The organism is Lactococcus formosensis (assembly GCF_018403745.1).
Taxonomy (GTDB): Bacteria; Bacillota; Bacilli; order Lactobacillales; family Streptococcaceae; genus Lactococcus; species Lactococcus formosensis.
On record NZ_BOVP01000003.1, the window covers coordinates 346,029 to 397,581 of the forward strand.

Genomic DNA, 51,553 nt, shown 5'->3' on the forward strand with positions numbered 1-51,553 from the left:
GCAGCAAAAGTTGTGGTAGAAGAATATCTTGATGGCGAAGAGTTTTCACTTTTTAGCTTAGTACATGATGGAAAGATATACCCGTTACCTATTGCGCAAGATCATAAACGTGCCTTTGATGGCGATCGAGGGCCAAATACAGGGGGGATGGGTGCTTATGCACCTGTACCTCATATTCCAGAAGCTGTAGTACAAGAAGCCATAGAAAAAATTGTTCAGCCAACTGTGGCTGGGTTAGAAGCGGAGAATAAGCCTTTTACGGGTATTCTTTATGCCGGATTAATATTGACATCCGAAGGTGTAAAAACGATTGAATTTAATGCTCGCTTTGGTGACCCAGAAACGCAAGTGGTTTTAGAAACTATTACAAGTGATTTTTTTGAAAATATACTGGATATCTTACAAGGACGAGAGCCAAACTTGACCTGTAATACTGAAGAAGTTACCTTAGGTGTAGTTGTAGCAAATCAGGGATATCCTGATGCCTCAACAGAGAGTGTTGTTCTACCAGAACTACATGATTTAAACTGTTATTATGCTGGTGTCATAAGAAAAGAGGGTCAGCTTCTTTCAAAGGGGGGACGTATATACATGGTCACTGAAACCGGAAAAGAGATAAAAAGTATTCAAAAATCACTTTACGAGAAATTAGATAAATTAGACAATACAGGGATGTTTTATCGTAAAGACATTGGAAATAAAGGAGTATAAAAATGGCAGATGTTGCAGTAATTATGGGATCACTTTCCGACTGGGAGACAATGAAACAAGCAGCTCATATTTTGGAGGAGTTCGGTATCGATTTTGATAAAAAGGTCGTCTCCGCTCACCGAACACCAGAAATCATGATGAATTTTGCGAAAAATGCGGAGCAACAAAGATATAAGCTCATAATTGCTGGCGCAGGAGGTGCGGCACATTTGCCTGGAATGGTTGCTGCAATGACACTGCTTCCTGTTATTGGTGTGCCTATTCAGTCACGTGCCCTATCTGGCTTAGACAGCCTTTACTCCATCGTCCAGATGCCAGGTGGAGTTCCTGTTGCTAGTATGGCTATAGGCACTTCAGGAGCCAAAAATGCAGCTCTCTATGCTATTCAGATTTTGGCACTTGCTGATAAAAACTTAGCGGAGAAATTGAAAAAATATAGAAAAGAAGCAGCCGATATATCCGTCTCTTCAACTAAAGAATTGTTGTAAACTTTTAATTTAAAAACGAGCGTAATATTTGTAAAAATATTTTGATTTTAGTAAACAAAAATCCGGATAATATACGGATTTATTTTTTAAACTATCCGAAAAAATAGGGGGAAATAAAGAAAAATGGCCTATAATAAAAATATGCAACATAAGAAAAAAACAATTGGAATTATTGGTGGGGGACAGTTAGGACAAATGATGGCTATCTCTGCACAATATATGGGCCATAAAGTGATTACACTTGACCCCAATCCGAACTGTTCTGCAGCAAAGTGTTCGGATGAGCTGATCATTGCGGAATATGCTGATGTGGATGCGCTTCTTAAGCTAGCTTATGCTTGTGACCTGATAACCTACGAGTTTGAAAATGTATCGGCCAGTGCTTTGCATCAGCTTGATGCCTGTGTCGCTATTCCGCAAGGTATTCGATTATTAGAAATCACGCAAAATCGTCGGTTAGAAAAAGAGTTCTTAGAACAATGTGGCGTGAAAATAGCCCCGTGGAAACTTGTAGAAAATGTTCAAGACCTTCCAGAGCAGGTAACAAAAAAACAAGTATTGAAAACAACAATGGGCGGCTATGATGGACATGGTCAAGTTGTTTTGAAATCTGAGGAGGATTTGAAAGAGGCGATGAAGTTAGCAGATGGTGCGGAGTGTGTACTAGAGGACTTTGTTGATTTTGATTGCGAGATTTCTTTAATTGTCAGTGGAAATGGTAAGGATTTTGTAACCTTCCCGCTTTGCCAAAATGAACATATTAATAATATTCTACACCGTACCATTGCTCCTGCTCCCGTACCTCTTGAGGTCAGCGAAAAGGCTAAAGGTTTGGCGCTGGCGATAGCTAAAGAGCTCCAGCTTTCAGGGACACTTTGTGTAGAAATGTTTCTGACAGCAGCGGGCGAGATTTATGTAAATGAACTTGCCCCACGTCCCCATAACTCGGGACACTATACAATAGAGGCTTGTGATTTTTCACAGTTTGACTTACATATCAAGGGAATTCTCGGCGAGGAATTGCCGCAACCTCGCCTATTGAAAAAAGCCATTATGCTCAATATTCTGGGACAAGATGTTCCCCAAATGGAGCAATTGGCTCAGGAAAGGCCAGAGTGGCATATTCATGATTATGGGAAGTTGGAAGCGAAGAACGATAGAAAAATGGGGCATGTAACCATATTGACAGATGACTTTTCAAAAAGTCTGAAAGAAATATCCCGTTTAAAAATATGGGAATGATTTACAGGAAGGAAGAAGAGGATGCACACGATCAGGTTGTCGATGGAAAGTCGAAAAACAATTTTTCGAATCGAAACGCTGAGTGAAGAAATAAATCCCGAATGGACAGTTGTGTTTCAAAATACCTTCAAAGATAAACTGGTGAACTACTTGGAAGAGTATGAAAAGACTAAGCATTGTCTTTTGTTTCAAGGTAATACAACTTTCTGGTTGCAACACTCGGCAATGCAAGCCAGTTTATTCCTGCCACTGGCGTCAAATGATGAAAAAATTAGGGATATCATTGTTCGTTTATTAAGGCTACATTTTGAGTTCATCAATACAAATTCTTCTTCTTTAAATTCACAGAACAATTCTTTAAGCTATTTCGAACTTTATCATTTGGCATATACTTTGCAATTGGCTTATATCTTTTATTTGCGAACCGAGGAAATTTGTCAGTTTAGCTTATTATTCAGTTCAGCTTCAGCTCGCGTTTTAAATGTATGGGAGGAAGGTGCGATACGCTCAAACTTAACTGGTGTGATGGGGAAGGATTTGTGCATTGAGTCAGCTACACACTTAGAAGAAATCTTTAGCAATATTACGAGACACGCTGACTTAGGAAACCAAGCTTCTAAGGTTATTGCACTTTTGAAAAAAACGAATAGTATCCCAATATCAAAAGAGCAAGAATTTTTTCAAAGAGGTATGAAGACAATATCTTCTTATAAAAAAGAAGAAATACTTAACGGCCTGCTAAAAAAGATAAAACAAGAACAAGTAACAGGAAGCCTAACGGAACTGTACTTTTGTCAGCTCCTCTTAAATTATTTTAAAATCTAGAAGGTGTATCCCAAGGGATACATTTTTTAATGCAAGTTGCTTGAAAATTATAGAAGAGATGATATAATGAAAGTAATATTTACAAGTGTAAACGGAAAAATGAGAGAAATAAGAATGACAAAACTAAATTCGGAATTTACATTGGGTGGGATACACCATGTTACTGCGATTACTTCAAGTGCCCAAAAGACCTATGATTTTTTTACGAATCTTTTAGGGCTTCGGCTGGCAAAACTTACTGTTAATCAGGATGATTATGAAACTTATCATCTTTATTTTACGGATGAAGAGGGGAACCCTGGAACAGATATAACTTTCTTTGATTTTCCAGGAATTGGTGCTGGGAGCCATGGGATTAATAGTATTGATCGTATTTCATTCCGTGTTGCTCAGGATGTATCTTTGGAATACTGGCGCCAAAGATTTGCTGTAGCAGGTGTGCCACATGGCTTGGTGGCTGAGCGCTTTGGTAAAAAATATATAGAGTTTGAGGATTTTGATGGTCAGAAGTACCAGCTAGTTTCAGATGAGAAAGATCAAGGTATTGTTGCTCCAGGAAAACCTTGGCAGCTTTCAAATGTGGAGGTTGAACATGCTATTGTAGGCTTAGGACCTGTTTTCATTAAATTGTCAGAAGTAAATATTTTCCAGCAATTGCTCGAAGAAGTTTTTGGTTTTCGTAGGAGCGCAAGTGAAGAGGTTTTCACACTTTTTGAAGTAGCAGAGGGAGGTAATGGCGCCTCGATCATTATCGAACAAGATAAAGAATCACAGCGAGCATATCAAGGCTATGGCACAGTTCACCATGTTGCATTTCGCACTGCTAATCCTGATACGCTTAGATATTGGATTGAACGTGTCAAATCATATGTAATGCCTCACTCAGGATTGGTGGAACGTTTTTATTTTTCCAGTGAATATGTGAACGTTGCACCCGGTGTACTTTTTGAAATCGCTACAGATACTCCGGGGATTGCTGCCTTAGATATGGTACGTTCAGGGCAAGCTAAGGTTGATAGTTACGAAGAAGCGCTCGTGACCTCAGGCTTTTGGATAGATGAGACTACGGACGAGGCAGGTCTCTCACTAAGTTTGCCTCCTCATCTCTTTCCAGGAGCAGAAGCGGAAAAAGCACGAACTGCAACTGCGTTACGTCGCTTGGATACGTCAGATGCATTTCGAGATAGAAAATTAGAACCACTGTGGACCATGAAAAAAATTCAAGAACGTCGTATAGGGAGAAAGAATGAAAGCATTTAAACCAGAAGATATGAGCAGTATTGATGCTTACAAATTAATTTCAGGGCTGGTTATTCCAAGACCAATCGCGTGGTTGACAACCCAAAATTCTACGGGGCTTGTCAACGCAGCGCCCTTTAGCTTTTTTAATGTCGTATCAAAAGATCCTGTCATTGTATCCATTGCCATGACAGAGATGAAAGATTCTGTTAGAAACCTTTTGGAAACAAAAGAAGGTGTTATCCATCTGGTCAATATGGATAATGTTGAAGCGATGAATCAAACATCAGCACCTCTCACTGCTACAGAAAGTGAAATTGAAAAATTCGGTATTAAAATTACAGCGTCAGAAGAAGTGAAAGTACCTGCTATAGAAAATGCTAAAGCCCGATTAGAAGTCGTGCTTCATCAGCATATTCCTGTAGGAAAAACAAGCCAATTAATGCTCTTAGAAGTAAAAAATATTCTTATGAATGATTCTGTCATTGACGAGGAAAAACTCTATATTAAAGCGAAAGAACTGGATCCCGTTGCCCGTTTGTCAGGTAGAGCTTATACAAGATTAGGGAACACATTTGAAATTACACGCCCGACAGAGTAAGTTCCGATAATTGAAGTAGAAACTAAATTTTTCTTTAATTTTCCAACCATATTATTATCTTTTTCTCTCTTTTTAATTTAAAATATAATTATAGAGGAATTAAATTGATAATTTTAGAAAAGGGAGGCTTTTTATGAGAGAAAAATACAAAAACATTCTAGTAGCTGTTGATGGGTCAGAACAATCTGATAAAGCAGTACGTGAAGCCGTGAAAATTGCAGCACGTAATGAAACGTCACTATTTGTTTTGAATGTCAAAGATGATGTGCGACTTTATGGTTCAGCTTATGGTGTCCCTCTCATTCTTGAGAATTTAGAAGAGCAGTCACGTGCAATCATTGAAAGAGCTTCTGAGATTATCAAGAAACAGGTAGAATTTAAGGCATATCGCGTGGAGGGCTCGCCCAAAAAAGAAATCGTTGATTTTGCTCAAGCAAATGATATTGACTTAATCGTTATTGGTGTTACTGGTAAAGGCGCCTTTGACCGCTTGTTAGTCGGGTCTACAACAGCATACGTTATTGATCATGCGCGTTGTAATGTTATGGTTGTCAAATAATATAAAGAAGAAAAAGCTTTCTCAAAGAAAGCTTTTTTCTCGTGAAAAAAATTTTTTAATTCTGAGTCGTTTTCCTTAAAAAAAAGGGCGAAGCATTATATAATAGTTTTTACAGGAAAAATAAGTAAAAGGATTTTATAATGAAGAGAGTTGTATTTGGCCTGGTTGCAATTATAGTTTTAATAGTTGGAAATTCTGTATGGCATAATTTAGAGCATGGTGGCAAGAATTTATTCGTTAAAATACATGAAGACGAGAAAATCGAAATGAAAAAATCGGATAATGGCCATATCACAAAATATAAATATTCCGTCATCGGATTTGACGAAAAAGGAAAATCGCAAGAAATAAAGCTTACGGCACAATATAGTTTAAAACACTATGATTATTTGAAAGTCGTAACAAATAAGAAAAAAGGAGTTTTGAGCTGGAAAGAAGTTAAGAAGCAAGAAATTCCTAAAAATCCCCTGTTTGAGCTTGAAAAAGCTTAAGTTCGCTTGTGTTTTTTTCCTTGAATAAATAAAATTATTTAACACTTGCGATAACGCTTTCTTGGTGTTATAATAACAGTGTAAAAAAATAATAAACTCTATCCCTCAGCAATAACGTTGGGGGATTATTTTGTACTAATTTTTTTCAAAATCAGTGCTTTTTAACAATTTAGACAAAAGAAAAACCGCTCTGTTAAGCGATTTTTGATTTCTATTTTAGCTATTTTATCTAGGGATTATTCCCACTCTACTGCTCGTACAATGAACAAGGATTAATATAGCTTAGAATATCGCTTTTTTATTTATTATGCTGATATGAAATTGTTAGAATTGATTTATGTTGTTTGCAAATTGTTTGCAGATTTGGAAAAGAATGTGTAGAAAAAATACAACATTTTTTGTATAATAGTATCAGTAATTATAATAGGTGGTGACATAGTGAGATTAGCAGTTAGACTTGCAATAGAAACAAGAGATAGTATTGATGCTCTTAAAGAAGAAATAAAAGCAACTGGAGAATTTGATAATCTTCATCTTACTAATGGTTTTGTCGTGAATCAAGCCTACTTAGATTCTAAAAAAATTACTGCTGAACAAAACTGGGATAAAGTCTTAAAATTTGGTTCTCAAGTTGAAGAACGAAGTGCACCAAAAACTCGAACTGATTTACAAGTGAATCAAACTACTATTGATGGGATTGCTGAATTGAAAAAGATTTTACCTCAATATACAGAAACAAGTTATGTAACTACTTCATTTGTTATTAGAATGATAGTTAGGGGTTCTCTATTAGTACGTCATGAAAAAATCTAGGCTTTAAGCCTATTTTTTTTATTCTAAATTTATGTGTTGACAAAACACGACACTTTGTTTTATAATAGTGTCGTGGAGTAATTGCGACACTTAAAAAATATAAAACGGAGGATTAACAATGATTAGACCAATTTTAAATGCAGAAGAAACAGTGGGAGGAGCAAAAATACTTATCAACCAAAAACCATATTTTCTTTATTCTGAAGAAAATGGTAAGCGTGTAAAAACAGAAATAATTGCTGGCTACTCGTACGAGTGCGTAGCTATTGAAAAACAATTTGAACGTTTTAATGTAAAGATTGAACAGTCTAAGCCTCTATTCCAAGATTCAAAATCAATTCCTCAGAATTGTTTAGTTGAATTTTTAGGCTTGACAGGTAGTGCCTACGTTGCTGGGGATAGTTACAAATATGTGGCTTGCTCTTTCAAAGCAGAAGGGATTGAGGTGGTAGATGATGAATAATAGAACTTATAAAATGGTAACAGCATTTACTAAGCCCCCTATTCTTTTAAGGAAAAGAATTTTACAAATTATGATGTTTGGACTGATTTTCGTTTTAATTGGGCAGTTTCTTATGAAATCGGATTATCTAATTATGTCCTTGTTCCTTGCTACAATAGTTCTTCTATGCGTGGGATATATTTTTTACAAATACAAAGCTAGTCTGGACTATAAAATCAAGGAATTTATTGTTCATAATAATCTATATAGTAGCGATATATCAGCAGAAGTTGGCTATTTGGTTACTGATGAGCAAATCCTTATTCACTTCAAAAAGAATGCTGATTTATTTACGGATAAAGCAAGTCAATTTACAAATCATTTTCAAGCCATGTTAAATTTACCGTTGCAGGATATTGAAAATAACAACACTTACTGTAATTATGTATTTGACCGTTATCCTGATACAAGATTGCACTTTTCTTCCAGAGAGGTTTCAAATAACATTATTAAGCTGACAGAAAAGATTTCATGGGAATTTTCAAAGCCTTGTCACACACTAATATGTGGAACAACAAATTCTGGGAAAACTTACCTTTCTACAATGCTAATTCTTGACTATCTAAAAATCAAAGGTAAAGGTGGAGGTTGTGATATTTATGTTTGTGACCCAAAATCGGCAGATTTATCTATCATTTGTCGAAGAATAGATTTGAAAAAATATGGAAAGGTTCAAAACCTTGCTGTCTCAGATAATGAAATAGCAAGATTGCTAAGAGAAGTTAATGCTGAAATGGAGCATAGGTATTCTGAATGGTTTACTGATGACGAACACTCTTTTGGCAAGACTTGGAAAGATATTGATAATGCAAAACCTTTAGTGGTTATCATTGATGAATTTTCGGCTGTTCTGTCTGTTGCCAGTCCTAAAGTAGCAAAAGAAATTACAGGATACTTTAATAACTTACTTCTAAAAGGTCGTATGGTGGGGATAGAGATTGTATTGATAATGCAAAGACCTGATATATCTTCAAATTCAAGTAGTGGCTTAACTGGGCAACAAAGAGATCAATTTGGTGTGCGTATTGGTATGGGAAATATGACAAGTGACGGTTGTAGAATGCTTTTCGGATACACTGATACTGAATTTCAGACTGTGAAAGAAATAGGGGCTGGCTATATCACGATTGACGGTAAACTCACAAAACCAGTTTATTTTGAAGCACCTTTACTTCCGCAAAATAGTGGGGATTATCTCGATTGTCTGGATAGAGCTATTCTTGTGAATGTGTCCTAATGTCACTCTAAAAAGTTGTTGATGAGCAAATGCCTTTAGCATTTGAGCGGAGCGACCATCAATAACTTTTTAGAGTCTTCAAAATCGGTACGATTTTGATAATTGGCTTGTTTTTAATTAAACAATAAGAGATTTTGAAAAATCGAAAATGAGGTATTCTTATGGACGACAGTAAGGAGTTTTCAATTCAACCTGATGATTTTGTTACTGTTACCTTTATGAATGATATATTCGAGGTACAGTACTTACAAAAATCAAATAGACAAAATAATATATTGAAGATTGATTCTGATCGCTATGTTGTGAAATCAACAGGGGAAATCAAATACTATGAACACACAGAGACAAGAAACCAAATATCCAATTCAATAAAGCAAACTATGAAGAAATTAAGGTATCTTATCAATGCAAACTTTTCGGGTCGAAAAAATGAACTTTGGGCAACCTTGACTTTTAGAGATACCCAAATAGCTAAAGAACCTAAATATATTTATAAAGAATTCAATAAGTTTATTAAGCGACTAAATTATAAATATCAGAATAAACTAGATTATATCGCCATTTTAGAACCACACGGTATAAGTGATAAAAATATTTCTGAATGGCACGGTTTTCATCTTCACTTATTGTTAAAAAGTAATTCTTCCAGTCTCTATATCCCTTATCAAGAGTTTGAACAGATATGGGGACTTGGGATGTGTCGAATTGAAAGATTGAAAAATATTGACAATATAGGTGCTTATCTATCAGCATATTTGACTAATGCTGAACTTTCAGATACTGATTCTAAGGAGAAGAAATATATAAAAGGCAGTCGTCTGTGGCTTTACCCAAAGGGTATTAGAATCTATCGAAAAAGTAAGGGGATACAGTACCCTAAGAGAATTAAAATGCCCTATCAGTCAGCAAGGAAAATGATAGGGATTGATCTACATTATACTAAAACTTATAAAATTGAAAATGATAACTTTGAGAATATCGTTATTTTTGAGCAATACAACAGGAAAAGGAGGTAAGCCAGTATGCAAACCATAACAAAACACGAACTTCAACGAATGGGATTCGGTCCATCACAGTCGGCTGATATTGTACGTAGAGCAAAAATTTACCTTGTTAGTCAAGGATTTGGTTATTATTCATCGAAACGATTAGGAAGAGTGCCTTTATCTTCTGTCGAACATATACTTGGATTCCCTATTGATACCAAAGAATTAGAGGAAAAGAATCATGCCTAAAATTCCCCATGTATATCAAGATAAAAAATCAGGATTGTGGTACTTCGTCGCTAGCCTCGGATATGATGAATACGGAAAAAGAATTCAACATTGGGGACGAGGATATAAAACTCAACTAGAAGCTAAAAAAGGTTATGAAGCCTATATGAATGATTTTTCTGATTCAGCAGTCAAGAAAAATTCTACTATGTCTTATAGAGAATTTTATGAAACTTATTTCAAGCCAGACTATAAACAATCAGTCAAACCACAAACTTATGAAAGCCGCCTATCATCAATGGAAATTCATTTGAAATATTTTTTTAATAGAAAGTTAAAAGATATAAATGCCCCAATGGTTAAGAAGTGGCAAAATAATCTTTCATCTAAATATTCTTCTGGTTATGTTAGAGCGATACATGGACTCTTTCAAAAGAGTTTAGACCTTGCAGTTAAATTAGGATTAATTCAAAAAAACATTGCAAAACAAGTAGGTAATGTTAAGAAAGTAAGGAAAAAAGTTGATTTTTGGACGAAAGAAGAGGCTGAAAAAGTGTTTTCAACCTTTGATTTAAGCGATTATTATGCTAGATTTTTTTTTACTCTTATTTATACTCTTTTTATGACTGGTTTGAGAATAGGTGAAGCACAGGCTCTGAAATGGACGGATATTGACTTCATAGAAAAAACTTTAGAAGTTAATAAAAATATGTACTATAAGACAGCAAAGGAGTTTTATATTACGGAACCTAAAACTTTAGCAAGTAATAGAGTGATTGCCCTTGATGATACAACATTAAAGTGCTTGAGTGAGTGGAATGAACTTCAAAGAAAAAATATTATTACAGATTTTATTTTTTCATATAATGGCTTTCCAACTAATAAAAGTGCAACGAGTCATATGATTAAACGTCATTCAAAATTAGCAGGGGTACACAGGATTAAGACACATGCCTTAAGACACTCTCATGCAAGTCTTTTGATTTCTCTAGGAGAGAATGCTTTAGTAGTTCGTGATAGATTGGGTCATGAAGATATAAAGACAACGTTGGGAACTTACGGACATTTATATCCAAATATGAATAGAGAAGTCGCAAAAAAGTTGAATAGTATTTGTTTGCTAGACGATAAAAAATGATACAATAGTTCTAGTATACATAAATAGAGGAGCAAAATGAATATATGCATAACGAATATAAAAAACAATTTAGTTCGATTTATAGTAGGTATTATAATTATTTTAAAATTAATTTCAGTGTAGATTTAACCTTAGATATATTGAAAGATATTGAATTTACGGTTGAAAATCCAAATAAGGATGATCTAAAATTGAGTATTTTGGATTTTATTCTAGAAATGTCTACAGAAATTTATAAAATAAATAATAAACAAGATAGAAAACAAAAAGGACAATATCCTACAGTTGATAAAAGAATAATCAGGAATATAAATAATGCTGTTTTATCAAATTCAGATAAAGAGATCCATGATTTAAAGATACTAGATCCTTGTTGCGGAACGGGCAACTTTATTTTAACCTTTATATATGATCAGTTCCAATTAGAAGAAAATATTGAATCGATTTTGAGTATATTAGATAATTATGTTGGTATAGAAATTGACTCTTTATTGATAAAATTTCATAAAATCCATCTAAATCTTATGCTAAAAGCTTTGATAGTTAATAAACATTCTTATTCTGATTTTAATATTATACAAGCAGATTTTACCAAGAAATCAGATGTGTGTGAAAAATTAGAAAATGTCAATATTCTTAAGTCAGAAAAGTTTGATGTTATAATTGGTAACCCCCCATATGTTGCTTTATATGGTCGGCGAGGGATAAAAAAAACTGAATTATTACGAGAATACTATCTATCAAATTATGAATTTATACCATCTACAGTAAAGAATGGAAAACTGAACTTAACTATGTTTTTTATTGAACAATCAATTAAAATTTGCCAAAATAATGGAATAATTTCATTTGTAATTGATATTAGTTTTTTTGAAACTGCTTTTGAATTTATAAGAAAGTTCATTTTGGAGAATACAACAATTGTAAGCGTAATTACTGAAATTAATTCGTTTAAAGATGTAGCTAGTGGACAAATAATTTTAACATTAAAAAATACTTCTCCAAATCCTATTACTTCACTATTTTTAATAAGTGATATTGAAAATAGTGAAGTAAAATACTTTTCTCAATCAGAATGGATGAATTCACCAAATTATAGATTGGTAATGATTGATGAAAAAGATAATAATTTAATTTCTAAAATAGAAAAGAAATCTAAACAACTTGTTGATTTATACCCTAAAAAATCTCTTCGAACAAACACAATGTTATTAACCTATGAAGATATATTTGTAAAAAAAGAAGTAGAAGATGATGTTCCGATATTTCCATATTTTAAAGGTAGTAAGAGTTTAACGAAAAAATTTGATAAAATGTCTTATGATAAATTCCTTCATTACGATAAAGAACTTCAAGATAGAATAAATCTAGAACTTAAAGTCGAACTTGAAAAGCAAGGTATAAAAAATAAAAAAAGAATTATGTTAGGAGATATTGATAGACATTTTTCTCCTAAAATTTATATTAGGCAATCGGCAAAAGAAATAATTGCTTCAATTTATGAAGCACCTTCTACATCGAATAATAGTTTGTATTCATTGTGTGTTAATGATGGAGAAATTTTCCTAGGCGATACAAATTCAACATTACATTCAGTTTGTGCACAATTAAACTCTAATATAACGACTTATTATTCCCTAAAATTAAAAATAATTCGAATTGCTAATGGAAAACAACCACAAATAAAATTATCGGATTTAAGAAAAATTAGACTAATCGACAATCAAGAAGTAAATTATAGTTTGGATAAAATTTATCAAAGAATAATGAGTGATTCAATAAGTCTTGAAGTGGGTATTACTGAAATTGATAATATTATTGCGGATTATTATCAATTAAGCACTGACGAGCTAGAATATATAAAAAACGAGATTAGCCTCTTTTGAGGCTAATCTCGTTTTTCAGAATTAGAATTAATTTGTAGTAACTCCGGTAACGTTGATATTAATTTCTCTTTCTTTTTTACAAGACTGATTTCTTGTCTAGTATATGATTCACTCATTTTTTGAATTAATAACTTAATGAAATCTTCCCTAGTTCTATACTCGGGTTCTGCCGAAATATTTACTTGCAATTGTGGCTTAGGGTTCAATCTGAATGTATGATTTACATCCTTGAGCAAATATGTCTTAACAAATTTATTATTATGGTCCATAAACTTTAATCCGGAATCAGTTTCGACGTAATAAACAATCACATATACTAAATAAAAATTTCCTTCTTTAATAAATTTAATAACTTTAGACGGAGTTCCTATATCGGGATTACTATCAATTGAAGAAATTTTTATTGCTTTAAAGTCAATCCAAATTTCTTCTTCACGATTCAAATAGTTAAATTTACATCTTGCGTCCCAAGGGTTTTTTGTTTTTCCTGGAGGAGCCTGTTCAGCATCATAAATATGATCGTTGATGTTCTTTTTGTTTACTTTAATAGTAAATTCTTTTTCTAAAAAATCACTGATTTCTGCACCTGCTCTTGAACGTGCTGATATTCCTAACTCTCTATTTTCATCAATAATTTTTAATATTATGTCACTTAATTGATTACATAAAAATGTTTCATATTCTTTAAAGTCCATATTAAATACCTTTCGTTTGCAAATTGTTTGCAATTATTTAATTAAAGGCTCTGAAATATTAATTCCAAAGCCTTTTTGATTGATTATCTCTTATTCCCACTCAACAGTTGCAGGTGGTTTAGAGGTAATATCGTAGACGACGCGGTTGATATGATCCACTTCATTAACGATACGTACTGAAATCTTTTGTAAAACATCCCATGGAAGTTTAGCAAACTCAGCTGTCATACCATCGATAGAGGTGATGGCACGGATAGCGAGTGTATAGTCGTAAGTACGGATATCTCCCATAACACCAACTGAACGAACACCTGTGTTAACAGTAAAATATTGCCATACATCTCGGTCTAAGCCAGCAGCGGCAATTTCTTCACGAAGAATCGCATCTGAATCACGGACAACTGCAATCTTTTCAGGTGTCAAGTCACCCATAACACGAATGGCAAGACCAGGTCCTGGGAATGGTTGACGCCATACAATCTCATCAGGCATACCAAGCTCTGTACCAAGGGCACGTACTTCGTCTTTGAAGAGTGTATTTAAAGGTTCAATCAATTCGAACTGCATGTCTTCTGGCAAGCCACCAACATTGTGGTGTGATTTGATTGTTTGAGCAGTGTCTGTTCCTGACTCGATGACATCTGTATAAAGTGTACCTTGAGCGAGGAATTTAACATCTTTAAGTTTAGAAGCTTCATCATCAAAGACGTAAACAAATTCGTTACCGATAATTTTACGTTTTTTCTCTGGGTCAGAAACACCAGCTAACTTATTCATGAAACGTTCTTCAGCATTAACACGGATAATATTTAAGCCGAATTTGTCTCCCAACATGTTCATGACTTGATCACCCTCGCCTTTGCGAAGGAAACCGTGGTCCACAAAGATTGAAGTCAATTGGTCACCGATAGCACGTTGTAAGAGCACACCAACTACAGATGAGTCTACACCACCAGAGAGACCAAGCAAGACTTTTTTGTCTCCTACTTGTTCGCGGATTTTTTCAATTTGCATATCAATGAAGCTCTCCATTGACCAATCGCCTTTAGCACCACAAATGTTTAATGCAAAGTTACGGAGCATATCTGTTCCGTATACAGAGTGACGAACTTCAGGGTGGAATTGAATACCGTAAATGTTACGTTCCGTATTTTCAACCGCTGCAAATGGGCTATTTGGAGAAGTAGCAACGACATGGAAGCCTTCTGGAATTTCAACAACACGGTCACCATGGCTCATGAGAACATCTTGTGTCTCAGGAGTATGAGCGAAAAGTTCAGATTTTGCTTTAAGCTCGATAGGTGCAACACCATATTCGCTTTCAGAAGCACTTTCAACCTTACCACCTAATTTGTGACTAATCAGTTGCATACCATAGCAGATACCTAGAATAGGTAATCCAAGTTCGAAAATTTCAGGATCAATATCAAATGAACCTTCGTCGTAAACAGAGTTAGGACCCCCAGAAAGTACAATCCCCAAAGGGTTTATTTCACGGATTTCTTGAGCTGTGACTTTGTGACTCATCAGCTCTGAGAAAACACCGATTTCACGAATGCGACGCGCAATCAATTGATTATATTGACTACCATAGTCAAGAACGATAATTTTTTCAAGTTGTTTATCAGACAAGTGGGCCTCCTAAAAATTAATATTAAAATATTTTATCATAAAAGAACGGATTATAAAAACGTTTGATACAAAAAGATAGCATTTTTAATCAAAGAGTAAATTAATGTTATGTTTTATCAAAATTTTTTCAAATAAATTTTATCAATGTAATGATTATCCGTTTTGTGCAGGATAACTTCCGCACGATTTCGTGTAGGTTCGATGTAGTCACGCAAATTAGGTAGATTGGTATTGGCCCAAGTTTGGCGTGCTAGCTTCATCACTTCATCGTAAGGCATCTTTGTAAATTGGTGATAATAGTTATGTGGATTATCTTCGGCAAGTTTGAGTAGACTGTCAAAACGCTCCAAATACCATCTTTCAATCACAGCTTCATCTGCATCGACATAAATAGAAAAATCATAAAAATCACTGACATACAGATGCTCGCTCTGTGGATTTTGCAGAACGTTTATCCCTTCAACTATTAAGATATCAGGTTGGTCAATTGTCTGTGTTTGATCTTTGAGGATGTCATAATTTTCGTGGGAATAAATCGGAATTTCACATGTTTCACCATTCTTAACACGGTAAAGAAAGTTTAACAGATGCTCCATGTCATAACTTTCGGGAAAACCTTTACGGTCTAGCATATTTCGCTCTTCTAAGACTGCTGTTGGATAAAGAAACCCATCAGTTGTCACAAGCTCTACGCTTAATTTTTTAAATTCACGGGATAGAAGTAGCTGAACAAGGCGTGCTGCAGTAGATTTTCCGACAGCTACAGAACCAGATATTCCAATAATTAATGGTGGAGTTTTAACAATTTTTTGTAAAAACAAACCTTTAGAAAAGCTTAAATCCTCAATATTTTTCTTGTAGAGTCGGACTAGATAGATTAAAGGCAAGTATACATCGATAACGTCTTGGAGTGAAATTTCATCATTGAGTGAACGAATGGCATCGAGCTCCTTGTTTGTCAAAGGCACAATTGAAGAAAGATAGAGATTTTGCCAAGTTTCTCGTGAAATTTCATCATAATTGATGAATTTATTCATAAGGATATTTTAGCATATTTTGCTTGCTGGCTGTGTTTAGAGACTCATTTTAACTGTAAGTTTAATTTTATAAAATTATAGAAATAGGCGCTAAACATAAGCAGTGTCTAAAGCGTGAGGGCCTGACTTTTTTGAAAAAAACAAAATTAAAATGTAAGGGTTTTCTAATACTTCCTCTCTATCTGTAAAGGTTTTCTCAGAACAAATAAAATATTTTGTGATAAAATAAACTGTAATGGTAAAAACAAATATGTATTATGAAGACAACCGAGATTTAGCACATGACGTGCAGGAATTGACGGTTGAACTTTTGGGCCTTCCCCTACACTTTCTGACTGATGCAGGTGTATTTTCTAAAAACGCTATTGATTATGGTTCACGTGTGTTGCTGGATAATTTTCAACCCGAAGGAGCTAAGACTCTGCTTGATGTAGGTTGTGGTTATGGCACATTGGCTTTAACTTTAGCAAAGAAATACGACTTGAAAGTTACACTTGTAGATGTAAATAGCCGCGCTCTTGATTTAGCAAAGAAAAATGCAGATAAAAACAATATAAAAGTTGATAATATCTTTTTATCTAATATATATGATAATGTGGAACAAAGCTTTGATGCTATTATTTCGAATCCCCCTATTCGTGCGGGAAAAGAAGTGGTACATGCTATTTTGTCTGACGCTTATACGCATTTAAATAATAATGGCCATTTGACTATCGTAATTCAGAAAAAACAGGGCGCGCCGAGTGCACAAAAGAAAATGAATGCTGTCTTTGGCAATTGCGAGGTTGTCGCGAAAGATAAAGGATATTACATTTTAAGAAGTTATAAGGAGAAACTATGACCTACAGAATGGTTGACCTGATTCAAAAAAAACGTGACGGTGGTCACTTTGAGAAAGCTGAAATTGATTGGCTTATCTCTGGTTATGCGAATGGTGAAGTGCCGGATTACCAAATGGCAGCACTTGCTATGGCGATTTATTTTGAAGGTATGACGACAGAAGAAACAGCAAACTTAACCATGGCTATGGTTGCTTCAGGTAAGGAATTTGACTTATCAGCTATTCCTGGGGTGAAGGTAGACAAACATTCGACGGGTGGTGTAGGTGATAAAGTAACAATTATTTTAGCACCTTTAGTGGCGAGTTTTGATGTTCCTGTCGCTAAAATGTCTGGCCGTGGTTTAGGACATACTGGTGGAACATTAGATAAGTTAGAATCCATTCCTGGCTTTGAAATTGAAAAAACAGAAGAAGACTTTATCAGCCAAGTAAAAGATTCAGGAATTGCGGTGATTGGTCAATCTGACGAGCTGGTTAAAGCAGACAAACTCCTCTATGCACTTCGTGATGTAACAGCCACAGTCGATATTATTCCATTGATTGCAAGCTCGATCATGTCTAAGAAAATTGCTTCGGGCTCAAATGCCATTTTGCTTGATGTGACTGTTGGCGACGGTGCTTTCATGAAGAATATCGAAGATGCTCGACTTTTAGCGCGTACAATGGTTGACTTAGGAAAGGCTGTTGGTCGTGAAACAGTGGCTGTTCTAACAAATATGAACCAACCTTTAGGATATGCTATAGGTAATCGTAATGAAATTACGGAAGCCGTGAATACGCTAAATGGTAAAGGAACATCAGAGTTTCGTCACTTTATCGCTGAACTTGCGCAAATCATGCTTAGTTTAGCAGGGATAGAAAAAACAGTTCCAGAAATTATCGAAAACCTTGATAATGGTAAAGCTTACGCTAAATTTCTTGCCATGTGTAAAGCACAGCACGGAGATGCAACAGCCTTCAATCATTTGACTGCAGAATTAAATGTGACACATACTGCGGAAATCTATGCTGAACGTGCAGGTTATATCTCACAAGAAAAAGCGATGGGTGTCGGTATTGTTGCGATGAAGCTAGGTGCAGGACGAGCAACTAAGGCAGATATAATCGATTTTGAAGCCGGTATTACTCTCGCTAAAAAAGTTGGTGATTCAGTCCAAGAAGGTGACCTTATTGCTACGCTTTACAGTAATCGTGAAATTTCATCTGATCTAATTGCTGAATTTAAGGACAATATCGAAATTTCTGATCAGCAGATCCATGCCCCTGAAATTTTGGAAATTATTCGCTGATGAAAAATGAACTTCCGCCTATTCCTAATGGCATAAAAGCTCTCCAAAGTATAGCAGCAGCTGTACTTGGCGCAGTAGGGATGAATCTTTTGGCGCAGAATACGCTGTCGAAAGTAGTACTTTTTATCCTTATCTTTATCTCGGTTTATACGCTTATTGGTATGCTTTATCTTAAAAGCCGTAAGCCCAAATAATTTTTAATGTTTACAAATAATGCGTACCTTAAGGTTCGCATAATAAAAAATAACTAGGAGAAGACCTAAAAATGAAAATCAATCAATACATTGACCACACAATCCTCAAAGCAGACGCTACTCAAGAAAAGGTTCAAGCTATCGTTGACGAAGCAAAAAAATACGAATTCGCAAGTGTATGTATTAATCCAACGTGGGTAGCTTTTGCTGCTGCGCAACTCAAAGATGAAGTTTCAAAAGTATGTACAGTTATCGGTTTCCCTCTCGGAGCAAACACTTCAGAAGTCAAAGCCTTTGAAGCTGCGGATGCAATCAAAAAAGGTGCAGATGAAGTGGATATGGTGATTAATATTGGTGCAGCTAAAGACGGTAAATGGGACTTAGTAGAAAGTGATATCGCAGCAGTTAATGCTGTTAAGGATGGCCGTATCCTTAAAGTTATTATCGAAACAAGTCTTTTGACAGATGAAGAAAAAGTCAAAGCTTGTCAAGCAGCACAACGTGCTGGCGCAGATTTTGTTAAGACATCAACAGGCTTTTCAACAGCTGGTGCTAAAGTTGAAGATGTAAAATTGATGCGTGAAACTGTTGGACCTGACATGGGTGTCAAAGCTTCAGGCGGTATCCGCAATCTTGAAGATGCTAAGGCTATGATTGCAGCTGGAGCAAACCGTTTGGGATGCTCATCAGGTGTCGCAATCATGGAAGGTGAAACTGCCAATGCCAGCTACTAAAGAACTGATTAAAGCAGCGCGTGAAGCGAGCAGTCATGCTTATGTTCCTTATTCAAATTTTCCTGTAGGTGCAGCGCTTGTCACTACAGATGGCAAGGTTTATCAAGGATGTAATATTGAGAATGCGAGCTTCGGATTGAGTAACTGTGCGGAGAGGACTGCTATTTTTAAGGCTGTATCTGAGGATCATTTGGAATTTTCAAGCCTGTATATTTATGGAGAAACTGCCGCTCCCATCAGTCCTTGTGGAGCATGCCGTCAGGTCGTCTCTGAATTTTGTAATGCTGATATGCCAGTCTATCTTCTTTCAAAAACGGGAGAAGTTAAAGAGACCTCAGTGGGGCAATTGTTGCCTTATTCCTTTAAAGAACTCGAATAAAAAATTAAAATTAACAGAAAACTTGCTATTTCCGAACAAAGATGTGGATAAAACCCACATCTTTCTTTTTGGCTTGAATTAATATGCAAAATAACTTAAAATAAACTTATACATAAAAACTCTTACTTGCGAGAGTTTTAAAAATTTTTAAATTTGGAGGAAAACGTTTCCATGAATAAACGTATTTTCGCAGTTGGTGCTCTTGCACTCGCATCAGTAGCAGTTCTGGCAGGTTGCCGTGGACGTGACGCAGCTTCCGGTGGTGAAGCTAAAACAGATCTCAATGTAGCGATGATTACCGATACAGGTGGTGTTGATGACCGTTCATTCAACCAGTCAGCTTGGGAAGGTATGCAAGCTTGGGGTAAAGAAAATAACCTTTCAAGAGGTAAAGGTATCAACTATTTCCAATCTAACTCAGCTTCTGACTACACAGCTAATTTCAACTCAGCTGTATCTGGTGGTTATGACTTAGTATTTGGGATTGGGTTTGGCCTCCAAGAAGCAACGTCACAAGCTGCTAAAAATAATCCAGATACTAAATTTGCAATTATAGACTCTGTGATTGAAAATCAAGAAAACGTTGTTTCAGCAACATTTGCTGACCAAGAATCAGCTTATCTTGCCGGTGTTGCAGCAGCTAAAACTACAAAAACTGACCACGTTGGATTTATCGGAGGAATTGCTTCAGATATTATCACAGCGTTTGAAGTTGGGTTCGAACAAGGTGTTAAATCTGTTAATCCAAACATCAAAATAGATGTTCAATATGCTGGTTCATTTAGCGATGCAGGTAAAGGTAAAACCATCGCTTCAGCAATGTACTCTGGTGGCGCAGATATTATCTATCAAGCTGCCGGTGGTGTAGGTACAGGTGTATTCACTGAAGCACGCGTTCTTAACGAAACGAAGAACGAAGCAGATAAAGTTTGGGTTATTGGCGTTGACCGTGACCAAGAAGACGAAGGTAAATTTAAATCTAAAGATGGTAAAGAATCTAACTTCGTATTAGCTTCTACACTTAAAGAAGTAGGAAATGTTGTCAAAGACGTTTCAAATAAAACTAAAGACGACAAATTCCCTGGTGGTGAAATTCTTAAGTACGACTTGAAAAACTCAGGTGTAGCTCTTGCTCGTAACAATACTTCAGACGAAGCATGGAAAGCTGTTGAAACTGCTAAAGAAAAAATCATCAATGGTGAAATCACAGTTCCTGCAAAATAATTATACCAATTATATAAATCAGCTATTATAGCTGGTTTTTTATTTGGAATTGGTATATAATAATAAAAAACAAGGCAGAGGGAGACACCATGCAAAGAAGCAATGTTCCAAATTATATAAGAATTCATGATGCAATAAAAGAAGAAGTTGAAAAAGCAGTTTGGAAGATTGGTGAGCGTTTACCAAGTGAACGAGATTTAGCAGAGCGCTTTGGAGTAAGTCGGATGACTGCGCGACAAGCAGTAACATCACTTGTTGAGGAAGGAATCCTGGAACGCCGTGTGGGGAGTGGGACTTATGTCGCCAGTCGTCGGGTGCGTGAAAAGATGCGAGGCACAACTTCCTTTACAGAAATCATTACTGCGCAGGGGAAAACACCGTCTACTGAAGTTTTAAGTTATCTTAAAACTTTACCTAATGAAGTCGAGTGTGAGAAGCTGGAAATTTCGAAAGAACAAACGATTATCCGAATGGAACGTGTACGTTATGCAGATCAAGTACCTATCTGCTATGAAGTTGCAAGTATTCCCTATGATTTAGTAAAACCTTTTGAAAAGAAAAATATTACCTCAAACTTTTTTAATACGCTGACACAAGCAGGCTATGAAATTGATCGTAGTCAACAGATTATTTCTGCCAAAAAAGTTAGCACCGAAGTTGCTGAATACCTTAAGATTAAGTCTGGAGATGCTATTTTAGGACTAACCCAAATTTCTTATTTGGCGGATGGTCGTGCTTTTGAGTACGTTCTCTCTCAGTATGTTGGGGATCGCTTTGAGTTTTATTTGGAACGTTAAAAGAAAAAAAGACTCTCTTTCGAGAAGTCTTTTTTATTTCTATAAAGTAACAGAAAATGTCGTCCCTTTACCAGGCACACTGATTACCTCAATATGTCCTTGAAGTTCTCTAACATTTTTGTCTACGATGGATAAACCAAGCCCCGTTCCTGTGACTTGTGTACGACTTTCATCCACACGGTAGAAGCGTTCAAAAATACGCGATTTCTCAATTTCCGTTAAACCAGGACCATTGTCTGTGACTGTGAAAACAACTTTTTTCTTGTTTTGATGGAGTCCGACGTAAATTTTTCCATGCTCATCTGTGTATTTAATTGCATTTTCAATCAGATTTTCAAAAATGCTGTGCACCATCTGACGGTTAGTAACTTGAGAAATCGGAACAATGTCAGTCTGAAGTGATAGGTTCTTTTCATCCAGTAAGGGTTGTGACGTGTTTAAGATTTCTTCGACAAGGGCGGAGAGATTAATTTTCTTCTTGTCGATATGTATGTTTTGTTTGGTTAAGAGTAAAGTGTCTTGAACCAGTGCAATCAAGCGAGAACTTTCTTTGCTGATAATGTGAGAAAACTCGTGACGATCTGCTTCAGAAAGTGTGTCGTCTTTTAGTAATTCAGCGAATCCCTTAATTGAAGTTAAAGGTGTTTTAAGTTCGTGACTGACATTGGCAATAAGTTCGTTATGGGCATTTAGTGTTCGCTTAAACGCAGTTATATCAAGTAAAGTGACTAAGAAACGGTTGTCCAAGTCTGGCAGGGGAGAGATACGTACCTGGTAATAAGCATTGATATTTTCAAAGTAAAAGTTCTTTTCTTGTGTGGTCGGATTGAGCATCTTATCCACTAAGAAACTTAAAAAGTCAGCATAAGGACTAAAAATATCAAGGTTGTGCGTGTCCGCAAATTCGTTTTTAAAAGCAGCATTTGTTTTACGAATTTTTCCTTTAGCATTGTAAATGAAAATAGGAAATTGGAAAAGTTCAATGAATTCGTAAATGTTCTCTTTCTTTTCGCTGTGCGATAAAATCTGATTTTGGATGTATTCGCCCAAAGAATTCAGTGCAAGGGTTACCTTATCATCATTTTCACTCATCAGATAGCTCTGCGTGAGGGGGCTACGTTCGATATTTTTGATCTTAGCAATAATATCTTGAGTGAAAAGATAGTTACGTCTGGCGTGCACAAAAACGTAAGATGTACAAGCAAGATAAACAATCAAAGCAAATCCTCCCACCATCAAGTTGGTGAACCAGGGAGAAGTTCGACTATCCTCGGCATGAAGATAACCAGTTATTACACCGTCAACACGTATGGGACTTGTAATTTCAATAGTATGACGGCTGACAGATTGTGCATAATCTGCTCCATCTTCAATCTTTGCTGTCTCCTGGTTGTGTGTGCCTGCCGGAAGATACTGAAACTTGTTAGGGAGCGCAGAATTTGGATTTTCTGCGAGAAGTGTTTTTGTAGTGTCAATAGTGTGCAAGACACGATTGGTATCTGTTTTTAGAATCTGTATGTTGAGAAAAACAAGCAGAATCACAGTTGCAACAAGATAAATGATTGTCGAGATGACAATATTTTTAAGCTTAATTTTTTTCATCAGAGAAGTAGTACCCGAACCCTCGTTTTGTTTTTATAAATTTATTGTCTAACTTTTTACGAATTTTACTGATTAAAACATCAATGGTTCGCGTTTCGGCAGCAGAAGATATTCCCCAAAAGTGCTGCAACAATTCTTCACGTGAAATTACATCACCTGAGCGTTCAATTAAAAGTTCTAAAATTTCAAATTCACGTTTAGTTAGATCCAAAGGTTGTCCATCAAAGATACAAATTTTTTTAGTGAAATCAAGCTCCAAACGGTCAAATTTAATACCAGATTTTTCTGCGGATTTTTCGTTCTCAATCGTTTTATTATAGTGCTGGTGACGTCGAATGAGTGCATTGACCCGAACAATAATTTCCTTCATAGGAGTAGCTTTATCCAAATATTCATCGGAACCTGAGTTAAGACCAGTCAGTTTCATCTCTTCGTCATCACGCGCTGTGAGTATCAAAATTGGCGTGAAGTTCTGCTTTTTTCGCAAAATTTCCGTCACTTCAATACCAGAAAGCTCGGGCATCATTAAGTCCAGCAAAATTAAATCGTAATGATTTTTCTTAGCTTTATCCAGAGCTTGTTTACCATCACTCACTGTAGTAACTTCAAAATCACTCTGCCTAAAATTATAAGAAAGTAAGGTTAAAATCGAACGATCATCATCCGCAATTAAAATCTTTTTCATTCTTCTATTATAACAAGCTTTTATCTGAAAGAAAAGTTTAAAATCTGGAAAGATGTCCTTATGATTACAACGATAATTATGATAAAATTATAAAAGATAACAGATAATTAAGTTATGAATGAGGATGAAAACGAAGATTTAAAATCAGCTGTTTTCTTAGAATATTAGGAAATTATGGAAATCGAAAAAACAAACCGTATGAACACCCTGTTTGAGTTCTATGCGACTCTTTTGACGGACAAACAGATGAATTATATTGAACTTTATTATGCGGATAATTATAGCTTAGCTGAGATTGCTGAGGAATTCAATGTCAGCCGCCAAGCCGTATATGACAATATTAAGCGCACGGAAAAAGTTTTGGAAGGCTATGAGGAGAAGTTGCATCTTTTTTCTAATTATGTGGTACGTAACCAGTTGATTGATGAGCTTTTAGCAGAGTACGCATCTGATCAACACCTAACAGCAGTATTGCGTGAAATTCAAAAAATCGATGAAGATGAATTTTAAAAGACAAAGAATGGAGTGTACGAAATGGATATACGTATTGTTGTCCCGTTGATTTTACTAGTTTGTCTCTACTTATGTGCTTGCTTTTACAGTATTTTTAAAAGTGCAGACGTCAAGCATCTGCCAAGATGGGCTTGGGCACTTATTTGCGTTATTTCGGTTCCTTTGGGCGGGATTCTTTATTTTATTTTAGGAAGGGACAAATATGAATAAAATCATTGAGATAGAGGACTTAACTGTTTCTTTTGGCAATTTTGATGCTTTAAAAAATGTGACCTGTTCGATTAGTGCAGATCCAGGAATTATTGGGTTGATTGGTCCTAATGGTGCGGGGAAGACTACCTTAATTCATGCGATTTTAGGGCAGCATAAAGCCAGCCAGGGAGAAATTCAGTTGGCCAACCAAGCTTTGGCCTATTGTCCGGACACACCAGAATTTCCTGCCTATCTTACCGCAACAGAGGTTTTGCAACAAAGTTGTGCTCTGAACGAGAAACCAGAAAATCTCCAACAAATTGAGCTGACACTTGAAAAAGTTGGTTTATCTGCCTATCTAAATAAGAAAGTCGGTGGTTATTCAAGAGGCATGAAGCAACGTCTGGGAATTGCTGTGGCTCTCTTACTTGATCCAGTTTTGATATTTCTAGATGAACCGACAAGTGCTCTAGATCCTATTGGTCGAATTGAAATTTTGCAACTGATTACGCAAGTATCACAGGAAAAAACGGTAGTTGTTTCCAGTCATCTCCTTGCAGATATCGAAAATATCGCTGATCGACTCCTTGTCTTAAATCATGGAGAACTTATTTTTCAGGGGGCACTTTATCAGTTTATTGAAAATAGTCAGATGGATGAGTTTGTAGAACTGGAGATTAAAAGTGAACAAGTCAAACAAGAAGTTATGGATATTCTTCAAGTGAATGATATTGAGTTCTATCCTGAAATTACAGGAAAATTGATGATTAAGAGTGAATATACAGAGAAACTTTTACAAATCTTTCCCGATATCGGTCAAAAAATAAGTGCTTATCGTGCCGCAAGCAACAGTCTCGAAATGGCTTTTGAACGTGCAATTACAGGAGGAGAACAGTGAAAAGACTAATTCTTTTAGAAATGAAAATGTGGTGGCGCAATAGCCGTCTGCCTATTCTCTTCTTTTTATTTGCTTTTTTTGGTATTACCTCGCCCGTTTTAATTTACTATATGAAGGAATTTCTTTCAACTTTTGGTGGGACAGAAGGTACGATTATTCTCATGCCAGACCCGAACTGGAAAGCCCTGATGGAATCGTATTTTAGTAATATTTCTCAGATTGGACTTTTTGTTCTGATTTACTTTACTGCCGATACTTTTAAGTTGAAAAAAGAGAGCTCACTGGGGCTTTATTATTCGACTGTAGCGCGCAATTCTATTATCTTATGGGTACCTAAACTCATTCTTGCTTTTTTAGTAACTCTAGTAAGTAATGTGGTAGGAGTTATAAGTGCCACATATATAACCTGGGTTTTCTTTCCTGAAGTTGAGTGGGGCAGAGTACTTTCGGCAAGTTTGCTCCAAACTTTAGCTTTACTCACATTAGTTATCTTCGGTAGTGCGATTGCTGTATGGACAAGGAAGGCGTTTCTAGCAGTTGTTTCTGGAATTGTGCTGATGGTGGTAAGTTCGATTATTCAGACATTGAGTGATATTTCTGAATGGCTGCCTCTTAGCTTACTCTCTCCGATTAATGTGTTAAATGCGCCAGGACAAGTTAATTTTGTTACTATTGGCATTTGTGTTGGTATTATAGTACTCTCTATTGTGGCTATATTGATACGACCATTGCGCGTGAAATATTAATGGACTTGTGCTATAATTAAGGTCTGGAAGTTATTCCACCGTAACGGGGGCGTTACGGATTCGACAGGCATTGTCGCGCATGAACTGCAACTGGTGGTGATGTCACCTAAATCCATCGCAGATAAATATAACTGCTAAAAATAACACTTCTTACGCACTCGCTGCCTAAACACCAGCTTGCGTAGCTGATGATCGTTCGCCGATGGCGGCCTGAAGCTCTAAACCTCAGTCGGATACGTTTTTATGGTGGCTTTACATAAAAAAAGAGATTTTAAAGCACCGCAAATTTCTGCTGTTTGAGACTGGCTTTGGAAATTTGTTAAACTAGAGAAAGTCCTATGGTTGTAGATGTTGATGTAGCAAGGTGTCTGGACAGGGGTTCAACTCCCCTCGCCTCCATTATATGTATAACTACTTTATTGTAGTTTAAGAAATCCGCTCTATTAAGCGGTTTTTATTTTTTGTTTTAATTTATTTTTCTATACTTTACCAAATAGTGATAACTAAATTGATAACTAAAAAAACAAAAAAACTAGCTGAAGAAGAGCTAGTTTAAAAATCAATAGACTTGGAAAATTTATCAAATGCTTGCTAAATGTTCCGATAGCAGTGATCCACCAACTTGAGAACAAATGAGCCGCTTTTAGAGAAGAAGGATTAAAGATGATAAGTTGAGGAAGTGTGAGATGAAGAGTGGAGTGTGTAACTTCAATGTTCGAGGAAAAATACTAACAAGTGACTACGCGTTGATATCTACCTTGCAATTATGGTGTTCCGTGTCGAACCTATAGAAGTTAAATAAAAAGCGCCGAAGCGCATTAATAAATTTACATACTAGAATACCAGAAATATATTGTAAGTAGTAGATAAACGATTGTTACAAAAACAAGGAAAATATCAGACATAATTTTTGCCTTTGTAACTTTCTTTGCATAATCTTCTTCACAAACAATTACACGTAAATCGTTTGAAGGATTTTCTTCTAAATATTTTTTGAGGAAATTATTCTGATTTGCAAAGCGTGGAGTAAGGAGTTGTGCTAATAACAAGAATAAGAAGAGAAGGAAAAAGTAAAATGCTATGAGTTTTAAATTATCACCATTTAGATGATTAAATAATTTAATCACTTGAATTATCAGTCCAACAATTGCAGCTAGAACGCCTAGCCCGAATAGAGGGATTAAAATTCTTTGTGCTGGAGAATAAAGATACCAGCGCAGATATAGATTGATTGATGCATTCCTATATTTAATATCTTTAGGCGATAAATCAGGAAATGTTTCTCTTACCAGTTTAGCTCGATCTTTTCTCGATTGACTTACAATTTTTCGATATTTAGATATGAATAGGGCATAAATGACCATGGAACCAATAAGAATAATAGGGATAAAGATACTGAAAGTAACCATAATAAAACCTCTTTCGTTAAATGTATCATCTATTCTACTACAAATAAATAAAGAAAGGAATTGATACTATGAACAAAATTTACCTGTTTTTTTCCAAATAAAAATGACTTGTAAAATATAGTAGATACAAGGAAGGATAGTTTATAAAGTTATTTTTGATTGCATTTAATCTATGATTGGCAGAATAGGGGTTATAGTTGTTATAGATTTCTAATATATATGTGAATCAATAGGTGATTAGTGTTTCGTTGAACAAAATTAAAGAATAATCGGCTTCTTATTTAATACTTCTCTAACTGCTTTATCTGTATTCCTATAGCCTAGAATACCGCTCTACTGAGCGGCTTTTTTTATACAAAAAAGCGCCTATTCAAATAGGCGCTGTCAGTTATGCTATCGCTTCTAAATTATACACGGCTTCTTCAATGGTGTTACCGAGACTACTTAATGAAGTAGTCTCATCTACCATAGAGGCTTTAAATAAATTCGTTGAAGTATCTAGAGATACTGTGTATTTGAAGTTTTTAGTGTTATTAGTGAATGTCATATGCATTCCCCTTTCTGTTTCTCTTCGAAAGGACACTATAACGAATATAACGAAATTCTATTCTTATTGTAGCACAATAAACTTAAAACACAAACTTAATTTACTTAAATGTTTGTTAAAATTCCACTATTATCCTTTGATATTAAATAATATAGACAGGCAGCGATGGACCATGCCCAAACGATATGTCCAAAGAACTCTGAGAAGTGTTCAGCGAATGGCTGTTTCCAAGGTACAGGAATGGTCTTCATAATAGGCAATAAGATGATATGCCAAACGACCCAGATGATGATTCCATAAGCAGCACCTTGCCAAAGGGCAATAAAGGGCCAATATTGTGCAATGAATATAAATAAAGCAGCAAAGAATATGGAAAAACTAAAATGCAAAATTAAAGAAAACCAATACACTTTTTGATCACGCGAATATAAAACATAAGCGTGAGTAAGTGAAGAAGGCACTCCAAATTGCTCCAACATACGTTGAGGAGGATTAGTGGTATTTCTTGCAGATGTTCTAGGTGGAAGGATTGCTTCCCAACCAATCTTAACCATTCCAGAAATCATGCCTGAAATAAAGCCATACCAGATACTTTGGAAAATTATTTCCTGAAGAGATGCGCTAGGGATAGTGAATGAAAACATAGAATGCCTCCTTTTAATATAATTTATATTTTAACAAAAAATCTTTGCAAGATTGTGTACTAAAACTCCATAAATAAACCCCCTACACAGTAGGGGCTTATCTTTTTATGTAGTTATGAGTTGTATAAGGAGTAAGGGAAGTCAGATAATTTTTTTGACTGTTATATTTTTTATTTGTTTTTTAATCTGCTCTTTAAATTTTGAGTGCCAAATTTTGAATGATATCCATAAGCTGCTAAGATAACAAATACAGGCAAGGTTTGAATCAGATAGCGACTTCTCCCACCTTCAAAGATAAGCAAGAAGAGCATAAGCCCAATCATAGATAAGAGTAACCACATAACTTTAAAATCATACCTTGATTTTAAGGTTGAAAGTAAAATCCCGAAAATCATAATAATATAGATAATTTGAGCAATAAATCTGTAGAAAAAGGTATTTTTTCCATTGGTATAACCTTGACCATTGCTATCAGTGTAAATAAAGCTTCTCAAAAAACTTCCGAAATTTGAATGGATAAATGGTGACAGTTTTTCGCTTGGATTGAGATTAGGTGTGACAAGGAAACCAGTTTTACCTGCGCCGTCTGCGCCCCAAGCATAGGTACCGTCATGGACAGTTTTACAATACTTTTCATATAAGAATTTGGCATAGCCAAGAGTTCCTAACTGTTTTAGTCTTTGCTTGAAGACCTTAATATTCACTTCTTTCTTCTCTTTAGTAGTTTTTGCTGATCTGGTAAGTTGAACATCTGGTCCGTTGTACATACCATTTTTAGAAATACCTAACATCAAAAAATGAGTCATAGGAAACACTTTGTTTTTATCAAAGTGAACATAGTTTTGATTGTTTTTATAAAGTGTAAAAGGCATTGCAAATACTAAAGCACCAATAATAAAGACTAAAAACGAGATAAAGAAAGGTTTGAATTTCCCTAGCTTAAGTATAGAAATTAAAAAGTATGCTATCACAAAAATAACTGCAGAGGGTTTCAGATAGTAAGCTATGGAGCTAAAAAAACCAGCAGAGAGTAGAGACATTAGCCTGTAGTGAGGGGCAATACTTTTTTCGCTCCAGCAAGTTAAAAAGAATATCCCTAAACTTACAAAGGGCAACACAAAGGTGTCACTGTAGGTGTTTAAAAACCAAGGACTAAAGCCGAGTGTTGCTATAAAGAGTAAGATACTGTATCGAGCGGTTTGTTTATCGAAAAGACGCTTTGCTGTAAAATATGACATTGCTATAGAAAAATCTATTGCTATGATATTTAAAATTTGTAAAAGAGTTAAACTATGAACGATTCTCATGAATAAGAAGAGTAAAAAATTATTAGGATAGTTTTGCAAATAGGTCCATTTTTGAGAATTTATATCGCCCATAGCAGCATGATATAATCCGTAAACATCATATCCTGAGAGTCCTGAAGCAAATAAAAGGGTAACTATTTGAAATAGTATCATAACCCCAAATACTGCAACAATATTGTTACATAAAAATCTTATTACATATGATAACCAATTTTTTAATTTATCGCGATTCAGATAAGATACAGTCAAAGCTATTAAACTAAGTATGAAGATATAAGCTCCATTTTGTGAGTAAATTAGTTCTAAAGAAAAATTTCCTGAACGAATAGCACTGAAAAGCCAAAAAGAAGTTAATAGAAAAGCTACTACAAATAGTGCTTCGTATAGAAAGTTTTTCTTATTTATTACTTTTTTTGAATTCTTTATCAAAATTGTTTACTCCTATAAGTATACTGCCCTAATTTAAATTAAAGGAAAAATTTCCTTGTAGATGGGGAGGTTATATTTTCTGTTTATTTAATTTTAAGCTTTGATACCTGTATTATAAATAAAAAATATTTATTTTACAATTTTTTATACGACTAAAGTTTCATATTTTACCAATTTGTAAAAAATAATTTCTAAAGTAAAGAAACTAAAAAGGGATAGAAGAGATAAATATAGAATCATAAATAAAATCAAGAGTTTGCGAGGGCGAATTCGCTCTGAGTTAAGAGGTCTCAAATTTTATGATTACAATAATGTAAGGACATTTTAGATAAAATAGCAGTAAAATAATGATAGCAACTCAATGTTGTAAGTTGAATGGAAAATAAAATGAAAAAAATATTGTTTGGTTTTTTAGCCGTACTCTTAATTTTAGACATTGGCTTTTTTTGGGAAAATGTTAGTTATACACAAACGATTTACTTTGCACGTGTACACGATCAAGTAAGTGCTAGAACGGTTAAGAATACTGATGGGACTGTAGACAGTCAATACAATTATACAATCAAGGGAGCAAGTTCCAGAGGAAGGGTTAGGGAGTTTCATCTTAAAACCGATAATCAAGTACATTTGGGTGACTATTTGGAAGTCCACGTGAACAAGAAAAAAGAGGCAACCAGTTGGAAGATAAGGAAAAAGTATGAGATCCCTAAAACAGCATTGAATAAGCTTGATGAATAGTGGGCTCTTCAAAATTAATGAAGAAGGAACATTACTTTCTTAAGAAAATGTAAGTTACAACTGCAAAAATAAAAGTAAAATAGTTTTATAGAAGAAAAATAAATGAGGTATGAAATATGAAAAAGGTATTAGTAGGAATTCTGGCACTTGTATTGATTCTTGTCGGCGGAGGTTATGCTTGGTATCACACAGCATATGGTGGCGACAGTTACTACGTTCATATTCAAGAAGATGGAATTGCTAAAAAAGAAAAAGACGATGCGGGGCAAGAATTTACGAGGTACTATTATACATTGACTGGCTATAATGAAAAAGGGGAAGCAAAAGAAATGGAATTCACAGGAAGCCATAATCTCAGACATGATGCTTATTTAAGGCTCGTATATAACGATAAGAAAGGCGTAACCAGCTGGGAGGAAGTCCAGAAACAAGATATTCCTCAAAAAGTACGGAATAAAATTTAGAATAATTTACTTATAAAAAAATCTACGCTCTAAGAACGTAGATTTTTTTATTTATAATGCAGGAATAATTCGGTAATGAGTTACTCAGCTTTAGGATATGTATTTGTTGCTACATCATAAGTCACAAGATAAATAGTGCCATCAGGTAAAACTTTGTATAAACCAACGGTCCCGCTCGCACCATTTGCTCGCATTTCTTTTGAAAAAACTTGAATTACAAAAGAACCTTGCGTATTCGTAGCGTCAAAATAATAATCATCTGGATTGGAAAGATAGCTCTTAAAATAATTAAGTACAGTATCCTTAGTAAAATTATTGCTGTCAAGTTGGGCAGCTAAAGTAAAATCAGCAGTAGTACCAGCATTATCTGTAATTTGAATTGTTTCAATCTTGTCTGCTGTCGCATTAAAGTTGATCTCTATCTGGCCTTGATTAAAAAGATAAACTTGGTTAAAGGGCTGATTTTCAGTCTTAGATTTAAAAGTACTTTCGTTGATAATGACAGAGCCAATATCTTTTCCGGTATGAGAATAATATTCAATGTGGTCTTTGGTGATGATTAGAACGTCGTTGTTGCTGTTTTTATATAGCCCATGAAAGCTGGAGTAGTCTCCTTTGGAAAACTGTTCTAGAGCTTCAGGATAACTTTTTTGCTGCTCACTTGATGAGACAGTATCCTGAGAAGAACGAGGAGCAGACGTAGAGGAGGAGTTGTGAGCACTTGACTGTTTATCCTGAGCAAAATTGGCAGTATCCTCTTTTTTATCCGCTCCACAACCAACAAGTAAAAGTAGTGGAATAAATCCTAATATAATTTTTTTCATAAATTAATCTCCTGATTATAGTATATCATATAAGAAAAGAGCGCGCTTTCTTTTTATGTGAAAAAGTAATTTAATAGAAGAAAAGATAAAAAGATGTGAGAAACCGAAAATAATTCCCTAAACTTTCTTGGTTAAATTAAAACAACATTTCATTTTGTTTTTACAATAGTCGATGATACAATATAAAGGTTACTTTTTTCAGAAGGAGAAGGATATGGAAAACAAGAGATATAAAGAACTGAAAATCGCTGAGAAGGGCGCGTGGATTAGTATCTCAGCATATATCATTTTAGCTTTTACAAAGATATTTATGGGGATATTTGCAAATTCGGAAGCCTTACGTGCGGATGGTTTGAATAATTTTACAGATGTGATTGCCTCAGTTTCCGTACTCATAGGCTTGAAACTTGCCCGAAAACCAAAAGATAATGATCATCGTTATGGACATTGGAAATTTGAAAATATTGCAAGCATGGTCACTTCTTTTATCATGCTTATGGTAGGGATTGAAGTCCTATATTCTTCCTTTGAAAAAATTGTCAATAATTCTTTCACGCCACCCCATCCTTTATCTGCATTAGTCGGTATTGGTTCGGCTTTAGTTATGGTGATTGTGTACATTTATAACAGCAGATTAGCAAAAAAAGTTAATTCGCAAGCCTTGATGGCAGCAGCAAAGGATAACTTAAGTGATGCTTATACATCAATTGGTGCGGCTGTAGCAATTGCGGCTTCTTATCTTCACTTTTATATTTTAGATACGGTTGCGGCTTTTATTATTGGTATTATCATTATCAAAACGGCCGTTGAAATTTTCAGAGAGAGTAGTTTTACCTTATCGGACGGTTTTCCTGAGAAAGATTTGGAAAAATATAAGAAAGATATTTTAAAAATTCCTGGTGTGAAAGGAGTCCCTTTTCTTAGAGGTAGAACTTATGGTGCTAATATTTTTCTAGATATCGTTATCTATGTGGATGCTCAACTTTCAGTTGCGGAAAGCCATTTAATTACCGAGGAAATTGAGAAGCAACTGTCTAAAAAGTTTGAAGTTTTTGATATTGACGTACACGTAGAACCTTTTCCTGAATAAAAAAGTACCGGTAAATTACCGGTACTTTTTATTGCTTACATGATAGGTAAGAACGAAGTTAACATCATCATTCCAAAAGAAATAATGATGAAAAGAGCAATCGCTACTTTAATAATTGAGGTAAATAAAATTTTAACCATTCCTTAATTCTATCAAAAAGAAAGAAAATAAGCAAAAGAAGCTTAGAATTTTTTAAGCAATGAAGGCCAGCATTTTCGTGCCTACATAAATAAGAAGAAAGAGGCAAACTGCTAAAATAAGCAGTGCTTGAATTAATGCTTTAAAATAAATTTTTATCATAGATGAATTTTAACAAAAATAGCAACGAGAAGCAAAACTTCTGTGATGATGGTTTGTCTTATGAAAATGAAAAAAATCACACTCTGCATATTCGGTCATGAAAAAAAGACCTTGATATTTCAAGATCTTTTTAATTAAGGAAGAAAAGATTCGGTAGGTGAAGTCTCGATTTCAACAGCGGGATAGTTTTCTTGATAGACTTGGTCAAGTGCGCCAAAATAACTCATCTGTCGTGTAGTGAAATCAACCTCATATCGGATTACACCCGCTTTCCAAAGTGAAACCAAGAATTCAGGGAAGGAAATTTTACCCGTCTGGCTTGCACGAATATTTTGAACCAAAGCAATTTGGTCAAAAACTGGGCAAGGACCGACACGTCCGATTAAAGGATTTCCCGGATTTACGAGTGATCCAGCTTGCGAAAAGTAGAAGCTGTCTCCAGAAGGGAGGTGCCATATATTTTTTACAATTCCTTCCTGCCTTAAACATTCGGCCAGATAGGGGAAGCCCTTAGATGCAGCACCGATATGGTTTGCTTTGAGCATCGCTCTTTGAATATTTTTTGAAATCATTTGTACAATCTCTTTTCTATTCAGATATCTATGATGCCATTAAACCATAATTTAGCTGAGAAGTAAATTTTTGAGGATATATTTAGGGGAAGAGAATTAGATTTTTGAGTACAAAAAAAGGCATCTACTTAAACGTGTGAAGTAGATACCATCACGAGGAATATTCATCCATTGCTATGAGCTCCTTATGCTAATTCTTCCAAGTTGTGCATTGCTTCTTCAATGGTACGACCAAGCCCATAAACAGCAGGATCATTAGCCAAAAATACTTTGAAAATGTCTTTTGAAGTATCTAAAGATACAGTATACTTGAAATTTTTGTTTTTGTTAGTGAATGTCATAATGCATTCTCCTTTCTCTATATGGTTGACGAAAGGACACTATAACGTACATAACGAAATTCCATAATCATTGTAACACATTCTTTTGAAAAGTACAAAAAAGCTATTTTGAAATGTGTTCTTGAGTAATTATTACAATCTTTCACTGAAATATTTGAATTGTCGTTGTGAAAGAGAGATAATAGATATAAGAAAAGAAAGAGGCGGAGGTACTAATGATGGAAAAACAATATCACAATATTTTAGTCGCACTAGATGGTTCAGATCAATCTTATAATGCAGTACACGAAGCAATTACTTTGGCACAGAGAAACAATGCAAAACTTCATGTTTTAACTGTTAAGGATATGGAGCATCATTACGGAATGACTGGTTTTGGTGTTGTCGAAAATCCTGAAATGGATATGATGGCGCAAGATATCCTGAAGAAAGCAGCAGAGATTATTGGCGAAGAAGTACCATATGAGAGTTATGAGATTGTTGGTGCACCTAAGCATATGATTGTCCAATTTTCCGAAGATAAGAAAATGGATTTGATTGTGATTGGTGCAACGGGAGCAGGAATGATTAATAAACTCATGTTAGGCTCAACTACACAGTTTGTTGTAAATCATGCACCATGTAATGTCTTAGTTGTTAAATAGATATAAAAGTTCGTTTGGCATTGTCTCATTTAAGAGCTTTTAAATTTAGTATTGCTTAAGATAGAGACGATATAATACAAGTATTCCAGTAAGATGTTTATCTTATCACTTCAATACGCTCACTTTAGTGGGCGTATTTTTTAACATATTTTCGGTTGAGTACTGATTTCAGGGAAATGATTTCGTTTTTAGGTAAAGAAAATGTACAATAGAAGTAGAGATAAATCTAAAAGGAGGAATGATTATGACTGACTATTATAAAAATATTTTGGTTCCCGTGGATGGTTCCGAGCAATCTTACAAAGCAGTAGATGAAGCGATACGTATTGCCCGGCTCAATCATGCAAAATTACATGTCCTGACAGTAAAAGACATCAATAAATATTATGGAGCTGTTCATAAAGGGATTGTAGAGACGCCAGGATTGGACCAACTTGCACAAGATATCTTAGCAAATTGTAAAGATATTATCCGTGAACAAGTCGAATATGAAACTTATGAAGTTGCAGGTAAACCAAAGTTAAGGATTGTTAATTTTGCTGAAGAAGAAGATAAAAAAATTGACTTAATCGTCATTGGCGCAACTGGAACAGACATGTTTGACCGTTTACTTGTAGGCTCGACAACAAATTATGTCATTAATCACGCGCCTTGTAATGTTATTGTGGTTAAAAAATAGTATCCTTTGTTTGATTTAAGAAAGAAAGGTTATACTTTACTTGTTTCAAATTTTTTTCATGAAATTCCCTAGCCCTCGTATTTCGAGGGCTTTTTTGAAATAATTGCTTAATAAATAAAAGAAAAATGGAGACTTTGTTATTTGTAAAACAAAAGAATTTGACTTTTTAATATATTATGTTTCAATAGTAGAGAGCTTTATAATTTAGCTTATGTAAAATAAGAGGAGTAAAAACAGATGGTTGAAAAGATGCTAAATTGGGTGGCAAGTTTGCCACTCTGGCAAGCCACCTTGTTCTTGTTTATTGTTGTTTTCTTTAGGGCACAGATGACCTTTGGACTAGGGAAACTCATTCATATGGGAATATTGAAGACAAAATGGGGTAAAAAAGCAGAGAAATCCGAAGAAAATCGAGCGGGAATGCTCGCTCTGCAAAAATATGGATGGCCAGTCATTCCTTTGAGTTTCTTGACAGTCGGCTTTCAAACTGTAGTGCAGCTTGCTGCTGGTATGTTAGATTGGAAATGGAGTAAGTACACACTTGTAGCTTTGCCAGGTTATTTAGCTTGGGGCTTTGTGTATGCTGCAGGAGGACTAACTTTATTCCGCTCGATTGCTAACGGCTCAGTTGGTTTATTGATTCTCTTTGTTATTATTGTGCTGTTACTTTGGAGTGTTGGGACATTTTTAGTGAAAAAGCTTAAACCTAACGCATAACACAAGAAATTTGTTCATATTTTATTTTTAATTTAATATGGATTTTCAATATAAAAACACAACCGAGGTTGTGTTTATTTTTGTTCAAAATTAAAAATTTGTGCTTTGTCGGCTTTATACTTTGTTAAGGCATGTGCAGCGTCTCGTTTTTCTTCAATCATGCTGACATATCTAGCAGGAGCTTGGAACTTGTTGAAGTCTTCTTTGTCAAGAACGAGTGTTTTTTTCGTTATACTTGATTCACCTAAGACAACATATTCTGCTGTAGCAGCAGTAAAACTTTGTCCTTTTTCATCTTCGATATTTTTTACTTGTGTATCAGCGGTCCATAAAGCAGGAGTTTTCGAAAGTGAGGTAACATGTTTGAAATTGAATTCATCCCCTTTTTTGCTGACTGTGTTGACAGCTTTTGCCTGAATCAATTTTTCAGCAGATGTCGCATCTAATACCAAAGTATCCGTTTCAGCGACATATTTTCCTTCAGTAGTGATGTTATTTTTTATGTAAGATTGGTTGTCTTTTAAGCTTTGATCGAGTTCTTTTTTGTCTGAACTATAAAGAATGATGCCGTGAACGGGCTGGTGGAATAAAGAGATAACTTTACTAACGGCAAAGTAGCCTCCTGCGATAAACAAGATGAGTGCTGGAATAATCCAAAGTTTCTTTGTCAATGTAGTGTTGTCCTTTTCTAAAGTTTTTTTATTTCTTTATTTATTTTATCAAGGAATTATGATTCAAAAACTTACTCTTCTGTAAGATAAAAAATAAAAGCACAAATGTGCTTTTTATTTTTGGATAAGATTTTCAATAAGCATTGAGCTTTCTTCAATCGAACGTTTACTAACATCGATTGTTTCTATGCCCAACTGATCAAAGAGTGTGTCTGCATATGACAGCTCTTCAAGAATACGCTTTTCATCAGAATACATGGATTTTGTTTTAAGTCCGAGCGTCTGTTCCCGGTAGCTTCGTATATTACTTAAACTTTCAGAAGTACTGGTTAAGCCAATAATTTTACGTGGATCTACTTTATAAAGTTCTTTAGCCACTTCGACCTCTGGAATAATCGGGAGATTTGCTACCTTGTAACCTTTGTTGGCCAAATACATACTCAAGGGTGTTTTTGAAGTTCGAGAGACACCAAGCAGCACAATATCGGCATTTAAAAAACCTTTTGGATCTTTTCCGTCATCGTATTTTACTGCAAATTCGATAGCAGCGACACGATTAAAATAGGCTTGATTTAACCGATGCACACTGCCGGACTCTTGTGTAGGTTGCTCACCTGAACGCTTTTCAATAAGTTGCATGAGCGGCGACATAAAGTCCACATAGGCCAAATCATGTGTATCTGAAAATTTTTGGACACAATCTACTAAAGATTTATCAACGAGAGTGATAGCGACAAGTGCATTTTCTTTTTTGGCATCATTCAAAATTTCTAATAGTGAATCTTTATCATTGGTAAAAGGATAAAGTTGAACATCTGATAAATCAACAGTCGGAAATTGTGCCACAACAGCAGAAATAATTTTTTTTGCTGTTTCACCGACAGAGTCAGTAATGAGATAAATTTTTATATTTTGCATTTTGTCCCCTTAATCTTCACCTTGCATTTCGTTTCCTGTTTGGATGAAAGCTTTCATGATGTGTTTGATAGATATTTTACCGATTATTTTTTTCGAACCTGTCGTTTCTAGCACGGGCAGGCTATCGACTTCGTATCGGGAAAGAATATTTCCAGCTTCAAGTAAAGTCTTATCGGCGGTTATAGTATGGATATTGGGCATACGTGTCATTATTACAGCAACAGGAGTTTTTTCCAGATTATTGCCACTTATAGCGAAGCGGAGAAGGTCTTTCCGAGAAAGGAGTCCAGCTAAATCGCCGTTTTCATTTTTGACATAGATGCTGCCGATATCATAGAGAAAAAGGCTTGTTGCAGCATCATAAACGGACATATCTTGCGCAACAATCAAGGGCGAAGTCATAAAGTCTGCCACTTTTTTTGAGTAGCAGCTTTCAATATAAAGCGGTTGCATTTTTTGCCCAGTATAGAAATAGCCAACCTTGGGCTTTGCATCAAGTAGACCTGTCATCGTAAGAATAGACAAGTCATTCCTTAAGGTTGCACGGCTTAAACCTAAAGTTTGTGCAATTTTTTCACCACTGATGGGCTGTTCCGCTTTGACGATATTAATTATTTCAGTTTGTCGAGTTGTTAATTTCAAGTGTCACTCCTTAATAAATAGGACATACTATATATTATATGTGTTTTATCTTTTTAAATCAACTAATAAAAGGGGTGGTTGCCGCATGTAATGTTAATAAGTTAAAAAGAATGCGATTACAAAAAACTTGACAACGAATGTGACATACTATATAATGTGTTTATTCACCAAATAGTATGTCACATATAAAGGAGACGCGAATGTCACAAGCAAAAAAACGTGTTTATAACTTTACAGAAGGTTCAAAAGAACAAAAGGATCTTTTAGGAGGAAAAGGAGCAAATCTTGCAGAGATGACTGGGATTGGTTTACCAGTACCCAAAGGATTTACCATTACTACAGAAGCTTGCTTAGAGTATCTGGATTCGAAAAAATTATTGCCTGAGTTGGTTAAGGAAATAGAAGAGCATATTGCTAGGCTAGAAAACGAAACGGGAAAGAAATTTGCAGATGAGGAAAATCCGCTTTTAGTTTCGGTCAGAAGTGGCTCAAAATTTTCAATGCCGGGCATGATGGATACTATTTTGAATTTAGGTTTAAACCATCAAAGTGTTGAAATCTTTGCCCGCAAGACCGAGAATCCTGTGTTTGCGTATGATTGTTACCGTCGTTTAATCCAAATGTTTGGCGATGTGGTTAAAGGTGTTGATAAAAATATTTTTGAAGAAGCACTAACGTTATATAAAGCGGCCCAAGGTTACAGTTCTGATATTGAGATGAAAGCGGAAGATTGGAAGGAGATTATTCAACAATTTACCACAATCTATCTGAAGGAAGTGGGTGAAAACTTCCCCCAAGATCCATCCGAACAACTTTATGCGGCTGTAGAAGCGGTGTTTGCTTCTTGGAATAATCCTCGTGCTGTAACATATCGTCGTATCCATGAAATCTCCGATAACCTTGGAACAGCCGTTAATATCCAAGAAATGGTTTTTGGTAATACAGGGGGGAACAGTGGCACAGGTGTTGCATTTACACGCAATCCTGCAACAGGGGAAGCAGGTGTTTTTGGAGAATTTTTGCTAAATGCTCAAGGAGAAGATGTTGTTGCAGGGATTCGGACACCACGTCCAATACAAGAGTTGAAACAAGATCAACCTGCGATTTATATGCAATTTGAGAAAATATGTCATCAGTTGGAAGCTCATTATCAAGATATGCAAGATATCGAGTTCACCATAGAAGAGGGAAAACTCTTCATTCTTCAAACACGTAATGGCAAACGAACAGCAAAGGCTGCCTTTAAAATTGCAACGCAAATGGCAGAAGATGGCGTAATAAGTAAGGAGGAGAGTCTGAAACGCTTAACACCTTCAATGATTACCCAGCTGCTTCATCCTGTGTTTGATGAACAAATGTTGGCGGAGAGTAAATCTGTGGCAAAGGGTTTACCTGCAAGTCCTGGTGCAGCATCTGGCAGAGTCTATTTCCATGCGCAAGATGCGCAAAAAGCGCATGCAGCTGGGCAAAAAGTTATCCTTCTTAGAACAGAAACTTCACCAGAAGATATTGAAGGCATGGTTGTGAGTGAGGCTATTGTCACTTCTCGTGGAGGAATGACCTCTCATGCTGCTGTCGTAGCACGAGGAATGGGGGTGTGCTGCGTGGTTGGAGGCGAACAATTAACGATTAATGAAAAGCTCAAACAAGCATACGATGGTACACAGACCATAAAAGAAGGGGATTTACTCTCAGTAGATGGTACAACAGGAAAAATCTACCGCGGGGCAATTAAACTCGATAAGACGCAAGATTTGGAGCTTTTAGTAAAAGTACTCAGATGGGCCTCTCAAATAGGCAATATGCAGGTAAGAGCAAATGCTGAAACTGTAGAAGATATCAGAGCTGCATTGGAGTTTGGTGCAAGCGGTATTGGTTTGGCACGTACAGAACATATGTTCTTTGGGAAAGAGCGGATCTTGGAAATGCGTAAAATGTTCCTCTCTGAGGATCAAGTGCAGCGCAAGCAATCGCTTGAGACCCTTAAAGCATTCCAGAAAAAGGATTTTGCTGAAATTTTGAGTCTGACGGAAGGAATGCCATGTACGATTCGCCTTTTAGATCCACCGCTTCACGAGTTTATGCCTAAAACTAAGGAAGAATATGAGCAAGTGGCTGAAGCGTGTGGACAAACGGTTGACTTTATTATGCAAAGAGGTAAAGATCTTGAAGAGTTCAATCCGATGCTGGGGCATCGCGGTTGTCGTTTAGCCATCACCTATCCCGAAATATATGAAATGCAGGTTGAAGCAATAATGGAAGCTGCTTTGGAACTCGCTAAAACAGGAAAGCAAGTCAAACCAGAGATTATGATTCCTTTAGTTGCTGAAGAAAAAGAATTGACCTATCTTAAAAAGGCATTGGAAGACAAAATCCAACTTGTCTTTGAGAAACACCAGATGAAAATTGCCTATAAAATCGGTGCAATGCTTGAAATTCCAAGAGCTTGTTTGACGGCAGATCAGCTGGCGACATCAGCACAGTTCTTTAGCTTTGGTACCAATGACCTGACACAATTAACGTATGGTTTTTCTCGTGATGATTCGGTCAAATTTTTACCAGACTATATTGATAAGGGTATTTTAGAAGATGATCCCTTTCAACATTTGGATCAAAAAGGGGTAGGAAGTTTGATGCAAACGGCGATAGCGCTTGTCAAACCACAACATAAAGATATAAGTTTTGGGGTATGTGGCGAAGTTGGTGGCGATCCAGACTCCGTTTCTTTCCTTCAAAAAATCGGATTGGATTATGTTTCGTGCTCACCATATCGTGTTCCAGCGGTTCTGCTTACTGTTGCACAGATGAGTATCGAGTAAGAAGATGTAAAAAAACCTTCGGCAAGAAGCGAAGGTTTTTTTATTATTTTAAATCGCCCCAACGGTTTAAAAGAACTGTTCCAATGATGAGGACTAAAATTGCCGAACATTGGAGGAACAGACTAAGTTGAGAGGTTTCGTGATTTGAAATCAAAAGTCGGACGATAGAAGCAACTGCTATATAGATATATTTCTTGATTGTTGGGTGATCATTATCGGAGAGATAGTGAATAATCAACTCTAAGAATTCCAAGAAGAGGAAAAAAGTTAGGATACGGTCAATGATGTCGTAGAAACTGTAATCAATAAACCCAGTAGTGAATGAGGAGAGAAGTACCCAGATCTCTTTAAACATAAGAAAGGCAATGACAAGCCCGAGTAAACTTAAACAGACTTTTATAATGACATTAAAAGTTTTTGATAAAAAATTAAATTGAGTCAAATGAGAACCTCCGTGATTAGTCGTGTAATTTTATAATTCTAGTATAGCACAGGGACATAGGCTTTGAGGAGGAATTAGACTTGGAAAAATGAATTGAATATTTGAAAATAAGGAAAGTCTTATTAAAAAGATATGTTTTCTTATCACATTATCTCAATGTATAAATTATCCCTATCGGAATTCCAGAGTTTCTAAATTGTTTTTTACCTTAGACTGTGGGATAATCAATGTAAAAGAAGAAGGTGCGTTTTAGAGCAAGTCACCATCTGTTTACTTTATAGAAAAGAGAAAATACTATGATTAATCTTTGTAATATGCTTTATGTTTCCGATGTTCCAAAACATGCAGAATTTTGGACTAAAGTTGGTTTGAAAGAACTTCGTCGCCAAGGTTCAGGATTGCAAGAAACGGTGATTTTCGCAGTGGATGCGGATGCTCCTAGCGCCCGCATTCAGTTATGGAATCTTGACTTTATTCGTCAAAATTCACCAGAAGTAGCGGATATGAAAGGCTCTATGCTCTTTACTGTGGATGACTTAGAAGAATGGCATGCGCGTGTCTCTAAAGCAACGAACACAGCAAGCGCAATCAATGATTTTCAAGGTATGGTGAATTTTAATTTCCAAGATCCTGATGGAAATTATTATGCATTTGCGAAGTCTGAATTACCAGAGTGATGTGCAAAATTTTAATCGTCTGATTTTGAAGTTGCTTTCTTTGATGATATTTCACTTTCTAATTCCTCTTTCTCTCTTAATTTTCGTTGCGCCTCAGACAATTCTCCTGTGGTGAAAGCACCCCATTTCATCATCCCTCTATCTTGATAGTTACGGATGGATTCGTAAGGGCTATATGAGCGATCAACTGTCATTCTTCTCTCCTCCTGCGGCAGCGTGGCCGCCAATCATTTTATTTCTTTCTAAAACTCTAGAGCCAGCTGTCAAAATGCTGGCTTTTTGAATGGCTGTAAAGTCAAATTTATCACGTATTTCATCGATGGCATTTTGCAGAGCTTCCTGTTTTTGATGAGCGATGATCTTAGGCTCATGAGAGAGCATTGTCTCAAAAAGATTAAGCTGTTTGATATTTTCACTGGATAAATCAAAACCACCAATACCGATTTCTCTTACAACCTCATCACGATATTTTTTTCTAAAGAGCCGCAAAAATTCGGCTTGTATATCCGTCGTACTCTGAGTAGGTTCGATTTTACTGGATATTTTTATCGAGGAAGAGTATTCTTTGTAAGAAGGTTTGACGTAGAGAAAGAGACCGCCTGCTAGTTTTTTCCCCTTACGAAGTCGAATAGCAAGATGTTCAGCCATTTCTTTAATTACGAGTTCAATTTCATCTTGTTGTACATAATCGCGCGGCAAAATCTGACTGTTACTGTAGCTTTCTGATTTTTTATGGTGCTTCTCACGGACATTGGTTTCATCAATACCATGTGCATGAAAAAATTGTTGCAGTCCAACAACGCCCATTTTTCGTTTAATCCGATCAGGGTTCGCATGAGCCAGATCCTTGATAGAATATATTCCTAACTTGTTGAATCGTTTCTCTGTCCGTCTCCCAATCCCCCAAAAGTCAGTCATCTTCGAAAGTGTCCAAACTTTTTCAGGAACATCTTCGTATCGGATGAGCGCCCGCATAGTTGTACTGTGCTTGGCATAATTATCCATGGCGAGTTTGGCAAGCAAAGGATTGTCCCCCATTCCTACAGTTACATACAAACCCATCTGATCAAGGACTTTTTTCTGTAAATCTCGCGCTAACAAATCCATCTGTTCATATTTATCTTTGACTTTAGGGTAGAACAGGTTCAGAGATTCTGTAACATCAAGGAAGGATTCGTCAATAGAATAGGAGTGGATTTCTTCAGAAGAAGTGTAATTAGCGAGGAGTTGCTGCATCTCAATATTCTTATCGATATAAAGTGCCATCTGCGGTGGGACGATATGTGTGCGTTTAGCCCAGCTTTCAATAAAAGCGACATGTTGCATGGAGGGTTCTGTACGTTGCCCATAAATGTCAGTATGCTTGGCATACCAACGCCGATAGTTAAATTTCCTATTTTCCAGTAAAAAAGGTAAATCTGCAGCACGACTGACGTTGGATTTACCAAAAATCTCTTTAAATTTAGGACTAGAAGCTAAGATGAGGCCATAAGAATGATCTGAACGACTCATGACGCAAAGAGAGGTTTCTAAAGGGTGAAGTCCTCGCTCGACGCATTCGATAGAAGCATAATTGGATTTTACATCCTCAAAAAAGATTGCGCGCCGCGGCTCACGTGTATAGTCAATAAACATTTAATATCCTTTAGTAAATATTGGTTTATTCAATATTATATACCTAAAAGAGACGTAAAACAACTGAAAATATCCATAAAATCAATATTTAGTCGTTGGGTAATCCCAATGACATTGTATAAAAAAGTTGTAATGAAAAAGACCCCACACTGGAGGAAGGGAGGGTGATTATTGCTATAGGAACTTCGCCTATTGTTGCAAAATCTCTGCATGCTTGTCTTAGGAGCACGTGACTTGTTATAGGTAAAAGACGTGACATTACTCATCAATACTATAGTAGAAGGGTAGGAGGAGGTATCTGCACGTCTCAAAGGACAACGACAAAATCCTGCTCACTATGTAAAAAATATTTTGAAGGAATAAAAAGTATAAATATTGGAAAGAGAAAATAACAAAGAGTACAATAATTAATAGAGATTAGATTAATAATGCAAATGAATTAAAAATTAGGAGGGATTTCATGGAAAAAGAAGAAAAAGTTAAAATTTTACAAGATTTGATAAAAATCAAATCGATTAACGGTAATGAAGAAGAAGTCGCTACTTATTTACAAAACTTATTGAAGAATCACGGAATTGACTCTAAATTAATTAAATATGCTGAAGGTCGTAGCAGTTTAGTAGCCGAAATCAAGAAAGGCTCAAGTCATCGAGTTTTAGGACTGACGGGACATATGGACGTAGTCGATATTGGTAATGAAGAACTTTGGACATATCCACCTTTTTCTGCGACTATTGATGGTGATAAATTATATGGACGTGGTTCAACAGACATGAAATCTGGGCTTGCAGCTATCACGATTGCAATGATTGAATTAAAAGAAGCCGATGTTAATTTTGATGGTACAGTCCGTTTGCTAGCTACAGTAGGTGAAGAAGTCGGAGAACTTGGCGGTCGTCAGCTCACAGAACTCGGCTATGCGGATGATTTATCCGGCTTGATTATCGCTGAACCTACCAACTATAATTTGGTCTACACGCACATGGGTTCGATTAACTATTCTGTCGTCTCGGAAGGTAAGGCTGCGCATAGCTCGCAACCTCAAGAAGGCTTTAATGCAATTAACCACCTGAATGAATTCATTACTGCTATTAACGCTGAAATGGCCCAAATTGCTGAAGAATATCCTGATTCAGAACTTGGTACCACTATTCATAATATCACTGTTATCCGAGGGGGAGATCAAGTGAATGCTATCCCTGGGGAAGCCAGACTTGAAGGAAATATCCGAAGTGTGCCAACCTATGATAATGATAAAATTAAAGCTAAACTTCAAGAAGTAGTTGATAAAGTGAATGTCGACTATGATTATAAGCTTACATTAGCCATTGACGAAGATAAAATTTCGGTGCAGTCTGATAAAAACTCAACCTTGATTCAAACTATCCAAAGCGAGTTTGAAACACCTTTGCCAGTGATTGGAATTGCAGGAACCACAGATGCTGCAGAGTTTGTTAAAGCCAAAAATAAATTTGACTTTGTTGTCTTTGGTCCAGGAGTGAGCACCCTTCCTCACCAAATCAATGAATACGTTGAAATTTCAAATTACTTAGATATGATAGGTACTTACCAAAATATTGCTAAAAAATATTTAGGTTAAGGTGGCTTTTAAGTATAAAAAAACCAAGCAACAGCTTGTTTTTTTTATTTTCATCTCCTGAGAAGACAAAGCCACGATTTCTTTACTAAATATTGGTCCATAAAATACTATTGATAAAAAGAACTAAATTTTTGCTCTAAATCAGTAAAAGCGGTGTTTAAAATTCTATCTTTATCCTGGGTTGCAGTACCCTCTGCCCGTACTAACTGAAAGTCATCAAAACCCATCATTTCTTGGAAAATGGTTTGCATATAGTGTGGTGCAATATCGACAGATTTATATATACTATCTGCTGTATAGACCGAGCCACTGGCGAAAAGCATGAGCATCTTATAGTTGTCTCTCATCAAGCCTTCTGAAACTTTACCTTGCTCATCTGGCTCAGCAAGATAACGGAAGGTTTCGCGAGCAATCATCAGATTATCAATATAGTCCTTCATACGTGAGGTAATATTGAAGTTATGTAAAGGTGTGGACACAACAACTCGCTGGTGAGCTTTGAACTGTTCTAATAAAAACTGGCTGCGTTCAGCAATTTTACTTTCAGTTGGGCTTAGTTCTTTACCGGCTGCTTGTTTGTCCCAAACACTCCAAAGTGATGTGGCTTCAATACGTGGAATATCTTCCTCATAAAGGTTCATAATGGTTAAGTCTTTTTCTGGGTAATGTGTGTGGTAAAGCTCTATAAATTTATCTTGAAGCTGTACAGAAAAGTGCTCATGATTTGTAAATCCAGGATGTGCGTTGATCACTAAAGTTTTCATAAATAAAATCCTCTTTCTTTTGATATACTTAGTATACATTGAAATAGTGCCAAAATAAGTCACTATTAAAACGGAGAAAAATAAAATGGAAAAATCAGTACGTCTGAACCAAGAACTCATCTACCTCAGCGACAAACACGAGTTTCAACTCAAAGACCTCATGAGAGAATTTGATATTTCGCGACGGACAGCTTTACGTGATGTTGAAGCCTTGGGGCAAATGGGACTGGCCTATTACTCCGAAACAGGGAAATACGGTGGCTATAAAATCATCAATCAAAGATTATTACCCCCTGTTTACTTTAATAGTGATGAGATTCATTCGATATTCTTTGCTCTATCTGCGCTGCAACAGCTAACCAGCACCCCTTTTGAAAAATCTTATGAACAAATCCAGCAAAAATTGTCTGTTCTTTTACCTCAAGCACAGAAAAAAGAAGTCGACAAGCTCTTGAAAGTTGTTCATTATTATAGTGTGCCACCGATTAATCCGCCAAAAGCTTTAGCCTTAATTTTGCAGTCGATTTTGGAAAGTAAGGTTGTTTCGCTGGTTTATACCCAGTATGAAAGGGCGGAGCTTCATTTACAATTTAATGAAATCTTTTATCGTGATGGGATTTGGTTTTCGAGTGCTTACGATATTTTTGCAGAGCAATGGGGCACTTATCGTTGTGATTATATGGTTGATGTTGCTTTAGAAGAGCATCTTAAACGTACTTATACGCTGGCAGAACTCAATGACTTCCAAAAAACATATGAAAGTGAGTTTCACAATATTCCCTTTCGCTGCCGTTTGACTAAGTTTGGTAAGGAGTCCTTTTTAAAACACCGTTATCCTAATATGGAACTGGAAGAAATAGATGGTATTTTTTATATGACAGGCGGTTATCACGAGACAGAGTTAAACTATATGGTGCATTATTTAACGTCCTTTGGAAAACATTTAGTAGTAGAAGAGCCGCTACAGTTGAAAAAAGCTTACGTGAAGCACTTGAAGGATATGCTTTCATTGATGGAATGATTTTTATATTGAAGTCGATAAAAAGAAGAGTGTATTAGGACCCTTCACAACTTGGCATTCTTTTATGTGCGGTAGACAATCACCTAATGCTTATCATTAGCTTGATTATCTTAGCTGTCCTGTCTGCAACCTACTATCTTATTTATCTACACGATACCCAGTCGTATTTACTAGAGTGCTAGCAAATCATGTGGTCTTCTTGATGAAAAGTGATAAAATAATAAAAAACAAAGGAGACATAAAAATGGGACTTTTTGATTTTGCGAAAAACTTGGACTTGGGAAGCTTGACCGACCAAGCACAAGAGCTTTTAGGGGGAGATGTGGGAGAAACACTTTCTAATGTAGTCGGTGGTGATTTGTCAGAAGTAAGCAACACATTGACGGAAAATGTTCCAGCAGACTTCGCAGATCAGGCAGGAAATCTGGTAGACGGCGCGCGTGAAAATGCAAGAGGCCTTTTAGATGGTGCCTCTGAGCAGTTACCCGAACTTGGGGAACAAGCGGGTGGAGCAGTAGAAAGTTTTAAAGACTTGCTTGGTCTGTAAAAAAATATATGTGCTGATTGAAACAAGAGAGGAAGAAAATTCCGTGGAATACAGAGTAAAATGCTAACCTTTTTATTTGCAGTTCAATACGATTGCTTTACTTATTAGAAAAACTCTCCAAGATGGAGAGTTTTTTTCACCCAAGCAAAGTCTGTTAACTCGGTAAATATTTTGAATCCAATAAGAAAAACATTACAATAGACTATATAAATGCAATCAGTATATTCTTTAGATAAGAATAGTGCTGAAGTTTCACTAGCGATTTACAGACCTAGAAACACAAGCATTGGCGGAACTACAAACTCTATGAGATTCCAGTTTTGCAATTTAGAGATTTTAAAAAATAAAATGACATGTGGAGGAATAGCGTGAAAAATTTTTTGAAATTATCAGCTCTTGTTTTAATTGCTGGAGGAGTCGTTGCAGTTCTATTGATCAAAATAATGTCAATAACATTGGAAGAAGGTCAACGGACATCTCTATTTGAACATGAAAAAGTAGTGCAGTCTTCAAGTAAACAAGAAAATAAGACTTCAGAGCCTAAACACACTTATAAAAAGCAAGAAGTTATTCCGACAGCACTTTCTATCGAACATGATGTCTCTCCTACACGAGAAGATTTACAGCGTTATCTTTGGTGGTCAGAAGGAAGTCAACAAAATGTACGATTTACTGATCAAGTGAGGCAGGCTTTCCAGAGCGGAGGCGCGGAAAATAAAGCAGTTATTATTTCTGAGTTTCCCTATCAAGTAACAGACAACATCTTGTATTATGATTATTCGCAGTTTGAAAATCCAATGCATATCGACGAGCATCCGAGCATGGTGATGTGTTGGGAAGGAAATAAACTCATCCTCTCACCAAATGATAACCAAGGATATAAAGAAGAACGTAGTGAGACTTTGATTCCAATAGAAAAAATAAATTAGAAAAAGAATCATCATAGAAGAATGGATACACTGTTCTATTCGAAATAATAAGCTTGAAGAACTTCAAATAAATATTGATGAATAGGGAAGCCTTTTTGAGGCTCTGGCAGAAGAAAAAATGCTCGAACTGTTTAGAGCTCTACGCATTAGTTATTAAAAAAATCTTGTTTACTCTTAAGCACCCGAATGTACAGAGTCTCCCTAATCAGCTTTCGTCTAATGAAGAAGATGCAGAGAAGGTTGCGGATGACTTGGAGAAAGTATGAATGACTCCTAAAAATAATGGAGTAGCAAATGAATAGAACGGAGTATTCAGATGATTAAAAAAAGTTTATTGTCCCAACTTGAGCTTGCTTGGTCTTTGCTGGATTATCATTTGAGCGATATCTCGGTAGAGGAGATGTCTTTTGAGGTGACCCAACCGAGCGTCTCAACTCAAGGATTTCCAGAAACGGAAGGCTATGATATTGGTATGCCTACCATTGCCTGGATCTTATGGCATATGGATTTTTGGTGGTCAATGGCACTTAATCATAACTTTGGCGATGGTCATTTGAAAGTCGACGATATTTCTTGGCCAAATGATGTAAATTCAGCTTATGCACACCTGACGAACCTTAAAAATCAATGGAGTACGTGCTTATTGGAAATGTCAGAAGCAGACTTTGCCCAGCCAAAATCAAAGCAATGGCCACTTCAGGACAAACCTTTTTATGAGATTGCAGGTTGGCTAAACATGGAGTTGATGAAAAACGCTGCAGAAATAGGAAGTATACGTTTTGCTTATGGCGCTCAGAAAGAACAAAGAGTGGGAAATATGGAACGTGACTGAAGCAATGGCAAGACTTAGTCCTCTTCGAACTTTTCAATTACGAGTATTCATTTTTTTCTTTCTCATAAAGTTATTCTTCTTGAAGATTATATCTTATACAAGATTAAAGTATAAGGAGTTCGATGACAACAGAGTTATGCGCTACTTTTTTTAAAATTCAGCCAAATAGACTAGAGATTCAGAAGGGAGGGTTTCAAAATTTCAGATAAAAAACCAGAAAAATTTTATGTATTTGTCGTATTTATAATCTCACTTTGTTTGGTTATGTTGCTCGTGCTGATTAATTTAATCTTACTTTTCACACCTTATCAAGCACTACGACGAATACTTGGTATAATGACGGTTCTGTCTTTTATTGTATATTCTATAGTTTCTTATATCCTACAGAAAACAGATGTTTCTCAAAGAGAAAGTGCAAATACAAATAATAGATGTCTCAAAAAAGTAGATTCAGAAATTAAAATTAACGTTGATTCTATCTGTGGAAAAATACTTTGGATCATTATAACTGTCGCGATGTCACTTTTATACTTAGGATTTACTTTTTATATGTCATAGAATTATCAGACTTGGAAAGGGATTTTTGGATTTGTTATTATTGGCTTTTTTCTAGGAATTATTTTATTTATGGTGGTATAGATGTATTAAAAAACGATAGAGAATAAAATTTAAAAAAGGGAATCGACTTTACGATTTCCTTTTTTCTATTTTAAGAAAATAGCATTTTCAGTAATGAAGCTTACTCTATAGAGTACTCAATGTGCTGATGCCTGATATTATTTTGAAAATCATAAGAAAAACATTACAATAATATTATATAGATGTTATTGTTGTTACTTAACGATAACAAAATACTTGACGGGGTAAAGTAGATGACTTATAATCGGTCAGCACAGCACAGCACAGCACAGCACAGCACAGCACAGCACAGCACAGCACAGCACAGC

The 51,553-nt window shown here is 35.7% G+C and carries 58 protein-coding genes and 1 other RNA gene (1 of these 59 running past the window's edge); 40 read left to right on the forward strand and 19 right to left on the reverse strand.

From position 1 onward, the window contains the following. The 15 genes from purD to KJS37_RS05150 all read left to right on the forward strand — a co-directional run. Nucleotides 1–711, forward strand: partial view of a phosphoribosylamine--glycine ligase gene (gene purD, locus KJS37_RS05080; protein WP_213496167.1) — the 3' portion only. 522 nt of this gene lie to the left of the window's left edge; 711 of the gene's 1,233 nt are visible here — the last part of the coding sequence; the start codon falls outside the window, past its left edge; its stop codon occupies nucleotides 709–711. Nucleotides 712–713: 2 nt separating this feature from the next. Further along, nucleotides 714–1,199: a 5-(carboxyamino)imidazole ribonucleotide mutase gene (gene purE, locus KJS37_RS05085; protein ID WP_213496168.1), complete on the forward strand. Its 486-nt coding sequence runs from the start codon at nucleotides 714–716 to the stop codon at nucleotides 1,197–1,199. 123 nt (nucleotides 1,200–1,322) lie between these two features. Then, entirely contained in the window at nucleotides 1,323–2,441 is a 1,119-nt protein-coding gene (gene purK, locus KJS37_RS05090) for a 5-(carboxyamino)imidazole ribonucleotide synthase (protein WP_213496169.1), read from the forward strand. Nucleotides 2,442–2,483: 42 nt separating this feature from the next. Continuing rightward, nucleotides 2,484–3,266 carry a glycoside hydrolase family 125 protein gene (locus tag KJS37_RS05095; RefSeq protein ID WP_213496170.1) on the forward strand — a complete coding sequence of 261 codons (783 nt, stop codon included), beginning with the start codon at nucleotides 2,484–2,486 and terminating at the stop codon, nucleotides 3,264–3,266. Nucleotides 3,267–3,380: 114 nt separating this feature from the next. Further along, on the forward strand, nucleotides 3,381–4,526 hold the full coding sequence (locus tag KJS37_RS05100) for a VOC family protein (RefSeq protein ID WP_444542915.1): 1,146 nt from the start codon (nucleotides 3,381–3,383) through the stop codon (nucleotides 4,524–4,526). Further along, nucleotides 4,513–5,106, forward strand: coding sequence for a flavin reductase family protein (locus KJS37_RS05105; protein ID WP_017370161.1), 594 nt, complete (start codon nucleotides 4,513–4,515; stop codon nucleotides 5,104–5,106). The genes KJS37_RS05100 and KJS37_RS05105 overlap by 14 nt, the downstream gene beginning before the upstream one ends. 133 nt (nucleotides 5,107–5,239) lie before the next feature. After that, nucleotides 5,240–5,665 (forward strand): universal stress protein, encoded by a 426-nt coding sequence (locus KJS37_RS05110; protein ID WP_014024946.1) that lies wholly within the window; start codon nucleotides 5,240–5,242, stop codon nucleotides 5,663–5,665. Between the two features lie 140 nt (nucleotides 5,666–5,805). Then, a complete protein-coding gene (locus KJS37_RS05115; protein ID WP_017370163.1) occupies nucleotides 5,806–6,156 on the forward strand; it encodes a YxeA family protein in 351 nt (116 codons plus the stop codon). A 438-nt stretch (nucleotides 6,157–6,594) separates the two neighbouring features. Next, complete coding sequence (locus KJS37_RS05120; protein ID WP_213496173.1) at nucleotides 6,595–6,969, forward strand: hypothetical protein; 375 nt, start codon at nucleotides 6,595–6,597, stop codon at nucleotides 6,967–6,969. Between the two features lie 118 nt (nucleotides 6,970–7,087). Continuing rightward, nucleotides 7,088–7,432 carry a hypothetical protein gene (locus tag KJS37_RS05125; protein ID WP_213496174.1) on the forward strand — a complete coding sequence of 115 codons (345 nt, stop codon included), beginning with the start codon at nucleotides 7,088–7,090 and terminating at the stop codon, nucleotides 7,430–7,432. Then, nucleotides 7,425–8,708: a cell division protein FtsK gene (locus KJS37_RS05130; RefSeq protein WP_213496176.1), complete on the forward strand. Its 1,284-nt coding sequence runs from the start codon at nucleotides 7,425–7,427 to the stop codon at nucleotides 8,706–8,708. The genes KJS37_RS05125 and KJS37_RS05130 overlap by 8 nt, the downstream gene beginning before the upstream one ends. 161 nt (nucleotides 8,709–8,869) lie before the next feature. Then, nucleotides 8,870–9,724, forward strand: coding sequence for a rolling circle replication-associated protein (locus KJS37_RS05135; protein WP_213496178.1), 855 nt, complete (start codon nucleotides 8,870–8,872; stop codon nucleotides 9,722–9,724). Nucleotides 9,725–9,730: 6 nt separating this feature from the next. After that, nucleotides 9,731–9,943, forward strand: a complete 213-nt coding sequence (locus tag KJS37_RS05140; protein ID WP_213496180.1) for a DUF3173 domain-containing protein — start codon at nucleotides 9,731–9,733, stop codon at nucleotides 9,941–9,943. Beyond that, nucleotides 9,936–11,060, forward strand: a complete 1,125-nt coding sequence (locus tag KJS37_RS05145; protein ID WP_213496181.1) for a site-specific integrase — start codon at nucleotides 9,936–9,938, stop codon at nucleotides 11,058–11,060. The genes KJS37_RS05140 and KJS37_RS05145 overlap by 8 nt, the downstream gene beginning before the upstream one ends. Nucleotides 11,061–11,104: 44 nt before the next feature. Further along, on the forward strand, nucleotides 11,105–12,946 hold the full coding sequence (locus KJS37_RS05150) for an Eco57I restriction-modification methylase domain-containing protein (protein ID WP_213496183.1): 1,842 nt from the start codon (nucleotides 11,105–11,107) through the stop codon (nucleotides 12,944–12,946). Between the two features lie 2 nt (nucleotides 12,947–12,948). On the opposite strand, the gene KJS37_RS05155 is transcribed toward KJS37_RS05150, so the two are convergent. The 3 genes from KJS37_RS05155 to coaA all read right to left on the reverse strand — a co-directional run bounded on the left by KJS37_RS05155 (nucleotide 12,949) and on the right by coaA (nucleotide 16,310). After that, a complete protein-coding gene (locus KJS37_RS05155; RefSeq protein WP_213496184.1) occupies nucleotides 12,949–13,641 on the reverse strand; it encodes a hypothetical protein in 693 nt (230 codons plus the stop codon). Nucleotides 13,642–13,731: 90 nt separating this feature from the next. Beyond that, nucleotides 13,732–15,273 carry a glutamine-hydrolyzing GMP synthase gene (gene guaA / locus KJS37_RS05160; protein WP_017370164.1) on the reverse strand — a complete coding sequence of 514 codons (1,542 nt, stop codon included), beginning with the start codon at nucleotides 15,271–15,273 and terminating at the stop codon, nucleotides 13,732–13,734. A 116-nt stretch (nucleotides 15,274–15,389) separates the two neighbouring features. Next, complete coding sequence (gene coaA, locus KJS37_RS05165) at nucleotides 15,390–16,310, reverse strand: type I pantothenate kinase (protein ID WP_017370165.1); 921 nt, start codon at nucleotides 16,308–16,310, stop codon at nucleotides 15,390–15,392. A 235-nt stretch (nucleotides 16,311–16,545) separates the two neighbouring features. On the opposite strand from coaA, the gene KJS37_RS05170 reads away from it, so the two are divergent. From KJS37_RS05170 to KJS37_RS05200, 7 genes are all read left to right on the forward strand, one after another. After that, nucleotides 16,546–17,151, forward strand: coding sequence for a class I SAM-dependent methyltransferase (locus tag KJS37_RS05170; RefSeq protein WP_165711462.1), 606 nt, complete (start codon nucleotides 16,546–16,548; stop codon nucleotides 17,149–17,151). Then, nucleotides 17,148–18,440: a pyrimidine-nucleoside phosphorylase gene (locus tag KJS37_RS05175; protein WP_165711461.1), complete on the forward strand. Its 1,293-nt coding sequence runs from the start codon at nucleotides 17,148–17,150 to the stop codon at nucleotides 18,438–18,440. The genes KJS37_RS05170 and KJS37_RS05175 overlap by 4 nt, the downstream gene beginning before the upstream one ends. Continuing rightward, nucleotides 18,440–18,634, forward strand: a complete 195-nt coding sequence (locus KJS37_RS05180) for a hypothetical protein (RefSeq protein WP_213496185.1) — start codon at nucleotides 18,440–18,442, stop codon at nucleotides 18,632–18,634. The genes KJS37_RS05175 and KJS37_RS05180 overlap by 1 nt, the downstream gene beginning before the upstream one ends. A 71-nt stretch (nucleotides 18,635–18,705) precedes the next feature. Beyond that, entirely contained in the window at nucleotides 18,706–19,368 is a 663-nt protein-coding gene (gene deoC / locus KJS37_RS05185) for a deoxyribose-phosphate aldolase (RefSeq protein WP_017370169.1), read from the forward strand. After that, the gene (locus KJS37_RS05190) at nucleotides 19,355–19,747 is read left to right on the forward strand and encodes a cytidine deaminase (RefSeq protein ID WP_017370170.1); all 393 of its coding nucleotides are present in this window, start codon (nucleotides 19,355–19,357) and stop codon (nucleotides 19,745–19,747) included. Before deoC ends, KJS37_RS05190 begins: the two co-directional genes overlap by 14 nt. 171 nt (nucleotides 19,748–19,918) lie before the next feature. Then, a complete protein-coding gene (locus tag KJS37_RS05195) occupies nucleotides 19,919–20,971 on the forward strand; it encodes a BMP family lipoprotein (RefSeq protein ID WP_096368161.1) in 1,053 nt (350 codons plus the stop codon). Between the two features lie 89 nt (nucleotides 20,972–21,060). Beyond that, the gene (locus KJS37_RS05200; protein ID WP_017370172.1) at nucleotides 21,061–21,768 is read left to right on the forward strand and encodes a GntR family transcriptional regulator; all 708 of its coding nucleotides are present in this window, start codon (nucleotides 21,061–21,063) and stop codon (nucleotides 21,766–21,768) included. Between the two features lie 39 nt (nucleotides 21,769–21,807). On the opposite strand, the gene KJS37_RS05205 is transcribed toward KJS37_RS05200, so the two are convergent. Together KJS37_RS05205 and KJS37_RS05210 are read right to left on the reverse strand one after the other, a co-directional pair. Beyond that, complete coding sequence (locus KJS37_RS05205) at nucleotides 21,808–23,370, reverse strand: sensor histidine kinase (RefSeq protein ID WP_165713891.1); 1,563 nt, start codon at nucleotides 23,368–23,370, stop codon at nucleotides 21,808–21,810. Next, the gene (locus tag KJS37_RS05210; RefSeq protein ID WP_017370174.1) at nucleotides 23,357–24,055 is read right to left on the reverse strand and encodes a response regulator transcription factor; all 699 of its coding nucleotides are present in this window, start codon (nucleotides 24,053–24,055) and stop codon (nucleotides 23,357–23,359) included. The genes KJS37_RS05205 and KJS37_RS05210 overlap by 14 nt, the downstream gene beginning before the upstream one ends. 174 nt (nucleotides 24,056–24,229) lie before the next feature. Here KJS37_RS05210 and KJS37_RS05215 point away from each other — a divergent pair, with 174 nt between their 5' ends. The 5 genes from KJS37_RS05215 (at nucleotide 24,230) to ssrA (ending at nucleotide 26,806) form a co-directional block, all read left to right on the forward strand. Next, a complete protein-coding gene (locus KJS37_RS05215; RefSeq protein ID WP_017370175.1) occupies nucleotides 24,230–24,565 on the forward strand; it encodes a putative DNA-binding protein in 336 nt (111 codons plus the stop codon). 24 nt (nucleotides 24,566–24,589) lie between these two features. Further along, entirely contained in the window at nucleotides 24,590–24,778 is a 189-nt protein-coding gene (locus KJS37_RS05220; RefSeq protein WP_213496186.1) for a PLDc N-terminal domain-containing protein, read from the forward strand. Beyond that, nucleotides 24,771–25,658, forward strand: coding sequence for an ABC transporter ATP-binding protein (locus tag KJS37_RS05225; protein ID WP_213496187.1), 888 nt, complete (start codon nucleotides 24,771–24,773; stop codon nucleotides 25,656–25,658). The genes KJS37_RS05220 and KJS37_RS05225 overlap by 8 nt, the downstream gene beginning before the upstream one ends. Further along, nucleotides 25,655–26,404: a hypothetical protein gene (locus KJS37_RS05230; protein WP_096368165.1), complete on the forward strand. Its 750-nt coding sequence runs from the start codon at nucleotides 25,655–25,657 to the stop codon at nucleotides 26,402–26,404. The genes KJS37_RS05225 and KJS37_RS05230 overlap by 4 nt, the downstream gene beginning before the upstream one ends. 45 nt (nucleotides 26,405–26,449) lie before the next feature. Next, nucleotides 26,450–26,806, forward strand: a transfer-messenger RNA (tmRNA) gene (gene ssrA, locus KJS37_RS05235). Between the two features lie 425 nt (nucleotides 26,807–27,231). Here ssrA and KJS37_RS05240 read toward each other — a convergent pair. The 4 genes from KJS37_RS05240 to KJS37_RS05255 form a co-directional block, all read right to left on the reverse strand. After that, nucleotides 27,232–27,813: a hypothetical protein gene (locus KJS37_RS05240; RefSeq protein ID WP_213496188.1), complete on the reverse strand. Its 582-nt coding sequence runs from the start codon at nucleotides 27,811–27,813 to the stop codon at nucleotides 27,232–27,234. A 388-nt stretch (nucleotides 27,814–28,201) separates the two neighbouring features. Further along, on the reverse strand, nucleotides 28,202–28,360 hold the full coding sequence (locus tag KJS37_RS05245) for a hypothetical protein (protein ID WP_165711454.1): 159 nt from the start codon (nucleotides 28,358–28,360) through the stop codon (nucleotides 28,202–28,204). Between the two features lie 104 nt (nucleotides 28,361–28,464). Beyond that, entirely contained in the window at nucleotides 28,465–29,004 is a 540-nt protein-coding gene (locus tag KJS37_RS05250) for a YagU family protein (RefSeq protein WP_213496189.1), read from the reverse strand. A gap of 170 nt (nucleotides 29,005–29,174) precedes the next feature. Next, on the reverse strand, nucleotides 29,175–30,740 hold the full coding sequence (locus KJS37_RS05255; RefSeq protein ID WP_213496191.1) for a glycosyltransferase-like membrane protein: 1,566 nt from the start codon (nucleotides 30,738–30,740) through the stop codon (nucleotides 29,175–29,177). Nucleotides 30,741–31,127: 387 nt separating this feature from the next. On the opposite strand from KJS37_RS05255, the gene KJS37_RS05260 reads away from it, so the two are divergent. Both KJS37_RS05260 and KJS37_RS05265 read left to right on the forward strand, forming a co-directional pair. Continuing rightward, a complete protein-coding gene (locus tag KJS37_RS05260) occupies nucleotides 31,128–31,478 on the forward strand; it encodes a YxeA family protein (protein ID WP_213496193.1) in 351 nt (116 codons plus the stop codon). Between the two features lie 116 nt (nucleotides 31,479–31,594). Further along, a complete protein-coding gene (locus KJS37_RS05265; RefSeq protein ID WP_165713897.1) occupies nucleotides 31,595–31,942 on the forward strand; it encodes a YxeA family protein in 348 nt (115 codons plus the stop codon). 80 nt (nucleotides 31,943–32,022) lie between these two features. On the opposite strand, the gene KJS37_RS05270 is transcribed toward KJS37_RS05265, so the two are convergent. Continuing rightward, nucleotides 32,023–32,766, reverse strand: coding sequence for a hypothetical protein (locus tag KJS37_RS05270; protein ID WP_165713898.1), 744 nt, complete (start codon nucleotides 32,764–32,766; stop codon nucleotides 32,023–32,025). A 214-nt stretch (nucleotides 32,767–32,980) separates the two neighbouring features. Here KJS37_RS05270 and KJS37_RS05275 point away from each other — a divergent pair, with 214 nt between their 5' ends. Next, nucleotides 32,981–33,856 (forward strand): cation diffusion facilitator family transporter, encoded by an 876-nt coding sequence (locus KJS37_RS05275; RefSeq protein WP_213496195.1) that lies wholly within the window; start codon nucleotides 32,981–32,983, stop codon nucleotides 33,854–33,856. Nucleotides 33,857–34,290: 434 nt separating this feature from the next. Here KJS37_RS05275 and KJS37_RS05280 read toward each other — a convergent pair whose 3' ends face one another. Continuing rightward, the gene (locus KJS37_RS05280) at nucleotides 34,291–34,728 is read right to left on the reverse strand and encodes a DUF1398 family protein (RefSeq protein ID WP_213496196.1); all 438 of its coding nucleotides are present in this window, start codon (nucleotides 34,726–34,728) and stop codon (nucleotides 34,291–34,293) included. A 185-nt stretch (nucleotides 34,729–34,913) separates the two neighbouring features. Continuing rightward, nucleotides 34,914–35,069, reverse strand: a complete 156-nt coding sequence (locus KJS37_RS05285) for a hypothetical protein (RefSeq protein WP_016170924.1) — start codon at nucleotides 35,067–35,069, stop codon at nucleotides 34,914–34,916. Nucleotides 35,070–35,287: 218 nt separating this feature from the next. On the opposite strand from KJS37_RS05285, the gene KJS37_RS05290 reads away from it, so the two are divergent. The 3 genes from KJS37_RS05290 to KJS37_RS05300 all read left to right on the forward strand — a co-directional run bounded on the left by KJS37_RS05290 (nucleotide 35,288) and on the right by KJS37_RS05300 (nucleotide 37,109). Then, nucleotides 35,288–35,713: a universal stress protein gene (locus KJS37_RS05290; RefSeq protein ID WP_026063848.1), complete on the forward strand. Its 426-nt coding sequence runs from the start codon at nucleotides 35,288–35,290 to the stop codon at nucleotides 35,711–35,713. Nucleotides 35,714–35,957: 244 nt separating this feature from the next. Continuing rightward, nucleotides 35,958–36,392, forward strand: coding sequence for a universal stress protein (locus KJS37_RS05295; protein ID WP_096368171.1), 435 nt, complete (start codon nucleotides 35,958–35,960; stop codon nucleotides 36,390–36,392). 237 nt (nucleotides 36,393–36,629) lie between these two features. Beyond that, nucleotides 36,630–37,109 carry an SNARE-associated domain-containing protein gene (locus KJS37_RS05300; protein ID WP_017370299.1) on the forward strand — a complete coding sequence of 160 codons (480 nt, stop codon included), beginning with the start codon at nucleotides 36,630–36,632 and terminating at the stop codon, nucleotides 37,107–37,109. Between the two features lie 74 nt (nucleotides 37,110–37,183). On the opposite strand, the gene KJS37_RS05305 is transcribed toward KJS37_RS05300, so the two are convergent. From KJS37_RS05305 to KJS37_RS05315, 3 genes are all read right to left on the reverse strand, one after another. Beyond that, entirely contained in the window at nucleotides 37,184–37,780 is a 597-nt protein-coding gene (locus KJS37_RS05305; protein ID WP_213496198.1) for a lipoprotein BA_5634 family protein, read from the reverse strand. 114 nt (nucleotides 37,781–37,894) lie between these two features. After that, nucleotides 37,895–38,698: a pyruvate, water dikinase regulatory protein gene (locus KJS37_RS05310; protein WP_017370297.1), complete on the reverse strand. Its 804-nt coding sequence runs from the start codon at nucleotides 38,696–38,698 to the stop codon at nucleotides 37,895–37,897. Between the two features lie 9 nt (nucleotides 38,699–38,707). Beyond that, entirely contained in the window at nucleotides 38,708–39,340 is a 633-nt protein-coding gene (locus tag KJS37_RS05315) for a helix-turn-helix transcriptional regulator (RefSeq protein WP_213496200.1), read from the reverse strand. 200 nt (nucleotides 39,341–39,540) lie between these two features. On the opposite strand from KJS37_RS05315, the gene ppdK reads away from it, so the two are divergent. Further along, the gene (gene ppdK, locus KJS37_RS05320) at nucleotides 39,541–42,159 is read left to right on the forward strand and encodes a pyruvate, phosphate dikinase (RefSeq protein WP_213496202.1); all 2,619 of its coding nucleotides are present in this window, start codon (nucleotides 39,541–39,543) and stop codon (nucleotides 42,157–42,159) included. 43 nt (nucleotides 42,160–42,202) lie between these two features. Here ppdK and KJS37_RS05325 read toward each other — a convergent pair whose 3' ends face one another. Then, on the reverse strand, nucleotides 42,203–42,601 hold the full coding sequence (locus tag KJS37_RS05325) for a phosphate-starvation-inducible PsiE family protein (protein ID WP_017370294.1): 399 nt from the start codon (nucleotides 42,599–42,601) through the stop codon (nucleotides 42,203–42,205). 296 nt (nucleotides 42,602–42,897) lie between these two features. On the opposite strand from KJS37_RS05325, the gene KJS37_RS05330 reads away from it, so the two are divergent. Then, nucleotides 42,898–43,278: a VOC family protein gene (locus KJS37_RS05330; protein ID WP_017370293.1), complete on the forward strand. Its 381-nt coding sequence runs from the start codon at nucleotides 42,898–42,900 to the stop codon at nucleotides 43,276–43,278. 11 nt (nucleotides 43,279–43,289) lie between these two features. On the opposite strand, the gene KJS37_RS05335 is transcribed toward KJS37_RS05330, so the two are convergent. Both KJS37_RS05335 and KJS37_RS05340 read right to left on the reverse strand, forming a co-directional pair. Beyond that, nucleotides 43,290–43,472 carry a hypothetical protein gene (locus tag KJS37_RS05335; protein WP_213496204.1) on the reverse strand — a complete coding sequence of 61 codons (183 nt, stop codon included), beginning with the start codon at nucleotides 43,470–43,472 and terminating at the stop codon, nucleotides 43,290–43,292. Further along, on the reverse strand, nucleotides 43,462–44,913 hold the full coding sequence (locus KJS37_RS05340) for a Y-family DNA polymerase (protein WP_213496206.1): 1,452 nt from the start codon (nucleotides 44,911–44,913) through the stop codon (nucleotides 43,462–43,464). The genes KJS37_RS05335 and KJS37_RS05340 overlap by 11 nt, the downstream gene beginning before the upstream one ends. A 460-nt stretch (nucleotides 44,914–45,373) precedes the next feature. Between KJS37_RS05340 and KJS37_RS05345 the strand changes: the two genes are divergently transcribed. After that, nucleotides 45,374–46,513 (forward strand): ArgE/DapE family deacylase, encoded by a 1,140-nt coding sequence (locus tag KJS37_RS05345; protein WP_213433088.1) that lies wholly within the window; start codon nucleotides 45,374–45,376, stop codon nucleotides 46,511–46,513. 107 nt (nucleotides 46,514–46,620) lie between these two features. Here KJS37_RS05345 and KJS37_RS05350 read toward each other — a convergent pair whose 3' ends face one another. Beyond that, nucleotides 46,621–47,277, reverse strand: a complete 657-nt coding sequence (locus KJS37_RS05350; RefSeq protein ID WP_213433087.1) for an FMN-dependent NADH-azoreductase — start codon at nucleotides 47,275–47,277, stop codon at nucleotides 46,621–46,623. Nucleotides 47,278–47,362: 85 nt separating this feature from the next. Between KJS37_RS05350 and KJS37_RS05355 the strand changes: the two genes are divergently transcribed. The 4 genes from KJS37_RS05355 to KJS37_RS05370 all read left to right on the forward strand — a co-directional run bounded on the left by KJS37_RS05355 (nucleotide 47,363) and on the right by KJS37_RS05370 (nucleotide 50,606). Next, the gene (locus tag KJS37_RS05355) at nucleotides 47,363–48,298 is read left to right on the forward strand and encodes a helix-turn-helix transcriptional regulator (protein WP_213496208.1); all 936 of its coding nucleotides are present in this window, start codon (nucleotides 47,363–47,365) and stop codon (nucleotides 48,296–48,298) included. A 244-nt stretch (nucleotides 48,299–48,542) separates the two neighbouring features. Beyond that, nucleotides 48,543–48,845, forward strand: coding sequence for a hypothetical protein (locus KJS37_RS05360; RefSeq protein ID WP_213496210.1), 303 nt, complete (start codon nucleotides 48,543–48,545; stop codon nucleotides 48,843–48,845). A gap of 368 nt (nucleotides 48,846–49,213) precedes the next feature. Continuing rightward, a complete protein-coding gene (locus tag KJS37_RS05365; RefSeq protein WP_017370277.1) occupies nucleotides 49,214–49,774 on the forward strand; it encodes a hypothetical protein in 561 nt (186 codons plus the stop codon). A gap of 316 nt (nucleotides 49,775–50,090) precedes the next feature. Beyond that, nucleotides 50,091–50,606, forward strand: a complete 516-nt coding sequence (locus tag KJS37_RS05370; RefSeq protein ID WP_276512721.1) for a DinB family protein — start codon at nucleotides 50,091–50,093, stop codon at nucleotides 50,604–50,606. Nucleotides 50,607–51,553 lie beyond the last annotated feature (947 nt).

What these genes read in the sequence shown, in the direction of transcription:
- KJS37_RS05200 (WP_017370172.1), top strand. Translation starts at nt 21,061, where the DNA reads ATGCAAAGAAGCAATGTTCCAAATTATATAAGAATTCATGATGCAATA.
- KJS37_RS05350 (WP_213433087.1), bottom strand. Translation starts at nt 47,277, where the DNA reads ATGAAAACTTTAGTGATCAACGCACATCCTGGATTTACAAATCATGAG.
- KJS37_RS05215 (WP_017370175.1), top strand. Translation starts at nt 24,230, where the DNA reads ATGGAAATCGAAAAAACAAACCGTATGAACACCCTGTTTGAGTTCTAT.
- KJS37_RS05220 (WP_213496186.1), top strand. Translation starts at nt 24,590, where the DNA reads ATGGATATACGTATTGTTGTCCCGTTGATTTTACTAGTTTGTCTCTAC.
- KJS37_RS05180 (WP_213496185.1), top strand. Translation starts at nt 18,440, where the DNA reads ATGAAAAATGAACTTCCGCCTATTCCTAATGGCATAAAAGCTCTCCAA.
- ppdK (WP_213496202.1), top strand. Translation starts at nt 39,541, where the DNA reads ATGTCACAAGCAAAAAAACGTGTTTATAACTTTACAGAAGGTTCAAAA.
- KJS37_RS05310 (WP_017370297.1), bottom strand. Translation starts at nt 38,698, where the DNA reads ATGCAAAATATAAAAATTTATCTCATTACTGACTCTGTCGGTGAAACA.
- KJS37_RS05265 (WP_165713897.1), top strand. Translation starts at nt 31,595, where the DNA reads ATGAAAAAGGTATTAGTAGGAATTCTGGCACTTGTATTGATTCTTGTC.
- KJS37_RS05260 (WP_213496193.1), top strand. Translation starts at nt 31,128, where the DNA reads ATGAAAAAAATATTGTTTGGTTTTTTAGCCGTACTCTTAATTTTAGAC.
- KJS37_RS05360 (WP_213496210.1), top strand. Translation starts at nt 48,543, where the DNA reads ATGGGACTTTTTGATTTTGCGAAAAACTTGGACTTGGGAAGCTTGACC.
- KJS37_RS05285 (WP_016170924.1), bottom strand. Translation starts at nt 35,069, where the DNA reads ATGACATTCACTAACAAAAACAAAAATTTCAAGTATACTGTATCTTTA.
- KJS37_RS05095 (WP_213496170.1), top strand. Translation starts at nt 2,484, where the DNA reads ATGGAAAGTCGAAAAACAATTTTTCGAATCGAAACGCTGAGTGAAGAA.
- KJS37_RS05210 (WP_017370174.1), bottom strand. Translation starts at nt 24,055, where the DNA reads ATGAAAAAGATTTTAATTGCGGATGATGATCGTTCGATTTTAACCTTA.
- KJS37_RS05140 (WP_213496180.1), top strand. Translation starts at nt 9,731, where the DNA reads ATGCAAACCATAACAAAACACGAACTTCAACGAATGGGATTCGGTCCA.
- KJS37_RS05330 (WP_017370293.1), top strand. Translation starts at nt 42,898, where the DNA reads ATGATTAATCTTTGTAATATGCTTTATGTTTCCGATGTTCCAAAACAT.
- KJS37_RS05295 (WP_096368171.1), top strand. Translation starts at nt 35,958, where the DNA reads ATGACTGACTATTATAAAAATATTTTGGTTCCCGTGGATGGTTCCGAG.
- KJS37_RS05100 (WP_444542915.1), top strand. Translation starts at nt 3,381, where the DNA reads ATGACAAAACTAAATTCGGAATTTACATTGGGTGGGATACACCATGTT.
- KJS37_RS05150 (WP_213496183.1), top strand. Translation starts at nt 11,105, where the DNA reads ATGCATAACGAATATAAAAAACAATTTAGTTCGATTTATAGTAGGTAT.
- KJS37_RS05135 (WP_213496178.1), top strand. Translation starts at nt 8,870, where the DNA reads ATGGACGACAGTAAGGAGTTTTCAATTCAACCTGATGATTTTGTTACT.
- KJS37_RS05205 (WP_165713891.1), bottom strand. Translation starts at nt 23,370, where the DNA reads ATGAAAAAAATTAAGCTTAAAAATATTGTCATCTCGACAATCATTTAT.
- KJS37_RS05345 (WP_213433088.1), top strand. Translation starts at nt 45,374, where the DNA reads ATGGAAAAAGAAGAAAAAGTTAAAATTTTACAAGATTTGATAAAAATC.
- KJS37_RS05340 (WP_213496206.1), bottom strand. Translation starts at nt 44,913, where the DNA reads ATGTTTATTGACTATACACGTGAGCCGCGGCGCGCAATCTTTTTTGAG.
- KJS37_RS05355 (WP_213496208.1), top strand. Translation starts at nt 47,363, where the DNA reads ATGGAAAAATCAGTACGTCTGAACCAAGAACTCATCTACCTCAGCGAC.
- KJS37_RS05335 (WP_213496204.1), bottom strand. Translation starts at nt 43,472, where the DNA reads ATGACAGTTGATCGCTCATATAGCCCTTACGAATCCATCCGTAACTAT.
- KJS37_RS05155 (WP_213496184.1), bottom strand. Translation starts at nt 13,641, where the DNA reads ATGGACTTTAAAGAATATGAAACATTTTTATGTAATCAATTAAGTGAC.
- KJS37_RS05290 (WP_026063848.1), top strand. Translation starts at nt 35,288, where the DNA reads ATGGAAAAACAATATCACAATATTTTAGTCGCACTAGATGGTTCAGAT.
- KJS37_RS05370 (WP_276512721.1), top strand. Translation starts at nt 50,091, where the DNA reads ATGATTAAAAAAAGTTTATTGTCCCAACTTGAGCTTGCTTGGTCTTTG.
- KJS37_RS05115 (WP_017370163.1), top strand. Translation starts at nt 5,806, where the DNA reads ATGAAGAGAGTTGTATTTGGCCTGGTTGCAATTATAGTTTTAATAGTT.
- purE (WP_213496168.1), top strand. Translation starts at nt 714, where the DNA reads ATGGCAGATGTTGCAGTAATTATGGGATCACTTTCCGACTGGGAGACA.
- KJS37_RS05105 (WP_017370161.1), top strand. Translation starts at nt 4,513, where the DNA reads ATGAAAGCATTTAAACCAGAAGATATGAGCAGTATTGATGCTTACAAA.
- purK (WP_213496169.1), top strand. Translation starts at nt 1,323, where the DNA reads ATGGCCTATAATAAAAATATGCAACATAAGAAAAAAACAATTGGAATT.
- KJS37_RS05240 (WP_213496188.1), bottom strand. Translation starts at nt 27,813, where the DNA reads ATGGTTACTTTCAGTATCTTTATCCCTATTATTCTTATTGGTTCCATG.
- coaA (WP_017370165.1), bottom strand. Translation starts at nt 16,310, where the DNA reads ATGAATAAATTCATCAATTATGATGAAATTTCACGAGAAACTTGGCAA.
- KJS37_RS05145 (WP_213496181.1), top strand. Translation starts at nt 9,936, where the DNA reads ATGCCTAAAATTCCCCATGTATATCAAGATAAAAAATCAGGATTGTGG.
- deoC (WP_017370169.1), top strand. Translation starts at nt 18,706, where the DNA reads ATGAAAATCAATCAATACATTGACCACACAATCCTCAAAGCAGACGCT.
- KJS37_RS05225 (WP_213496187.1), top strand. Translation starts at nt 24,771, where the DNA reads ATGAATAAAATCATTGAGATAGAGGACTTAACTGTTTCTTTTGGCAAT.
- KJS37_RS05110 (WP_014024946.1), top strand. Translation starts at nt 5,240, where the DNA reads ATGAGAGAAAAATACAAAAACATTCTAGTAGCTGTTGATGGGTCAGAA.
- KJS37_RS05195 (WP_096368161.1), top strand. Translation starts at nt 19,919, where the DNA reads ATGAATAAACGTATTTTCGCAGTTGGTGCTCTTGCACTCGCATCAGTA.
- KJS37_RS05175 (WP_165711461.1), top strand. Translation starts at nt 17,148, where the DNA reads ATGACCTACAGAATGGTTGACCTGATTCAAAAAAAACGTGACGGTGGT.
- KJS37_RS05300 (WP_017370299.1), top strand. Translation starts at nt 36,630, where the DNA reads ATGGTTGAAAAGATGCTAAATTGGGTGGCAAGTTTGCCACTCTGGCAA.
- KJS37_RS05130 (WP_213496176.1), top strand. Translation starts at nt 7,425, where the DNA reads ATGAATAATAGAACTTATAAAATGGTAACAGCATTTACTAAGCCCCCT.
- KJS37_RS05245 (WP_165711454.1), bottom strand. Translation starts at nt 28,360, where the DNA reads ATGACATTCACTAATAACACTAAAAACTTCAAATACACAGTATCTCTA.
- KJS37_RS05270 (WP_165713898.1), bottom strand. Translation starts at nt 32,766, where the DNA reads ATGAAAAAAATTATATTAGGATTTATTCCACTACTTTTACTTGTTGGT.
- KJS37_RS05125 (WP_213496174.1), top strand. Translation starts at nt 7,088, where the DNA reads ATGATTAGACCAATTTTAAATGCAGAAGAAACAGTGGGAGGAGCAAAA.
- KJS37_RS05280 (WP_213496196.1), bottom strand. Translation starts at nt 34,728, where the DNA reads ATGATTTCAAAAAATATTCAAAGAGCGATGCTCAAAGCAAACCATATC.
- KJS37_RS05250 (WP_213496189.1), bottom strand. Translation starts at nt 29,004, where the DNA reads ATGTTTTCATTCACTATCCCTAGCGCATCTCTTCAGGAAATAATTTTC.
- KJS37_RS05190 (WP_017370170.1), top strand. Translation starts at nt 19,355, where the DNA reads ATGCCAGCTACTAAAGAACTGATTAAAGCAGCGCGTGAAGCGAGCAGT.
- KJS37_RS05170 (WP_165711462.1), top strand. Translation starts at nt 16,546, where the DNA reads ATGGTAAAAACAAATATGTATTATGAAGACAACCGAGATTTAGCACAT.
- KJS37_RS05275 (WP_213496195.1), top strand. Translation starts at nt 32,981, where the DNA reads ATGGAAAACAAGAGATATAAAGAACTGAAAATCGCTGAGAAGGGCGCG.